The 57,671-nt window shown below is 73.8% G+C and carries 21 protein-coding genes and 1 pseudogene (1 of these 22 running past the window's edge); 8 read left to right on the forward strand and 14 right to left on the reverse strand.

Annotated features, from left to right (window positions below; translation table 11 throughout):
- Positions 1–110 precede the first annotated feature (110 nt).
- The 8 genes from ACFWR9_RS17590 to ACFWR9_RS17625 form a co-directional block, all read right to left on the reverse strand.
- Positions 111–326: an MbtH family protein gene (locus ACFWR9_RS17590; RefSeq protein WP_122617543.1), complete on the reverse strand. Its 216-nt coding sequence runs from the start codon at positions 324–326 to the stop codon at positions 111–113.
- Positions 327–466: 140 nt separating this feature from the next.
- A complete protein-coding gene (locus ACFWR9_RS17595; protein ID WP_383842506.1) occupies positions 467–1,636 on the reverse strand; it encodes a lipase in 1,170 nt (389 codons plus the stop codon).
- Between the two features lie 156 nt (positions 1,637–1,792).
- Positions 1,793–2,206, reverse strand: a complete 414-nt coding sequence (locus ACFWR9_RS17600) for a hypothetical protein (protein ID WP_383842508.1) — start codon at positions 2,204–2,206, stop codon at positions 1,793–1,795.
- A 74-nt stretch (positions 2,207–2,280) separates the two neighbouring features.
- Positions 2,281–2,541, reverse strand: coding sequence for a prephenate dehydrogenase dimerization domain-containing protein (locus ACFWR9_RS17605; RefSeq protein ID WP_383842596.1), 261 nt, complete (start codon positions 2,539–2,541; stop codon positions 2,281–2,283).
- Positions 2,469–3,275, reverse strand: coding sequence for a prephenate dehydrogenase/arogenate dehydrogenase family protein (locus ACFWR9_RS17610; protein WP_383842511.1), 807 nt, complete (start codon positions 3,273–3,275; stop codon positions 2,469–2,471). The genes ACFWR9_RS17605 and ACFWR9_RS17610 overlap by 73 nt, the downstream gene beginning before the upstream one ends.
- A 47-nt stretch (positions 3,276–3,322) precedes the next feature.
- Positions 3,323–3,778 carry a phospholipase gene (locus ACFWR9_RS17615; protein ID WP_383842514.1) on the reverse strand — a complete coding sequence of 152 codons (456 nt, stop codon included), beginning with the start codon at positions 3,776–3,778 and terminating at the stop codon, positions 3,323–3,325.
- A 185-nt stretch (positions 3,779–3,963) separates the two neighbouring features.
- On the reverse strand, positions 3,964–4,758 hold the full coding sequence (locus ACFWR9_RS17620) for an ABC transporter (protein ID WP_383842517.1): 795 nt from the start codon (positions 4,756–4,758) through the stop codon (positions 3,964–3,966).
- Between the two features lie 6 nt (positions 4,759–4,764).
- Positions 4,765–5,718, reverse strand: a complete 954-nt coding sequence (locus tag ACFWR9_RS17625; protein ID WP_383842520.1) for an ABC transporter ATP-binding protein — start codon at positions 5,716–5,718, stop codon at positions 4,765–4,767.
- 136 nt (positions 5,719–5,854) lie between these two features.
- On the opposite strand from ACFWR9_RS17625, the gene ACFWR9_RS17630 reads away from it, so the two are divergent.
- Both ACFWR9_RS17630 and absA2 read left to right on the forward strand, forming a co-directional pair.
- A complete protein-coding gene (locus tag ACFWR9_RS17630) occupies positions 5,855–7,624 on the forward strand; it encodes a sensor histidine kinase (RefSeq protein WP_383842523.1) in 1,770 nt (589 codons plus the stop codon).
- 32 nt (positions 7,625–7,656) lie between these two features.
- The gene (gene absA2, locus ACFWR9_RS17635; protein ID WP_383842526.1) at positions 7,657–8,325 is read left to right on the forward strand and encodes a two component system response regulator; all 669 of its coding nucleotides are present in this window, start codon (positions 7,657–7,659) and stop codon (positions 8,323–8,325) included.
- Here absA2 and ACFWR9_RS17640 read toward each other — a convergent pair.
- The 3 genes from ACFWR9_RS17640 to hppD are packed head-to-tail and all read right to left on the reverse strand — an operon-like array spanning position 8,314 to position 12,202.
- A complete protein-coding gene (locus tag ACFWR9_RS17640) occupies positions 8,314–9,639 on the reverse strand; it encodes a PLP-dependent aminotransferase family protein (RefSeq protein WP_383842529.1) in 1,326 nt (441 codons plus the stop codon). The genes absA2 and ACFWR9_RS17640 overlap by 12 nt on opposite strands.
- Positions 9,636–11,132 (reverse strand): alpha-hydroxy-acid oxidizing protein, encoded by a 1,497-nt coding sequence (locus ACFWR9_RS17645; protein ID WP_383842532.1) that lies wholly within the window; start codon positions 11,130–11,132, stop codon positions 9,636–9,638. Before ACFWR9_RS17645 ends, ACFWR9_RS17640 begins: the two co-directional genes overlap by 4 nt.
- A complete protein-coding gene (gene hppD / locus ACFWR9_RS17650) occupies positions 11,129–12,202 on the reverse strand; it encodes a 4-hydroxyphenylpyruvate dioxygenase (protein ID WP_383842535.1) in 1,074 nt (357 codons plus the stop codon). The genes ACFWR9_RS17645 and hppD overlap by 4 nt, the downstream gene beginning before the upstream one ends.
- Before the next feature lie 364 nt (positions 12,203–12,566).
- Between hppD and ACFWR9_RS17655 the strand changes: the two are divergent.
- The 6 genes and pseudogenes from ACFWR9_RS17655 to hasP all read left to right on the forward strand — a co-directional run.
- Positions 12,567–14,258: pseudogene (locus ACFWR9_RS17655) on the forward strand (condensation domain-containing protein); the annotation flags it as partial.
- A 251-nt stretch (positions 14,259–14,509) separates the two neighbouring features.
- Positions 14,510–34,528 (forward strand): non-ribosomal peptide synthase/polyketide synthase, encoded by a 20,019-nt coding sequence (locus tag ACFWR9_RS17660; protein ID WP_383842599.1) that lies wholly within the window; start codon positions 14,510–14,512, stop codon positions 34,526–34,528.
- The gene (locus ACFWR9_RS17665) at positions 34,525–45,477 is read left to right on the forward strand and encodes an amino acid adenylation domain-containing protein (RefSeq protein ID WP_383842538.1); all 10,953 of its coding nucleotides are present in this window, start codon (positions 34,525–34,527) and stop codon (positions 45,475–45,477) included. The genes ACFWR9_RS17660 and ACFWR9_RS17665 overlap by 4 nt, the downstream gene beginning before the upstream one ends.
- Positions 45,477–52,694 carry an amino acid adenylation domain-containing protein gene (locus ACFWR9_RS17670; protein WP_383842541.1) on the forward strand — a complete coding sequence of 2,406 codons (7,218 nt, stop codon included), beginning with the start codon at positions 45,477–45,479 and terminating at the stop codon, positions 52,692–52,694. Before ACFWR9_RS17665 ends, ACFWR9_RS17670 begins: the two co-directional genes overlap by 1 nt.
- A gap of 4 nt (positions 52,695–52,698) precedes the next feature.
- Positions 52,699–53,517 carry an alpha/beta fold hydrolase gene (locus ACFWR9_RS17675; RefSeq protein WP_383842544.1) on the forward strand — a complete coding sequence of 273 codons (819 nt, stop codon included), beginning with the start codon at positions 52,699–52,701 and terminating at the stop codon, positions 53,515–53,517.
- A 68-nt stretch (positions 53,518–53,585) separates the two neighbouring features.
- Entirely contained in the window at positions 53,586–54,455 is an 870-nt protein-coding gene (gene hasP, locus ACFWR9_RS17680) for a 3-hydroxyasparagine phosphotransferase (RefSeq protein WP_383842602.1), read from the forward strand.
- A 71-nt stretch (positions 54,456–54,526) separates the two neighbouring features.
- Here the strand turns inward: hasP and ACFWR9_RS17685 are convergent, their stop codons facing one another.
- The 3 genes in view from ACFWR9_RS17685 to ACFWR9_RS17695 are tightly spaced (at most 39 nt apart) and all read right to left on the reverse strand, a layout consistent with a single transcriptional unit that may run on beyond the window.
- Entirely contained in the window at positions 54,527–56,377 is a 1,851-nt protein-coding gene (locus ACFWR9_RS17685) for an ABC transporter ATP-binding protein (protein WP_383842547.1), read from the reverse strand.
- 39 nt (positions 56,378–56,416) lie between these two features.
- Positions 56,417–57,418: a TauD/TfdA family dioxygenase gene (locus ACFWR9_RS17690; RefSeq protein ID WP_383842549.1), complete on the reverse strand. Its 1,002-nt coding sequence runs from the start codon at positions 57,416–57,418 to the stop codon at positions 56,417–56,419.
- A 2-nt stretch (positions 57,419–57,420) separates the two neighbouring features.
- On the reverse strand, positions 57,421–57,671 hold the 3' end of the coding sequence (locus ACFWR9_RS17695) for an FAD-dependent oxidoreductase (RefSeq protein WP_383842552.1). Its footprint extends 286 nt past the window's final position; only the last 251 of its 537 coding nucleotides appear in the window; its start codon lies beyond the right edge, outside the window; its stop codon occupies positions 57,421–57,423.

The raw sequence follows: 57,671 nt of genomic DNA on the forward strand, positions 1-57,671 counted from the left end.
GCGCCGGGCGCCCGCCCCCGGGTGGGGGGTGGCCACCTACTTTCCGGGTCCCGACGCGGGCCCGACCCCCCCTGCCGGGGTCGTACGGGCCGTCGCGTCGTGCCGGGGCGTCAGTTGCCGGCGCTCATCGCCTCCACGAGGCTCCTGGGCCGCATGTCCGTCCAGTTCTTCTCCACGTACTCCAGGCACGCCTCCCGGTCGGACTCCCCGAAGGCGACCGTCCACCCGGCGGGCACGTCCACGAAGGACGGCCACAGCGAGTGCTGCCCCTCATCATTGACCAGCACGAGATAGCGGCCGTCTGCGTCTTCGAACGGATTGGTCACTTCGCATTCCTTCCGGGAGCGTCGGGCAAGACTCTGCGCGGGTTGCGGACCCTGCCGACCTCCGTCAAGGTACGGGTGCCGTTTTTCCTTCCGATATCGATCCGTTTTTCCGCGGGCCGCCGGGGGCCGCCGCGGGCCGCTCAGCGGCCGTGGTCGACGACCTCCGGGTCGTGCCGGGCCGCCGTGTCGAGGCGGGGGCCGTGCCGGCGCAGCCGCTCGTCGAGGAAGGCCACCACCAGCTCCCGGGTGATCCGCTGGGCGTCCGCCGCGCCGAGCGTGACCTCGGGGCCCGCCGCGCCGGTCCGCTCCAGGAGCGGGGCGTAGTCGGTGAAGGACAGGTGCCCCGCGCCGCGCACCGAGAGCCAGCGGCGCGGACCGGACAGGTCCCGCCAGGCCCGCCCCCAGGTGGCGTCGGCGCCGGGGCGGCCGTGCTCGCCCGCGCCGAGCAGCAGGAACGGCCGGTCCACCGGGCTCTTCCCGGCGGTGTGCACGGTGCCGTCCAGGTTGGCCGCGGCGGCGAAGCCGGCGTCGGTGCGCAGCGCCTCGAAGGCCGCGGCGCCGCCCATGGAGTGGCCCACCACCGCCACCCGTGACGGGTCCAGCGGCGGCAGCCCCGCGGCGCCGGGCGACCGGAGCAGCCGCTCGCGCAGGAAGCGGAGGTCGGCGGCGCGGACGGCGGCCACCCGGGCGCCCTCCGGGCGTTGTTCGCAGGCCAGGCAGCCGGTCACGCGGCCGTCGGGGTGGCTGATGGCCGCGGCCTCGTAGGCGTGGTCGACGGCGGCGACGGCGTAACCCCGGCTCGCCAGCTCCTCCGCGAGCCCGGTCAGCGAGGTGCGGGGCAGCGTGAAGCCCGGTGACAGCAGGACGAGGGGCAGGCCGCGCGGGGGCGCGGGCAGCGGCGGCGGGGCCAGGCGCGCGTGGACGCGGGTGCGGCTGAGCAGGTCGGCGGGTACGCCCCGCACGCCGTGGAAGCGCAGGATCAGCTCCGACTCCCGCGCGGTGACGTAGGAGGCGTGCGGCGCCCGGGAGGGGAGCGCGGGGTACCAGAGCGAGACCGTCAGCTCGCGGTGCCGGCCGGGGTTCCACGGGTCGCGCCGGGAGGTGTCGCTCAGCTGTGTGGTGCGCAGGCCGACCGGCAGGGCGCCGGTCGGCGCGGGCAGGGCGGTGGGCGCGGCCCGCGCCACCTTCGGGGCCGGGGCGGCGGCCGCGCTCCGCCCGCCCGCGTAGGAGGGCGCGACGGCCAGCAGCAGCGCGGCCACGAGGGCGGCGCATCGACGCGCCGGACGGCCGGCCCGGGTCACCTTCGTCATCGGCGCTCACTTCGTCGGAAGCAGGAACACTGATGACGTTAGGAGTGGAAAAGGCGAGGTGAAAGCGGGGACGGCGGATTCATGACCTTGGTCGACAGGACTCTGTGCGATCTCCGTGGGCCGAACGGTGATACGCCTCGACTTTCGTCTGACCCGTCACATGAAGATCGTCGCGAGGCTCGTGTCCCGCACCCCGGTGACGTTCTTCGGGCCGTGCTCCGATTCGGTCGGGTCGTAGTCGAATTCGACGTACGCCTCGCCGCCCGGGAAGTGGGGGCAGGCCATGTGGCTGCTGCTGGAGGTGGCTCCGGTGGCCGTCTGCCAGTCGATCGACCAGGCCACGCAGGCGGAGTCGCCGCCGGTGAAGGGGCCGCCGGGCTTGAGGTCCTCGACATGGCCGGTCACGCGTACGCCGTCGTCACTGACACAGACGGTGATCTCGCCCCTGGCGAAGTCCTCGGTCTCGCTGTCCGTCACACAGCCGGGCGTGGCGGAGGCCGCCGTCGGCGGGAGCAGGGCGGCCGCGCCGATCGCCGCGGTGAGTGCCGTGGCGCGCAGGATTCCGCGCATGGTCGGGTCCTTTCCGTCGGTGGTGCCAGTCCGTGCGGTGGTGCCGTCCGTACGGTGGTCCGTGGTCCTCGGTCTCAGGGCCGGGGTGTGTCCGGCTCCCGGATGCGGGCCCGTCCCGCCACGCCGAAGCGCAGGGTCTCCCGCAGCCGGACCGGCCCGGTGGCGTCCCCGGACCGGGCGGCGTCCCGCAGTTCGCGGGCCATCGCCTGCGCCTCGGCCGCCCAGTCGTCCAACTGGTCGGCGACGGGACCGGCGTTGGCGGTCAGGGTCTCCGCCCACATCTCGGGGTTGCCGTCCGCGGTCCTGGTGACGTCGCGCAGGTCCTGGCCGGCCAGCCGTACGGCCGAGGCGGGGGGCCCCCCCCCCCCGGCGGGCGCGCGGGGGGCCCCCCCCGGGGGGGGGGGGGGCGCGGGAGGCGGGGGGCGCGCGCGGCGCGCTGGTGGGCCGGGGCGGGGGGGGCCCCCGCCCCGCCCGCGGGCCCCACGCCCCCCGCCCCCCCGCCGGGGGCGCCCCCGAGGCTCGCCACCAGGTGCGGCGCGTGCGAGACGAGGGCGACGGCACGGTCGTGGGCCTCGGGGTCGAGCAGCACCGAGACCGCCCCGCACAGCGCGACCAGTTCCAGCGCGCAGTTCAGGGCGAGGTTCCCGGTGGCCTCGGTGGGGGTGAGTGCCCAGGGCCTGCCGTCGAAGAGGTCGGCCCTGGGCTGCGCCGGGCTCACTCCGCCGCCGACCACGGGGGCGCCGCTGACCAGCGAGGTCAGGTCGCAGCCGTATGCCCTGACCTCCCGGTGCAGTCGTACCTTGACGCCGGAGACGTCGGTGTAGCAGCGGGCCGTGCCGAGTTTCTGGTGCTCGGCGAGGACCGGGGCGACCTGGTCGGGCGGCACCGCGAGCACCGCGATGTCGGCCTGCCGCGGGGGACGCGCGGCGAAGCCCGCCCCGCAGCGTTCGCCGGCCAGCGCCGCCTCGGGGTCGGCGTCGTCCAGGTAGGTGGTCACGCCGTGCCGTCGCAGTGCGAGCCCCACGGAGCGGCCGATCACCCCGGCGCCCACGATGACGACGCTGCGCATCCGTCTTCCTCTCCTCGGCCAGGACCCGGTCCCGCTTCCGCTCCCGCTCAGCCGAAGATCTTGACCGCCTGGTAGTAGGTCCAGGCGGTGCTGTTGCAGGCCGTGTTCTTCTCGCCGGTGTAGCCGGTGCAGACGCGCTTCATGTCCTCGTAGAAGGCGCTGTCGATGCGACTCTTGTTGGCGTCGAACTGGCCGGCCGCCTTGTAGTTGCGGTAGCCGAAGTCGTGGCGCGCACAGGAGTTGTCGAAGGGAAAGCCGAAGGGGTTGTCGGGCGCCTGGGTGCACCGGTCGGTCGACCAGTCGAATCCGTAGGCGGCCCAGTCGGACTGGTTGCGGTTGGCCGCGAGCCACGCGTTCTGGCTGGACGCGCTGGTCTGCGTGAACGAGGAGAGCACCTGCGGCTTGTCCGCGGGGGCCGCCTGGGCGGGGGCGGCGGCGATGCCGAGCGCGAGCGCCGAACCGAGGGCGGCGAGGGTGGTCCTGGTCTTCGTCGTGGTGCGCATGGGACGGCCTCCAAGGTGGGGTGAGGATGCGGCTCAACCACCTTGGCGAGGCCCGCTATGGGCCCCTTATCGCACCGCTATCCCGCCCCGCCCGGACACGGCGAAGGGGACACGGCGAAGGGGCCGCACCCCGGCTGGCGGAGTGCGGCCCCTTCCTCTTCCGTGGGGGGAGGAGTACGGGTGTCCTAGGCATCTCGGCGGCGCAGGACCGCGGAGCCGGCGACGTAGGCGGCCAGCGCCCACAGCAGGAGGACCAGCAGGGCGGTTCCGCCGCCGTACGGGTCGCTGTCCTGGGTCAGCAGGACGGTGCCGGCGACGCTGGGCATGTAGTCGGAGGCGGTCTCCAGCCACTTGGCGCCGACGACGCCCATCAGTTGGGGCAGCGCGAGCAGCACCATGATGAGGGTCGTGATGGTGCCCGCGGCGCTGCGCAGGACGGTGCCGAGTCCGATGGCCATCACGGCGAGGAGGGCGAGGTAGACCCCGGCGCCGAGCGCGGTGCCGAACAACTGGCCGCCGGTGTAGTCGCCGTAGTCGCCCATCAGGGGCGCGGCCACCATGGTGGCCAGCAGGCTGAAGACGAAGCCGGCGACGACCACGACCGCGGCGATCACCAGGGTCTTGGAGCGGAGCATCCGGCCGCGCTTGGGAACGCTCTGGAGCGTGGTGCGGATGGAGCCGCTGGAGTACTCGCTGGTGAGGACGAGAGTGGCCAGCACCACGATGGTCAGCTGGGAGATGAGGAAGGCCTGCGAGGCGTGGTGCGGGGCCGGCATCGTGACGTCGACGCCCTTCTTCGCGCTGGCGTCGGCCGACGCGCCGACGATGGCGGCGAAGCCCACGGTGAGCAGCAGACCGACGACCAGGTTCCACCAGGTGGCCCGGACGCTCCAGAACTTGGTCCACTCGAACGCGACGGCGCCCTTGAAGCCGCCGCCCTTCACAGGGCCCACGAGCTTGGGGACGGTTGTAGTAGTCATATCCAGTTACGCCTTCTGGTGGTCCGGGACTTCGGTGACCTGGGAGAGCGCGGGAGAGCCGTACTCCACGCTCGCGGCGGTGAGTTCCATGTACGCCTGTTCCAGGCTGGCCTTGCGCATGCTGAGTTCGTGGATGGGGACGCGGTGGTGGAACGCCAGGTCGCCGATCTCCTCCAGGGTGCCGCCGACGACGAGGAGTTCGTCGGGCTCCGAGCCGGCGTCCGGCTCGATCCGCAGACCGAACTCCAGCAACTCCCGCCTGAGCACGTCGGGCTGCGGGGTCCGGACCCGGACGGCGGTCAGCGAGCTGCCCGCGATGACCTCCTCGATCGGCGCGTCGGCGATGATCTTTCCGCGGCCGATGACCAGGAGGTGGTCGGCGGTCTCCTGCATCTCGCTCATCAGGTGACTGGAGACGAAGATCGTCCTGCCCTCCGCGGCCAGGGAGCGCATCAGCTCGCGGACCCAGCGCACACCGTCCGGGTCGAGGCCGTTGACCGGCTCGTCGAAGAGCAGCACCTTGGGGTCGCCCAGCAGGGCCGCGGCGATCCCGAGCCGCTGGCCCATGCCGAGGGAGAAGGAGCCGATGCGCTTCTTCGCCACCTCGGTCAGGCCGACGGTCTCCAGGACCTCGGCGACCCGGGCGGCCGGGATGCCGTTGCTGCGCGCCAGGCCGAGCAGGTGCTGGTGGGCCGAGCGGCCGGGGTGGCCGGCGCGGGCGTCGAGCAGGGCGCCGACCTCGCGCAACGGGTGCCGCAGCTCCTCGTAACGCTTGCCGCCCAGAAGGGCCCGCCCGGACGTCGGCGCGTCCAGACCGACGATCATGCGCATGGTCGTCGACTTTCCCGCGCCGTTCGGGCCGAGGAATCCGGTGACCTTTCCCGGGTTGATCTCGAACGAGAGGTCCGAGACGGCCGTCTTGTCGCCGTACCGCTTGGTCAGTCGGTCCAAAGTGATCATCGCCTGGTGGCTCCTTCCAAAGTCACGTCCTCAACGCTAGGGAGAGGGGAAGGGCGAAAACATCTGGCGATCGGCAACGACCGCATTCGACTTTCGGCAGATCCGGAGGCCGCGACCCCTCTTGTAGCGTGCTGGAATGCACCGATGGCAGGCCGTGCGCCGACGAACCGAATCGCTCCTGCGGGTCCTGGGCTCCGAACGCCCGTTCGCCCGGCGTGGCGATCTGGTGCTGCTCATGGTGCTGTTGGCGCCCTCCGCGTTCAGCACCGAGGCGCTGGTGACGACGCCGGTCAGCTGGCTGACCGCGTGCCTGGTCATCACGGCCGCGGTGGTGGTGCAGCGCACCGCGCCGCTGCTGTCGCTGCTGCTCGCGGCGCTCCTCACGCTGTTCTATCCGTGGTTCGGCGCCAGCCTGTGGCCGGCCATGGCGACGGTGGTGCTGAGCTGTCTCGCGGGTCGCAGACTGACCCGGCTGTGGCCGGCGCACCTGGTGTTCCTGTGCGTCGCGGTGGCCGGGCTCCTGCTGGTGAGCACGGTCGCCCAGTCCAAGGACTGGCTGAGCCTGCTGATGACCGAGTTCATCGCCTGTGTGCTGCCCTGGTGGGCGGGCAACTGGTGGAGCCAGCGCACCGCGTTGACCCACGCCGGCTGGGAGCACGCCGAGCAACTGGAGTGGCGCCAGCGCTACATCGCCGACCAGGCCCGGCTGAAGGAGCGGGCCCGGATCGCGCAGGACATGCACGACTCCCTGGGCCACGAGCTGAGCGTGATGGCGCTGCTCGCCGGAGGGCTCGAACTGGCCCCCGGGCTGTCGGAGCAGCACCGGGAGTCCGTCGGGCAGTTGCGCGAGCGGTGCACGATGGCCACCGAGCGGCTGCACGAGGTGATCGGGCTGCTGCGGGAGGATCCCACGCCCTCGCTGACCCCCGCCCACGAGTCCATCACCCAGCTCGTGCGCCGCTTCCAGCGGTCGGGCACGCCGGTGGAGTTCCAGGAGGACGGGGCGCGGGACCGGCCGGGCACACCGCTGCTGTCCGACCTCGCGGCCTACCGGGTGGTGCAGGAGGCGCTGACCAACGCGGCCAAGCACGCGCCGGGCGCCCCCATCGCCGTACGGGTGACGCACACGGCGGACGAGACCGTGGTCTCGGTCGTCAACGAGCGGCCGGAGCAGGGCGCGGACGTGCCCGCGACGGGCAGCGGGTCCGGGCTGATCGGCCTCGACGAGCGCGTCCGGCTCGCGGGCGGCACGCTGCGGACGGGCCCGCGGGCCGGCGGCTTCGAGGTGCACGCGCGCCTGCCGCGCAGCGCGTCCTCGCCGTCGCGGTACACCGAGCCACCGGGCACGGGCAGCGACACCGGCACCGGCACCGGCACCGGCACCGGCACCGGCGATCCGGGACCGCACGCCGATGAGAACGACACGGCCGGCGGCGGCGAGGACGCGGATTCCGGGGCCGCTACGACCGGGCAGCGCGCCGGAGCCGAGGCCGACGGGACCCGGCCCGCGTCCGCCGCGCCGTGGCTCAGCGCCTCGCGGACCGCGCTGCTGCGCACCCGGGCGCGGCTCAGGCGCGACGCGCGGCGGGCCGCGTTGATCCCGGTGGTGCTCGGTGCCGCCATCGTGGCGTTCCTCGGCGGGCTCTACGTCTTCACCTCGGCGACGACGTCGCTCAGCCCCGAGGACTACGCGGGGATACGGACCGGGGAGACCCGCGACGAACTGGCGCCGGTGCTGCCGGACCGGCGGATCAGGAAACCACCGCCGGTCACCTCCGAGCCGGCCGTGCCGACCGGCGCGACGTGCGAGTACTACCGGGCGAGCAGGAATCTCCTCGACCTCGGCGACACCATGTACCGGCTGTGTTTCAAGGATGATGTCCTCATGGCCAAGGACACGCTCTGACCGACCACCTCTCACCACCAGGGAAGAACCGGATGATTCGCGTACTGCTCGCCGACGACGAGACCATCATCAGGGCCGGGGTTCGCTCCATCCTGACGACCGAGCCGGGCATCGAGGTGGTCGCCGAGGCGTCCGACGGGCGGGAAGCGGTCGAACTGGCCCGCAAGCACCGGCCCGACGTGGCGCTGCTCGACATCCGGATGCCGGAGATGGACGGCCTGACGGCCGCGGGTGAACTGCGGACCACCAACCCGGACACCGCGGTCGTCGTCCTCACCACCTTCGGCGAGGACAAGTACATCGAGCGCGCGCTCGACCAGGGGGTCGCCGGATTCCTCCTCAAGGCGTCCGACCCGCGCGACCTGATCTCCGGCGTGCGGGCCGTGGCGTCCGGGGGGTCCTGCCTCTCCCCGCTGGTGGCGCGGCGGCTGATGACCGAGCTGCGCCGGGCGCCCTCGCCGCGCTCGGAGGTGTCCGGGGAGCGCACCACACTGCTGACCAAGCGGGAGCAGGAGGTCCTCGGCATGCTGGGGGCCGGGCTGTCGAACGCGGAGATCGCGCAGCGGCTGCACCTGGTCGAGGGCACGATCAAGACGTATGTCAGCGCCATCTTCACCCAGTTGGAGGTCCGCAACCGGGTGCAGGCGGCGATCATCGCCTACGAGGCGGGGCTGGTGCAGGACACCGGCCTAGGCCGTTGAGCGGTCCTTGACGAAGCGGGCCAGCCGGGTCGCCCCCTCGGTGGCGTGGTCGGTGGTGAGGTAGCTGCAGGAGAGCCGGATCTGCCGGTCGCCCGCGTCGTCCAGGTGGAAGTGGCGCATCGGCGTCCAGATGACGCCGTACTTCTCCGCGGACACGTCCAGCGCGGCCTCGTCCGCCTCGAACGGCACGTCGAGGGTGAGGAAGAAGCCGCCGTCGGGGTCGTTCCAGCGCACCCCGGCCGTCTCCGGTGGGCCGGGCGGCAGTTCGGCGGCGAGCGTCTCCCGCAGACACCGCATGGTGGCCTGGTAGTGGCGTGCCGAGGTCTCGTTGGCCGCGCGCAGCCCGCCGCCGTTCTGGAGGAGCAGTCCGGCGACCGCGGCCTGGCTCAGGCTGGAGGTGTTGACGGTGACCATGCTCTTGACCTTGGCCAGTTCGTCGGCGAGCAGCCCCGGCGGGCGGCCGTCCGCGCCCGCCACCAACTGGTCGGCGACGACGAAGCCGACCCGGGCGCCCGGGAAGGCGGTCTTCGCGAAGGAACCCAGGTAGACGACGCGCCGGTCGGTGTCGAGGGACTTGAGCGTGGGACGGCGCACCGAACTGAACACCCCGTAGGGGTTGTCCTCCAGGAGCAGCAGCCCCAGCCGGGCCGCGGTGTCGAGCAGGGCGGTGCGGTCCTCGCGACGCATGCTGACGCCGGTCGGGTTGGAGCAGTCGGGCACCACGTACAGGCACCGGGCGCGCCGGCCGCTCGCCTCGATCTCCCGGACGGTGCGTTCGAGCCCTTCCAGGCTCGGGCCGTTCGGGGTGCCGGGCACGGGTACGACGGGGATGTCCAGCAGGCTCGCGGCGCCGGTGATGCCGACGTAGGCGGGGCTGTCGACGAGGAGCACGTCGTCGGGGCCGGTGAACAGGGCGCGGAGGGTGAGGAGTACGGCCTCCTGACAGCCGACCGTCACGACCACGGAGGCCGGGTCGACCGTCATGTCCTCGTCGACGGCGAGCATGCGCGCGACGATGTCCCTGATCTGGCCGGCGGTCTCGCCGTACTGGTAGAGCGCGGTGCGGACGCGCTCCTCGGAGAGGCCGCGCCCGCGCAGGTGGTCGAGGTAGGTCTCGATGAGCCCGGGGACGCTCGCGACGTCGAAGTCCCCCTCGTACGGCCGTCCCGGGGCGAAGGAGATCGCCTGCGGGTAGCGGAGGGTGACCTCGTTGAGGAAGGTCATCGTGTCGAGCAGCGGCGCGGAGAGGCTGGCGTGCAGACCGCTCCGCGGCAGCACACCGGCCCCTTCCGTGCTCACGCGGGCGGTCGTCATCCATGGCTCCTGTCTGTGTACGGCACCGTGCGGGGCAGGGTGGGCGGGCCGGGGTCCGGCGGGCCGGGCGGTGTACCAGGTTGCGGCGAGCCGGAGGCGAGCTGGCTGGCCGGCCCACCGGACCACTGCGGACCGGACCGAGGCGCGCCGGAAACGGGCAGGCCGGCCGGCGGCGAGCCAAGGTGCGGCGGACCGGAGGCGAGTCGGCCGGGGGGCGGCGAGCCAAGGTATGGCGGACCGGAGTCGGGCAGGCCGGGCGGCCGACCGGGCTGCGGCACGCCGGCATGCGGCGGGACGCGGTACGCCGGGGCCGGGACCGGCGAGCCCGGGACCGGCGAGCCCGGGACCGGCGAGCCCGGGTGTGGCCGGAACAGCGTGTCCGGGGTGATCGTCCTGGTCGTCGCGTGGCCCGTGAGGGTCATCGTGTCGGCGAAGTCCGCGGTCAGCAGGGTGAGCATGCGGTGGACGGCCGGGCCGCCGCCCGCCGCGAGGGCGTACAGCGCGGGCCGGCCGACGAGGACGGCGTGGGCGCCGAGGGCCAGGGCGGTGAGGATGTCGGCGCCGGTGCGGACGCCGCCGTCGAGGAGGACCGGGACGCGTCCGCGCACGGCGGACACCACCTCGGGCAGCGCCTCCAGGGTGGCCGGCACGCCGTCGAGTTGGCGGCCCCCGTGATTGGAGACGACGACGCCCGCGACGCCCGCCCGCACCGCGGCCTCGGCGTCCGCCGCGGTCAGGACGCCCTTGGCGAGGACCGGCAGCCCGCTCTCCGCGCGCAGCCGGGCCACGAAGGACCAGTCCAGGCGGCGGTCGAAGGCCAGCCTGCTGTGCGCCGAGGGCGTCGCGCTGCCGGCCGCCGCCGAACCGGCCAGGTTGGCCGGGGTGATGTGGGCGGGGACCGCGAAACCGTTGCGCAGGTCGCGCAGCCGGCGGCCGGTGAACGGGGTGTCGACGGTGAGCACCAGCGCCTGGTAGCCGCTGTCCCGCGCCCGGCGCGCCAGGTCCAGGGTGGTCCCGTGGTCGCGGAAGCAGTACAGCTGGAGCCAGAGCGGCGCGCTCGCGGCACGGGCCACCTCTTCGAGGGTCCGGCTCGCGAAGGTGCTGACGACCAGCGGGAGCCCGAGCGCGCCCGCGGCCGCCGCGGTGGCCGGTTCGCCGTCGGGGTGGGCGAGTTCGTGGTAGGCCACCGGCGCGATGCCCACCGGCGCCGCCCAGCGGGAGCCGAGCAGTTCCACGGAGGTGTCCGGCTCCTCGATGCCGGGCAGCGCCCTGGGCCGCAGCCGCACCGCGTCGAAGACGGCCTCGTTGGCGGCGAGGGTCCGCTCCCGTCCGGCGCCGCCCGCGATGAAGTCCCACACCTCGGGCGGCAGTTCCCGGCGGGCGAGCGCGGCGAAGTCGTCGAGCGTGAGCGGCTCCCGCACCGGCTCCCGCACCGGGTCCCGCGCCGGGTCCCCGGCGGTGGCGTCGGCGGGCCGCCGGGTGGCGGACGTCATCGACCGGCCACTTCCCGCTCCCTCTCGACGGCCTCGTACAGCGCCTTGATGTTGGAACTGCCGAAGCCGCGGGCGCCGTTGCGCTGGATGTACTCGTAGAAGAGCGTGCCGCGCGGGTAGGGCGAGCGGGTGAAGATCTGCAGCAGGTAGCCCCACTCGTCGCGGTCCGCGAGGACGTTGGTCTCGCGCAGGTCGCCGATGGCGTCGGCCATGGCGCCGACCCGCTCGGTGAGCAGGTCGTAGTAGGCGCCCGGGGTGCGCAGGAAGGCCACGCCGCGGTCGCCGAGCGAGCGGACCGAGTCGACGATGTCGTCCACCAGGAAGGCCAGGTGCTGGACGCCCGGTCCGTCGTGGGCGGTCAGGAACTGGTTGATCTGCCCCGGCACCCGGGTGTCGTCGGGCTCGATGAGCGTGAAGGTGATGCCGCCGCCGGCGTTGCGCACGACGATGGAGTCCATCGCCTGCTCGCCCACCTCGATGTACTCGGAGGAGTAGTAGGGCATGTCGAAGGCCGCCTCGTAGAACTCGGCGGTGCTCCGCAGCGTGCCGGCCTCCAGGCAGACGGCGACGTGGTCGAGGAACGGCCGGGGGCCCGCGTGGTCCGTGGCGGCCGGCAGCAGCGCCCAGTCGCGGTCGGGCGGCAGCAGGGCCGCGCCGTCCCCGTTGGCCGCGACCAGCGTGTGGCGGATGTCCCCGAAGCCGGAGACGGCGGCGAACCAGGCGTCCTGGCCCGCCCGTTGCGAGGGCGTGGGGGCCTGCAGCGCCTGGGCGCCGGCGAGGACCGCGCGGTCGAAGCAGGAGCGCACGTCGTCGCAGCTGAGGGCGAGGTCGGCGATGGAGTCGCCGTGCCGCTCCACGTACCGGGCGACGTCGGTGTCCGGCCGCAGCGCCTGGGTGACCACGAGGGTGACCTCACCGCTGCGCAGCACGGTGGACCGGCGGTCGTGCGTCCCGGTGGCGGGGCCCGCCACGGCCAGGGGGACGAAGCCGAGGCTGTCGACGAGGAAGCCGGAGGCGTCCCGGTCGTCCGCGACGTACAGCTCGGCGTACGCGATGGCACTGGGCGGCATGCGGATCTCCAATGAATGAAGGGGAGAAATACGGGATCACCCGCCGGGGAAGAGGGGTCTCCGCATTCTCGGGCAGCAATGGGAAATGCGCGTGACCACACTCTACAAATGACCCGTATAACCTCGCTATCGGCTGGTTATCAAGCTTCCTACCTGCGGTTATCCACTCGGATAACTATATTGACCATCTCGTCGCAGCCTTGCTAGCGTCCCAGTTCGCCCTTAATTGAATGCCATCCGGGCTACACCTTGTTTGTTTTAGTGCGCGCCACTGAGAGGCCGGGGGTTCCGGCGGAGGATTGTGAGGAGACAGGTGTCTGAGAACTCTTCGGTCCGGCACGGTCTGACCAGCGCCCAGCACGAGGTGTGGCTCGCGCAGCAGCTGGACCCGCGCGGCACGCACTACAGGACGGGGTCCTGCCTGGAGATCGACGGGCCGCTGGACCACGCGCTGCTGAGCGCGGCCCTGCGGCACACCCTGGCCGAGACGGAGACGCTCTGCTCCCGCTTCCTCACCGACGAGGAGGGCCGGCCGTACCGCGCGTACTGCCCGCCCGCGCCGGAGGGTTCGGACGCCGTCGAGGGCCCGGACGGGGTGCCGTACACCCCCGTGCTGCTGCGGCACATCGACCTCTCCGGCCACGAGGACCCCGAGGGCGAGGCCCAGCGGTGGATGGAGCGGGACCGCGCGACGCCGGTGCCGCTGGACCGGCCCGGCCTCAGCAGCCACGCGCTGTTCACGCTCGGCGGCGGCCGGCACGTCTACTACCTGGGCGTCCACCACATCGTCATCGACGGCACCAGCATGGCCCTGTTCTACGAGCGGCTGGCCGAGGTGTACCGCGCGCTGCGGGACGGGCACGAGGTGCCGGCGCACTCCTTCGGGGACACGGACCGGATGGTCGCCGGTGAGGAGGCCTACCGCGGCTCGGCGCGGCACGAGCGGGACCGGGCATACTGGACCGGCCTGTTCGCCGACCGTCCGGAGCCCGTCTCGCTCACCGGCCGGGGCGGCGCCCGGGTGCTCGCGCCGACCGTGACGAGCCTGACCCTCGGCCCGGAGCGCACGGGCGTGCTCGGACTGGCCGCCGAGGCGACCGGCGCGCACTGGGCGCGCGTGGTGATCGCCGGCGTGGGCGCCTTCGTGCACCGGATGACGGGCGCCCGGGACATCGTGGTGTCCGTGCCGGTCACCGGCCGCTACGGCGCGAACGCCCGGGTGACGCCCGGCATGGTCTCCAACCGGCTGCCGCTGCGGCTGGCCGTGCACCCCGGCGACAGCTTCGCGCGGGTGGTCGAGAACGTGTCCGGGGCCATGAGCGGCCTGATGGCGCACAGCCGCTACCGCGGCGAGGACCTCAACCGCGAGCTGGGCGGCTCCGGGGTGTCGGGACCCACCGTCAACGTCATGCCGTACATCAGGCCGGTGGACTTCGGCGGGCCGGTCGGCCTGATGCGCAGCATCAGTTCGGGTCCGACGACCGACCTGAACATCGTGCTGTCCGGCACCCCCGAAGCCGGGCTCCGCGTCGACTTCGAGGGCAACCCGCAGGTGTACGGCGCCCGGGACCTGGTCTCGTTGCAGGAACGCTTCGTCCGGTTCCTGGCCGAGCTGGCGGCCGACCCCGCGGCCTCCGTGGACGACGTGGCGCTGCTCACGCCGGACGAGCGGGACCTCGTCCTCGACGGGTGGAACGACACCGCGCGCGAGGTGCCCGCCGCGACACTGCCCGAGCTGCTCGCCGCGCGGGCCGCGCGCACCCCGGAGCACGAGGCCGTCGTGTTCGAGGGCACCTCCCTGACGTACGCCGAACTGGACGCCCGCGCCGAGCGGCTGGCCGCCGCGCTGGCCGCCCGGGGCGCCGGCCCGGAGCGCTTCGTCGCGGTGGCCGTGCCCCGGTCCGCCGAGCTGGTCGTGGCGCTGCTCGCGGTGCTCAGGTCGGGCGCGGCGTACGTGCCCGTCGACCCCGGCTATCCGGCCGACCGCATCGCGCACATCCTGCGGGACGCGGGCGCGATGCTCGTCCTGACCACGCGGGACGCCGAGGAGCGGCTGCCGCAGGACGGCACGCCCCGGCTGCTCCTCGACGACCCGGCCGCCTCCCCCGAGCCCGCCGCCACCCCACCCGGGGCGGCGCCCGGCCCCCCCCACCCCGCCGACCGGAAGGAAACCACCCGGTCCACCGGCCCCCCCCAAGGCGGGGGGGGCGCCCCCCGCGTGCGATGTGACCCTCCCCGCCCCCCGCCGCCGCGCCCCCCGCCCCCCCGGGGGGCCCCGCGCCCGGCCCCGACCACCCGGCCTACGTCATCTACACCTCCGGGTCCACCGGCCGCCCCAAGGGCGTGGTGGTCTCCCACCGGGCGATCGTCAACCGCCTGGCCTGGATGCAGGACACCTACGGCCTCGAACCGTCCGACCGGGTGCTGCAGAAGACGCCCTCCGGCTTCGACGTGTCCGTGTGGGAGTTCTTCTGGCCCCTGATCCAGGGCGCCACGCTGGTCGTGGCCCGGCCCGAGGGCCACCTGGACCCCGCCTACCTGGCCGACACCGTCCGGCGCGCGGGCGTGACCACCCTGCACTTCGTGCCGTCGATGCTCGACGTGTTCCTGCGGGAGCCGTCCGCGGCCTCGCTGAGCGGACTGCGCCGGGTCTTCTGCAGCGGCGAGGCCCTCTCGGCGGAGCTGCGCGCCCGGTTCCGCGCCGTGTCGGACGTACCGCTGCACAACCTGTACGGGCCCACCGAGGCCGCCGTCGACGTGACGTACTGGCCGTGCGCCGAGGACACCGGCGACGGGCCGGTGCCGATCGGGCGTCCGGTGTGGAACACCCGGATGTACGTGCTGGACGCCGCGCTGCGCCCGGTCCCGGCCGGCGTGCCCGGCGAGCTGTACATCGCCGGTGTGCAGCTCGCCCGCGGCTACCTGGGCCGCCCCGGCCTCAGCGCCGAACGCTTCACCGCCGACCCGCACGGGGCGCCCGGCAGCCGGATGTACCGCACCGGCGACCTCGCGCGCCGGCACCACGACGGCAGCCTCGACTACCTCGGCCGCGCCGACCACCAGGTCAAGCTGCGCGGCTTCCGGATCGAGCTCGGCGAGATCGAGGCGGCGCTCGTGCGGCAGCCGGAGGTCGGCCAGGCCGCCGTCGTCCTGCGCGAGGACCGGCCCGGCGACCAGCGCCTCGTCGGCTACACCGTGCCCGCGCCGGGCTCCGAGGCGGACGCCGCGCTGCTCACCGCGCGCCTGCGCGAGCTGCTGCCCGGCTACATGGTGCCCGCCGCCTTCGTCACCCTGCCCTCGCTGCCGGTCACCCCGAACGGCAAGCTCGACCGCAGGGCCCTGCCCGCCCCCGCGCGCACCGAGCGGTCCGCCGGACGCGCCCCGGGCACCCCGGGCGAGGAGCTGCTGTGCGCGCTGTTCGCCGAGGTGCTCGGCGTCGACGAGGTCGGCGTCGACGACAGCTTCTTCGAGCTGGGCGGCCACTCCCTGCTCGCCACCCGGCTGATCAGCCGCATCCGCTCCGCCGCCGGCGCGGAGGTGCCGATCCAGCGGATCTTCGAGTCGCCGAGCGTGGCGGAGCTGGCCCCGGCGCTGGCGGAGACCGGGCGGGCCCGCGCGGCGGTCACCGCCCGGCCGCGCCCCGAGCGGCTGCCGCTGTCCTTCGCGCAGCAGCGCCTGTGGTTCATCCACCAGTACGAGGGCCCCTCGCCGCTGTACAACATCCCGGCGGCGCTGCGGCTGACCGGCAGGGTGGACGAGGCCGCGCTGTCGGCGGCCGTCGGCGACGTGGTGGCCCGGCACGAGAGCCTGCGCACGGTCTTCGCCGAGGACGCGCACGGCCCCCGCCAGGTGATCCTCTCCCCCGAACGGGCCCCGTCCCGCCTGGAGACGCTGGACAGCGCCCCGGAGCGGCTGGCCGGCGACCTCGCGCGCACCGCCCGGCACCGCTTCGACCTCACCCGGGACGTGCCGCTGCGGGCCACGCTGCTGCGGGTGGCGCCCGAGGAGCACGTCCTGCTCCTCGTCCTGCACCACATCGCGGGCGACGGCTGGTCGCTGGCGCCCCTCGCCCGCGACCTGGGCACCGCCTACGCCGCCCGGTCGGCCGGTACGGCCCCCCACTGGGCGCCGCTGCCGGTGCAGTACGCCGACTACACGCTCTGGCAGCGCGAACTGCTCGGCACCGGCGACGACGAGGCGGGAAGTGAGGGCGGCGGCGAGGGCGGCAGCGAGGGCGCCCGGCAGCTGGCGCACTGGCGGGATGCTCTCGCCGGGCTGCCGGAGCGGCTGGAGCTGCCCACCGACCGGCCCCGTCCCGTGCGCCGCGACAACTCCGGCGACCGCCTCGACCTGACGGTGCCCGCCGGCCTGCACCGCTCGCTGGCCGCGCTGGCCGCCGAGACGCGGACCAGCGTCTTCATGGTGCTCCAGGCCGCGCTCGCGGGGCTGCTGACCCGGCTCGGCGCCGGCGAGGACGTGCCGATCGGCTCGACCATCGCGGGCCGTACCGACGCGGCGGTGGAGAACCTGGTCGGGTTCTTCGTCAACACGCTCGTGCTGCGCACCGACACCGGCGGCGACCCGACCTTCCGCGAACTGCTCGGCCGCGTCCGCGAACGCGACCTGGCCGCCTACGCCCACCAGGACGTGCCCTTCGAGCGGCTCGTCGAGGCGGTCAACCCGGACCGGGCCACCTCCCACCACCCGCTGTTCCAGGTGATGCTGACCTTCGACACCACCCAGCAGGACGCCCTGGGCGAGCTGGGCCGGCTGCCCGGGATCAGCACCTCGCTGCTGCCGGTGCACACCGGGCTGTCCCGGTTCGACCTCGTCTTCGCCTTCGACGAGCGGCGGGACGCGGAGGGCGGGCAGGCCGGTCTTGACCTCGCGGTGGAGTTCAGCACCGAACTCTTCGACGCCGGGACCGTGCGCACGCTCACCGAGCGGCTGCTGCGGCTGCTCACGGAGGTCGCCGCCGACCCGGGCGTACGGCTCGGCGACGTCGACGTGCTCGTCCCCGGCGAACACCACGACCTGCTGGTGACGGCCAACCGGCCGGACGGCGCCCCCGCTTCCCCCTCGCCCGTCACCGCCACGCTGCCCGAGCTGTTCGAGCGGCAGGCCGCCCGGCACCCGGGCCGCACCGCGCTGACCTTCGAGGGCACCACGCTCTCCTACGCCGACCTCAACGCCCGCGCCAACCGCCTGGCCCGGCTGCTGACGGCGCGCGGCATCGGCCCCGACGCGCTGGTCGCCCTCGCCCTGCCGCGCTCGGCCGAGCTGGTCGTGGCGCTGCTCGCGGTGGTCAAGTCGGGTGCCGCCTATGTGCCGTTGGACCCCGGCTACCCGGCCGACCGGCTCGCCCACGCGCTGTCCGACTCGGCGCCCGCGGCCCTGCTCACCGACCGCGCCACCGCCGACCGGCTGCCCGCCCACGAGGTGCCCCGCATCGTCCTCGGCGACGCGACGGACCCTCACCCGTACCCGTACCCCGCCACCGACCTGGCGCAGAGCGAGCGGGTCCGGCCCCTCGACCCGCGGGACACCGCCTACGTCATCTACACCTCCGGCTCGACCGGCCGCCCCAAGGGCGTGGCCGTGCCGCACCGCAACGTCGTACGGCTCTTCTCCGCCACCGAGCACTGGTTCGGCTTCGACGAGCACGACGTGTGGACGCTGTTCCACTCGTACGCCTTCGACTTCTCGGTGTGGGAACTGTGGGGCCCGCTGCTGCACGGCGGCCGGCTCGTCGTCGTCCCGCACGACGTCAGCCGGGACCCCGCCGCGTTCCGGTCCCTGCTCGCCCGCGAGCGGGTCACCGTCCTCAACCAGACGCCGTCCGCGTTCCACCAGCTGGCCGCCGCCGACCGCGAGGGCGGTGCGGAACTCGCCCTGCGCACCGTGGTGTTCGGCGGCGAGGCCCTGGACCTGTCCCGGCTGGCCGACTGGTACGAGCGGCACGCCGAGGACGCGCCGGCGCTGGTCAACATGTACGGCATCACCGAGACCACCGTGCACGTCTCGCACTTCGCCCTGGACCGCGCCACCGCGGCCGCCGCGTCGGCGAGCACGATCGGCGTCAACATCCCCGACCTGCGCGTCTACGTCCTCGACGACCGGCTGCGGCCCACCGCGCCCGGGGTCACCGGCGAGATGTACGTGGCCGGCGCGGGACTGGCCCGCGGCTACCTGGGCCGCCCGGCGCTCACCTCGGACCGCTTCCCCGCCGACCCGTACGCCGCCCTGTTCGGCGAGCGCGGCACCCGCATGTACCGCACCGGCGACCTGGCCAGGCGCCGCACCGACGGCGGCCTGGACTACCTGGGCCGCGCCGACCAGCAGGTGAAGATCCGCGGCTTCCGCATCGAGCCCGGCGAGATCGAGGCCGTGCTCGCCGCGCACCCCGCCGTCGACGACGTGGCCGTGGTGGCGCGCGAGGACGTCCAGGGCGACCCGCGGCTCGTCGCGTACGTGGTCACCGGCACCGACACGACGGCCCGCGCGCTGCACGGCCACGCCGCCGGGCACCTGCCCGACCACATGCTGCCGTCGGCGTTCGTCACCCTGGACGTGCTGCCGCTGACGCCCAACGGCAAGCTCGACACCAAGGCGCTGCCCGCCCCCGCCCACGCGGGTCAGGTCACCGGACGTGCCCCGCGCGGCCCGCGCGAGGAGATCCTGTGCTCGCTGTTCGCCGAGGTCCTCGGGGTGCCCCGGCTGACCGTCGACGACAGCTTCTTCGACCTCGGCGGCCACTCCCTGCTGGCGACCCGGCTGGCCGGCCGCATCCGCAGCACCCTCGGCGTCGAGCTGTCCGTGCGGCGGCTGTTCGAGAGCCCGACCGTGGCCGGGCTCTCCGCCGCCCTCGACGGGGCCGAACGGGCCGGGACGGCGCTGACGGCCGGGGTGCGCCCGGAGCGGCTGCCCCTGTCGTACGCCCAGCAGCGGCTGTGGTTCCTGCACCAGCTCGAAGGGCCCTCCCCCACCTACAACATCACCGGCGCGCTGCGGCTGACCGGCGCCCTGGTCCCGGAGGCGCTGCGCGCGGCCTTCCAGGACGTCGTCGTACGCCACGAGAGCCTGCGGACCGTCTTCACGGAGGACGCGCAGGGCGCCCGGCAGACCGTCCTGGACGCCGCCGGTGTGCGCTTCGGACTGCCGGTCACCGACCTCACCGAGGACCTGCTCGGCCGCCGTCTCGAAGAGGCCGCCCGGCACTGCTTCGACCTGACGGCCGACATCCCGGTGCGCGCGGAGCTGTTCCGGCTCGGCGCCGACGAGCACGTGCTGCTGCTGATGGTCCACCACATCGCCGGTGACGGCTGGTCCCTCGGTCCGCTGGTCCGCGACCTGGCCGCCGCCTACACCGCCCGCGCGGCCGGCCACGCCCCCGACTGGGCGCCGCTGCCCGTGCAGTACGCCGACTTCACCCTGTGGCAGCGGGCCTCGCTCGGGGACGCCTCCGACGGCACCAGCCCCGCCGGCCGGCAGCTCGCGCACTGGAAGCAGGCCCTGGCCGGGCTGCCCGACCGGCTCGAACTGCCCGCGGACCGGCCGCTGCCCGCCGTCGCCTCGCACCGCGGCGGCCGGGTCCCGCTGACCGTCCCCGCCGGCCTGCACCGGGGCGCGGTGGAGCTGGCCAGGGAGTCCCGCACCAGCGTCTTCATGGTGCTCCAGGCGGCCCTGGCGGCCCTGCTGACCCGGCTGGGCGCGGGCGACGACATCCCCCTGGGCACACCGGTGGCGGGCCGCGGCGACGACGCCGTGGACCAGGTCGTCGGCTTCTTCGTCAACACCCTGGTGCTGCGCACCGACACGAGCGGCGACCCCACCTTCCGGGAACTCCTGGACCGGGTGCGGGACACCGACCTGAGCGCCTACGACCACCAGGACCTGCCCTTCGAGCACCTGGTGGACGTCCTCTCGCCGACCAGGTCGCTCTCCCACAACCCGCTGTTCCAGGTGCTGCTGAGCCTGGACACCACCCAGCAGGACGCCCTCGCCGCGCTCGCCACCACCGGCCTCGGCGTGAGCCTCCTCGACGTGACCACCGGCGTAGCCAAGCTGGACCTCGCCCTCGAACTCGCCGAGCACCGCGACACCGACGGCGCCCCCGCCGGACTGGTGGGCGCGGCCGAGTACAGCGCGGACCTGTTCGACGAGGGCACGGTCGCGCTGCTGGTGGAGCGGTTCCTGCGGCTGCTGGACGCGCTGGTCGCCGACCCCGGCCGGCGCATCGGCGACGTCGACGTGCTCAGCCCCCGCGAACTGGACCGCGTCCTGGTCGAGTGGAACGACACCGCCCGCAGGCCGGTCGACGGCACCTTCGCCGACTACGTCGCCGAGCACGCCGCCGACCGCCCCGACCACCTCGCCGTCGAGTCCGCCGACGGGACCCTGACCTACGGTGAGCTGGACGAGCGCGCCAACCGGCTGGCCCGCCGCTTCCTCGAACTGGGCGCGGGCCCCGAGCAATTCGTGGCGGTCGCCCTGCCCCGCTCGGCCGACCTGGTCGTCTCGGCGCTCGCCGCCTTCAAGGCGGGCGCGGCCTACCTGCCCGTCGACCCGGCCTACCCCGCCGAGCGGATCACCCACCTCGTCCGGGACGCGGCACCCGTCCTCGTCGTCACCACGTCCGCCCTGGCCGCCGGCCTCCCGGACACGGGGACACCCGTCCTGCTGCTCGACGACGCCGGGACCGCGACGGCCCTCGCCGCGCTCCCCGGCCACGACGTCACCGACGCCGACCGGCCCGCCCCGCTGCGCCCCGAGCACGCCGCGTACATGATCTACACCTCGGGAACGACGGGCCGCCCCAAGGGCGTCGTCGTCACCCACACCGGGCTGCCCGGCCTCGTGGACATCTTCACCCGCGACTGCGCGGCGGGCCCGGGCAGCAAGGTCCTCCAGCATCTCTCGCCGAGCTTCGACGCGTCGTTCTGGGAGCTGGCGATGGGCCTGCTCACCGGCGCCGCCCTGGTCGTGGCCCCGCAGGAGACCACGCCGGGACCGGAGCTGGCCGAGCTGGCGACCCGGCACGCGGCGACCCACCTGAGCCTGACGACCTCCGTGCTCGGGCTGCTGCCGGAGGGGTCGCTGCCCGACGGGCTGACCCTCGTCGTGGGCGCCGAGGCGATCCCGCCCGAGCTGGTGGAACGCTGGTCGCCGGGCCGGACCATGCTCAACTCCTACGGTCCCACCGAGACCACGGTCTGCTCCACGATGAGCGGGCCGCTGTCCGGCCCCCTCACCCCACCCATCGGCTCCCCCGTCACCAACAGCGCCGTCTACGTCCTGGACGCGGCCCTGCGCCCGGTCCCGCCCGGCGTGCCCGGCGAGCTGTACGCCGCCGGGCCGCACCTGGCCCGCGGCTACCACGGCCGCCCCGCCCTGACCTCCGAGCGGTTCGTGGCCAACCCCTTCGGCGCCCCCGGCACCCGGCTCTATCGCACCGGCGACCTGGTGCGCTGGCTGCCGGACGGCGAACTGGAGTACCTGGGCCGCGTCGACACCCAGGTCAAGATCCGCGGCCTGCGGATCGAGCCCACCGAGATCGAGGCGGTCATCACCGAGCGCGCGCACCTGGCGCGGGCGGCCGTGATCGTACGGGAGGACCGGCCCGGCGACCGGCGGCTCGTGGCCTACGTCGTGCCCGAGCCCGGCCGCACCGTGGACACCGCCGCGCTCCGCGCCGAACTGCGCGAGACCCTCCCCGACCACATGATCCCGACCGCGTTCGTCGTCCTTGACGCGCTGCCGCTGACGATCAACGGCAAGCTGGACCGCAAGGCGCTGCCCGCCCCCGACTACTCCGCCCGCACCTCCGGCCGGGCCGCCCGCGACCCGCGCGAGCGGCTGCTGGTCGAGCTGTTCGGCGAGATCCTCGGCGTGGAGTCGGCCGGCGTCGACGACGGCTTCTTCGACCTGGGCGGGGACAGCATCCTCTCCATCCAGCTCGTCGGCCGCGCCCGCGCGGCGGGCCTGGTCCTGTCCGTGCGGGACGTCTTCGAGCACCAGACGCCCGCACTGCTCGCCCGGTCGGCCGCCGACGCGCCCGGCCCGGACGACTCCGCGCAGCACTCCGAAGTCCCCGCTTACGGCCCGGCGCCGCGCACCCCGATGATGGGCTGGTTCGCCGACCTCGGCTCCGACATGGCCGAGTTCAACCAGTCACTGGTCCTGCGCGTGCCCGCCGCCCTCGACTTCGACGCGCTCGGTGCCGCACTGCAGGCCGTGCTCGACCGGCACGACGCGCTGCGCATGCGGGTGGCCGCCGACTGGACCATCGAGATCCCGGAGCCGGGCTCCGTGACACCGGCCGACTGCCTGGTTCGCTTCGACGCCGTACGCCTCGACGAGTCCGCTGTGCGCGCCGCGGTCACCGAGCAGGCGTGGGCGGCCCGCGCCCGCCTGGCTCCCGCCGACGGCCGCATGCTCCAGGCCGTCTGGCTCGACCGGGGCGCCGCCCGGGACGGCCTGCTCGTCCTGGTCGCCAACCACCTGGTCATGGACGGCGTCACCTGGCGCATCATCGTCCCCGACCTGGCGTCCGCCTACGCCGGCGACACTCTCGCCGCCGTGGGCACGCCGTGGCGCCGGTGGGCACTGGCCCTCACCGACCTCGCCGGGCAGCAGCGGACCGAGGACGAACTGGACCACTGGCGCTCGGTACTCGGCGACACCCCGCGCGCGCTGCACGTGGACCCCGCACGGGACACCCACGCGAACGCGGGCGAGATCACCGCCGAACTCGACGCGGACACCACCGAGGCCCTGCTCACCCGGGTCCCCGGCGTCTGCCACGCGACCATCAACGACGTGCTCCTGAGCGCCTTCGCCCTGGCCGTCGCCCAGTGGCGGCACGGCCGCTCCGAGGACCCCGCCGCACCCGTCGTGGTGGACCTGGAGAGCCACGGCCGCCACGAGGAGGCGGTCCCCGGCGCCGAACTCAGCCGCACCGCAGGATGGTTCACGTCGATGTACCCGGTCCGGCTGGCCCCGCCCGCCCTCTCCGGCGACGCCGGATCGGCGATCCGGGCGCTGAAGGCCGTCAAGGAGCAGCTGCGCGCCGTACCGGGCGACGGCCTCGGCTACGGCCTGCTGCGCCACCTCAACCCCCGCACCCGCGACGTCCTCGCCGTGCTGCCCGTCCCCGAGTTCGGCTTCAACTACCTGGGCCAGATCGGCCAGGAGGGCGCCGACGAGGCTCCCTGGACCATCGAGGGCGGCGACGTCGCCGGTATCGACGGTGCCATGCCGCTGGCCCACCCCGTGGACGTGAACGCCGTCGCCCGCGAGACCGCCGACGGCACCCGGCTGCGCGCCCGCTGGACCTACTCCCGCACCGAGCTGGAGCCCGAGGACACCCAGCGGCTGGCCGACGCCTGGTTCCGCATGCTGCGCCGCCTCGTCGAGGAGGCCCGGCAGCCCGGCGCGGGCGGCCTCACCCCCTCCGACATCGCCCACCCCGCGATCGCCCAGGACGAGATCGAGCACCTGGAGGACGCCCTCCCCGACCTCCAGGACGTCCTGCCCCTCGCCCCGCTCCAGGAGGGCTTCCTCTTCCTCAACCTGTACGACGAGTCCGCCCGCGACGTCTACGTCGGCCAGCTCTCCTTCGACCTGGAGGGCACCTTCGACGGCACCCGGATGCGCGCGGCGGCCCACGCACTGCTGCGCCGGCACGCCAACCTGCGGGCCGGGTTCCGGCAGACCGGGTCCGGCGCGTGGGTGCAGGTGGTGCCCGCCGACGTCGAACCGGACTGGCGCGAGTACGACCTGACCGACCGCGCCGAGGACGCACGCGAGGCGGAGGCCGGACGACTGGCGGCCGGGGACCGGGAACGCCGCTTCGACCTCACCCGCCCGCCGCTGATGCGCTTCACAGCGATCCGCCTGTCCGCCGACCGCGTCCGCCTGGTGATGACCAACCATCACATCCTGCTCGACGGCTGGTCCATGCCCCTGCTCTGGCAGGAACTGACCGAGCTGTACGTCTCCGGCGGCGACCCCGTGAGCCTGCCCCGGGTCCGCCCGTACCGCGACTACCTGGCCTGGCTCGACACCCGCGACCGGGACGCGGCCCGGACCGCCTGGCAGGAGTCCCTGGCCGGCCTCGACGAGTCCACCCTCCTCGCCCCGGACGCCGGCCCGGCCGAGACGGCGACCCTGAGCGTCCCGTTCGGCCTGGACCGTGACGCCACGGCGGCCCTCTCCGCGTGGGCACGGCGCCAGGGCGTGACCATGAACACCGTGGTCCAGGGCGCCTGGGCGCTCGCCCTTGCCCAGGCCACCGGCCGCGACGACGTCGTCTTCGGCGCCACCGTCTCCGGCCGCCCGCCCGAGCTGCCCGGCGTCGAGTCGATGATCGGCCTCTTCATCAACACCCTGCCCGTCCGCGCCCGCCTCGACCACGCCGAACCCCTCGGCAACCTCTTCCGCCGCCTCCAGGCCGAACAGGCCCGCCTCCTGGACCACCAGTGGGCCGGACTCGCCGACATCCAGCGGTGGGCCGGACACGGCGAACTCTTCGACACCGCCATGGTCTTCCAGAACTACCCGGTGAGCGCCGACACGACGAGCCGCCAGCTCGACGGGCTGCGGGTGGCCGGTTTCGACGCGGTCGAGAGCACGGACTTCGCCGTCAACCTCGTGGCCCACACCCGCGACGACAACCTGCGGCTGCTCCTCGACCACCGCGCGGACATCTGCTCCGGGGACCTGGTCCGCTCGCTGGCGGACCGGATGGTGCGGGTGCTGGAAGCACTGGTCACCGACTCCGACCTGCCCGTCGCGCGCCTGGACACCCTCGACCCGGTCGTGCGGGAGCGGGTCCTGGTGGAGTGGAACGGGGTCCGGACCGAGCTTCCGGGGACGCCGCTGCACGAGCTGATCAGCGAGCAGGCCGGGCGGACGCCGGACGCGGTCGCGGTCGTGTGCGACGGCTCGTCCCTGACCTACGCCGAGCTGGACGGCCGCGCCAACCAGCTCGCGCGGCACCTGCTGGGGGAGGGGCTGGGGGCGGAGGACTTCGTGGCGATCGCGCTGCCGAAGTCGCTGGACGCGATCACCAGCATGCTGGCCGTACTGAAGACCGGCGCGGCTTACCTGCCGATCGACCCGGAGTATCCGGCCGAGCGCATCAGCTACATGCTCGACGACGCGCGACCGGCGCTTGCTCTGACCGAGCCGGTGGACCCCGCGGCCTATGAGAGCCGCCCCAGCGATGAGATCACGGACGTGGAGCGTCGTAGCCCGTGGTCACCGCGGCACGCGGCCTACATGATCTACACGTCGGGCTCCACCGGCCGCCCCAAGGGCGTCGTCATCGAACACCACGCCCTTTCGACCTACCTTCACCGGGCCCGCCGGACGTACAGCGCCATGAACGGCGTCACCGTCCTGCACTCCCCCCTCGCCTTCGACCTCACCATCACCGCCCTGTGGACACCCCTCACGGCCGGCGGAACGGTCCACCTGACCAGCCTGGAACACACGGTGGCCCAGCCGAGCCTCATCAAGGCCACCCCCAGCCACCTCCCGCTCCTCACCAACCTCCCCGAAACCGCCTCCCCCTCCCACACCCTCATCCTGGGCGGGGAGGCACTACACACCGACCACCTGGCCGCCTGGCGGGCCGAGCACCCCGACGTCCAGGTCATCAACGCCTACGGGCCCACCGAATCCACCGTCAACATCACCGACCACCACCTCGACGGCACGGAAGAAGGCCCCGTCCCCATCGGACGCCCCTTCGCCAACACCCAGGTCTACGTCCTCGACTCGGCCCTGCGTCCCGTAGCCCCCGGTGTGACGGGAGAGCTGTACCTCGCCGGTGAGCAGTTGGCCCGCGGCTACCTCGGCCGCCACGCCCTGACCTCGGAGCGCTTCACCGCCAACCCCCACAGCACCACCCCCGGCACCCGCATGTACCGCACCGGCGACCTCGCCCACTGGAACCACCACGGCCACCTCACCTACGACGGACGCGCCGACCACCAAGTCAAACTCCGCGGCCACCGCATCGAACTCGGCGAAATCGAAGCCACCCTCACCAGCCAGCCGGGTATCAGCCAGGCCACCGTCCAACTCCGCGAGGACCAGCCGGGAGACCAGCGACTCGTCGCCTACGTGGTCGCCACCGAGTGGGACGAGAACACGCTCCGGGACGCACTGGCCCAAGCCCTCCCCGACTACATGCGCCCCTCCGCCTACGTCACCCTCGACGCCCTCCCCCTCACCCCCAACGGCAAACTCGACCGCAAAGCCCTCCCCGCACCCGACTACGCGGCCTCCTCCACCGGACGCGCCCCCCGCACCCCCCGCGAGGAGATCCTCTGCACCCTCTTCGCCGAAGTCCTCGGCGTCGACCGCGTCACCATCGACGACAACTTCTTCGACCTCGGCGGACACTCCCTCCTCGCCACCCGCCTCGTCAGCCGCACCCGCACCGCACTGCACGTCGAACTCTCCATCCGGCAGCTCTTCGAGACGCCGACCGTGGCAGGTCTGGCCGACGCCCTCGACACGTCGGGCCCCGTCCGCACCGCGCTCACCGCGAAGCCGCGTCCCGAGCGCATCCCGCTCTCCTACGCCCAGCAGCGCCTCTGGTTCCTGCACCAGCTCGAAGGACCGTCGGCGACCTACAACACCGTGCTCACGCTGCGGCTCGACGGCAAGCTCGACGTGGAGGCCCTGCGCGCGGCGATCGGTGACGTCGTCGCCCGGCACGAGAGCCTGCGGACGGTCTTCACCGAGGACGAGGAGGGCGCGTACCAGATCGTGCTGCCCGTGGAGGCAGCCTCGACGCCCTTCACGGTCGTGGACGTGGCCGAGGAGGAGGTCGGTGCCCGGCTCGACGAGGCCGTCGGCCACCGCTTCGACCTCGCGCAGGAACTCCCCGCGCGCACTTCGCTGTTCCGGGTGTCGGAGCGGGAGCACGTGCTGCTGCTCCTCATCCACCACATCGCCAGCGACGCCTGGTCCCGGGCTCCCCTGGCCCAGGACCTCACCGCCGCCTACGCGGCCCGCGTCCGCAGCGAGGCGCCCGCGTGGGCTCCGCTCTCCGTCCAGTACGCCGACTACGCGCTCTGGCAACAGGAGATCCTCGGCGCCGAGACCGACGCCGACAGCCTCGCGGGCCGACAGCTCACCTACTGGCAGAGGCAACTGGCCGGCCTGCCGGAACAGCTCGACCTCCCCACCGACCGGCCCCGGCCGGCCGTCGCGGGGTACTCGGGTGACCGCATCCCGTTCACCGTGCCCGCGGAGCTGCACACGCGTCTGACGGAACTGGCGCGAGCCACCAACACCAGCGCGTTCATGGTGATCCAGGCGGCCGTAGCGGTCCTGCTCACCCGTCTCGGTGCGGGTGAGGACATCCCGATCGGCACGCCCGTCGCCGGGCGCACGGACGACGCGGCCGACGACCTGATCGGGCTCTTCATCAACACGCTGGTCCTCCGTACGGACACGGCCGGCGATCCGACCTTCCGCCGGCTCCTCGACCGGGTGCGCGACACCGACCTCGCCGCCTACGCGCACCAGGACCTCCCCTTCGAGCGGCTGGTCGAGGCGCTGAACCCGACCCGTACGCTGTCCCATCACCCGCTCTTCCAGGTCTTGTTGACCTTCAACAACACGGACCACGAAGGCGCGCTGAAGGACATCGCCGGTCTTCCGGGGCTCGCTGTCTCGCTCCGGGAGGTCCAGCGGACCTCGTCGAAGTTCGACCTTTCCTTCGGGTTCGCGGAGTCCTTCGACGCGTCACGCCGGCCGCAAGGCATCGACGCGGCGCTGGACTTCAGTACGGAACTCCTCGACCGCGGCTCCGCCCAGGCGATCGCGGACCGGTTCCTCCGGGTGCTGGAGGCCGCCACGACGGTTCCGGACCAACCGATCGGCGCCATCGACCTGATGGACGCGGTCGAGCGGGAGCGGGTCCTGGTGGAGTGGAACGGCGCGCGGACCGAGCTTCCGGGGACGCCGCTGCACGAACTGATCAGCGAGCAGGCCGGGATGACGCCGGACGCGATGGCCGTGGTGTGCGACTCCGCGTCCCTGACCTACGCCGAGCTGGACGGGCGCGCCAACCAACTCGCTCGGCACCTGCTGGAACAGGGCCTTGGCGCAGAGGACTTCGTGGCGATCGCGCTGCCGAAGTCGCTGGACGCGATCACCAGCATGCTCGCCGTCCTGAAGACGGGCGCGGCCTACCTGCCGATCGACCCGGAGTATCCGGCCGAGCGCATCAGCTACATGCTCGACGACGCACAGCCGGCGCTCGCTCTCACCGAGCCGATACCGGCCGCCTCGTACAGTGACCAACCCAGCGATGAGATCACCGACGCTGAGCGCCGTAGCCCCTGGTCACCGCGGCACGCGGCCTACATGATCTACACCTCCGGCTCCACCGGCCGCCCCAAGGGCGTCGTCATCGAACACCACGCCCTGGCCACCTACCTCCACCGAGCCCGCACCACCTACAACGCCATGAACGGCGTCACCGTCCTCCACTCCCCCCTCGCCTTCGACCTCACCATCACCGCCCTGTGGACCCCCCTCACCGCCGGCGGCACCGTCCACCTCACCAGCCTCGAAAACACCACCAACCAGCCCACCCTCATCAAGGCCACCCCCAGCCACCTCCCCCTCCTCACCACCCTCCCCGAAACCGCCTCCCCCTCCCGCACCCTCATCCTCGGCGGCGAAGCCCTCCACACCGACCACCTCACGGCCTGGCGCAACCAGCACCCCGACGTCCAGATCATCAACGCCTACGGCCCCACCGAATCCACCGTCAACATCACCGACCACCACGTAAGCGAAGACACGCCTGACGGTCCTGTCCCCATCGGGCGCCCCTTCGCCAACACGCAGGTGTACGTCCTCGACTCGGCCCTGCGTCCCGTACCCCCCGGCGTCACCGGAGAGCTCTACCTCGCCGGCGAACAACTCGCCCGCGGCTACCTCGGCCGCCACACCCTCACCGCCGAACGCTTCACCGCCAACCCCCACAGCACCACCCCCGGCACCCGCATGTACCGCACCGGCGACCTCGCCCACTGGAACCACCACGGCCACCTCATCTACGACGGACGCGCCGACCACCAGGTCAAACTCCGCGGCCACCGCATCGAACTCGGCGAGATCGAAGCCACAATCACCGCCCAGCCCGGCATCACCCAGGCCACCGTCCAACTCCGCGAAGACACCCCCGGCGACCAACGCCTCGTCGCCTACCTGGTCGCCACCGGACACGAGGAAACCGCCACCCGGGACGCACTCGCCCACGCACTCCCCGACTACATGCGCCCCTCCGCCTACGTCACCCTCGACGCCCTCCCCCTCACCCCCAACGGCAAACTCGACCGCAAAGCCCTCCCCGCACCCGACTACGCGGCCTCCTCCACCGGACGCGCCCCCCGCACCCCCCGCGAGGAGATCCTCTGCACCCTCTTCGCCGAAGTCCTCGGCGTCGACCGCGTCACCATCGACGACAACTTCTTCGACCTCGGCGGACACTCCCTCCTCGCCACCCGCCTCGTCAGCCGCACCCGCACCGCGCTGCACGTCGAGCTGTCCGTGCGGCAGTTCTTCGAGACGCCGACGATCGCCGGGCTGTCGGGGGCGCTCGACCAGGCCGACGGTGCGCGGGCCGCGCTCACGGCGAAGCCCCGTCCCGAGCGCGTCCCGCTCTCGTACGCCCAGCAGCGCCTCTGGTTCCTGCACCAGCTCGAAGGGCCCTCGGCGACGTACAACATCCCCACCACCCTCCGTCTCACCGGCACCCTCGACCGGGACGCCCTGCACGCGGCGATCAACGACCTGCTCGCCCGGCACGAGAGCCTGCGCACCACCTACACCGAGGACGAGCAGGGGCCCCGGCAGGTGATTCAGGCGTGGGAGCCCGGTCTGCTGCCGCTCGTGGTGGTCGACACAGAGGAGGGCGAGCTGGACGCGCGGCTCTCCGGGGCCGTTCACCACGCGTTCGACCTCACGGCCGGCATCCCGGTGCGGGCGACGCTGTTCCGGATCTCGGAGCGGGAGCACGTGCTGCTGCTCCTCATCCACCACATCGCCACCGACGCCTGGTCCCGCACGCCGCTGGGGCAGGACCTCGCCGCCGCGTACACGGCGCGGTGCGCGGGCGACGCCCCGGCCTGGGAGCCGCTGCCCGTCCAGTACGCCGACTACGCGCTCTGGCAGCGGGAGGTCCTCGGGGACGAGACCGACGCCGACAGTGCGGCCGGGCGTCAGCTCGCTCACTGGATGGAGCGGTTGGCCGGGCTGCCCGAGCAGTTGGAGCTGCCCACCGACCGGCCCCGGCCGACCGTGGCGGACCAGGACGGCGACCGGGTCGCGTTCTCGCTCGACGCGGGCCTGTACGCGCGGCTGACCGAGCTGGCCAGGAGCACGCACTCCAGTACGTTCATGGTGGTGCAGGCGGCGCTCGCCGCGCTGCTGACCCGGTTGGGCGCGGGCGAGGACATCCCGATCGGCACGCCGGTCGCGGGCCGTACGGACGGCGCGACGGAGAACCTCGTCGGCTTCTTCGTCAACACGCTCGTCCTGCGCACCGACACCAGCGGCAACCCCACCTTCCGGGAGCTGCTGGAGACCACGCGCCGCACCGACCTGGCCGCCTACGCACACCAGGACCTGCCCTTCGAGCGGCTGGTCGAGGCGCTGAACCCGGTCCGGACGCTGGCGCACCACCCGCTCTTCCAGGTCATGCTCATCCTGAGCACGGCCGACACGGACCCGGACGCCTCGCTCGCCCTGCCGGGGCTGCGGGTCGGCGTGGAGCGCAGCCGGCTCGGTGCGGCCAAGGTCGACCTGGCCTTCGCGCTGGCCGAGACCCGGGACGGCGAGGGCCGGAGCACCGGGCTCACGGGCGCGCTGGACTTCCGGACCGACCTGTTCGACCGGTCGACTGCACGGTCCCTGGTGGAGCGGTTCGTGCGCACCCTGGAGACGGTCGTCACCGACCCCGCTGTCCGGCTGTCCCACGTGCCGGTGCTGAGCGGAACCGAACGGCACCGGCTGCTCGGGGAGGGGACCGGGCCCGCGCTGGAGAGCCTGGAGGCCACACTGCCCGAGCTGTTCGCGGCGCAGGTGCTCCGTACGCCCGACGCGCCGGCCCTGGTGCAGGGCGGGACGACCGTGTCGTACGCCGAACTCGACGCGCGCGCGGGCCGGCTGGCCCGGCTGCTGCGGCAGGAGGGGGTGCGGCCGGGGACGCCCGTGGTCATGCTGATGGAGCGGTCCCTGGCCCATGTGGTGGCGACCCTGGCCATCAGCCGGGCGGGCGGCGCCTACGTGCCGCTGCACGACACGTATCCCCTCGACCGGATGCGGCACGTGGTGGCGGACACCGCGGCGACGCTCGTCCTGGCCGACCGGGCCGAGGCCGCGCGGGCCGGGGAGCTGGGCGCGCGGGTCATGGTGGTCGACGAGTTCGGCGCCCCGCCCGGGTCCGGGCACGCCGACGGCGTACCGGCGGACGTGGGGCTGCGTCCGCAGGACCTCGCGTACGTGATGTACACCTCCGGGTCCACCGGGGTGCCGAAGGGCGTGGCGGTCACCCATCGCGGGGTCGTGGACCTGGTCCGCGACCACTGCTGGCGGCCGGAGGCCCACGAGCGGGTGCTGCTGCACGCGCCGCACGCGTTCGACGTGTCCTGCTACGAGATGTGGGTGCCGCTGGTGTCCGGCGGAACGGTCGTCGTGGCACCGCCCGGACACCTGGACGCGGCCGCCGTCACCGGCCTGATCGCCGCCCACGACATCACCGCGATCCACCTCACCGCGGGTTTCTTCCGGGTCATCGCCGAGGAGGCGCCGGAGTGCTTCGCCGGTGTGCGGGAGGTGCTGACCGGCGGTGACGTGGTCTCGCCCGCCGCGGTCGCCCGGGTCCTTGAGCACGCCCCGCGGGCCGTGCTGCGCCACCTGTACGGGCCGACGGAGACGACGCTGTGCGTCACGCAGCACGAGGTCGGGGCGCCGTACGCGGCCCGTGGCAGCCTGCCGGTCGGCCGTCCGACGGGGAACACCCGGGCGTACGTGCTCGACCAGTACCTCCAGCCGGTGCCCGCCGGGGTGCCGGGCGAGCTGTTCATCTCCGGGACCGGTCTGGCGCGCGGCTATCTGGGCCGCTCCGACCTGACCTGCGAGCGGTTCGTCGCCGACCCGTACGGCGGGTCCGGCGAGCGGATGTACCGCACCGGCGACCTGGTCCGCTACAACCCGGCGGGCGAACTCGAGTACCTGGCCCGCGCCGACGACCAGGTCAAGATCCGCGGCTTCCGGGTGGAGCTGGGCGAGATCGAGACGGTCCTGTCCACGCGCCCCGAGCTGGCCCAGGCCGCCGTCGTCGTCCGCGAGGACCGGCCCGGCGACCGGCGGCTGGTCGGCTACGTCGTGGCCGCCGAGGGCCGGGACGGCGAGGTGGACCCGGACGCGCTGCGCGCCTTCGCCCGCCAGGCGCTGCCCGACTACATGGTGCCGTCGGCCTTCGTGGTCCTCGGCGCCCTGCCGCTGACCGTCAACGGCAAGCTGGACCGCAAGGCGCTGCCCGCACCGGATTACGCGGCGGCGTCCACGGGGCGGGCCGCCCGCACCCCCGCCGAGGAGCTGCTGTGCACGCTCTTCGCCGAGGTGCTGGGCCTGTCCTCGGTGGGCATCGACGACGGGTTCTTCGACCTGGGCGGCGACAGCATCCTGTCCATCCAGCTCGTCAGCCGGGCCCGCGCGGCCGGACTCGCGCTCGCCGTCCGCGACGTCTTCGAGTACCAGTCGACGGCCGAGCTGGCCGCGGCCCTGGCCGAGCGGGACGGCGACGCGGTGCCGGAGGTCGAGGAGGTGCCGCCGCACGGCCCCGTCCCGCTGACGCCGGTGATGGCCCGGGTCGCCGAACTCGGTCTGGGCGGCGACGACTTCAACCAGTCGGTCGTGGTGTCCCTGCCGCCCGCGGTGGACGGCGACCGGCTGGCCGGGGCCCTCCAGAGCGTGCTGGACCACCATGACGCGCTGCGGCTGCTCGTCCGCCCCGACGGAAGCGCCGAGGTGCGCGGTCCGGGCAGTGTGCCGGCGGCGGACGTGCTCCGCGTCGTCACCGGGGCGCCCGGCGCCGAGGACTTCGACGGCCTGGTCACGGAGGCGGCGTGCGCCGCACGGGACCGCCTCGCGCCCGCCGAGGGCCGCATGCTCCAGGCGGTGCTGGTGGACCGCGGGGCCGGACGGGACGGCGTACTGATCCTGGTCGCCCACCACCTGGTGGTCGACTCGGTGACGTGGAGCATCGTCGTGCCGGACCTCGCGACGGCGTACCGGGGCGACGAACCGGCCCCCGTGGGCACCTCGTGGCGCCAGTGGGCCACCTCGCTGGAACGGCTCGCCACCGACCCCCGGGTCGAGGCGGAGACCGCCCACTGGGAGCACACGCTCACCGGGGCGGGCGCGCTGCGGCTGGACCGTGCGCGCGACGTCCAGGGCGAGGCCGGACGCGTCGGCCTCGATCTGCCCTCGCACACGACCGAGGCCCTGCTCACGCAGGTGCCGGGGAGTGTCAACGCCAGTGTGAACGACGTCCTGCTGACCGCCTTCGCGTTCGCCGTCGCCGAGTGGCGGCGCGGGCGCGGCGAGGACCCGGACGCGCCCGTCGTGGCCGACCTGGAGAGCCACGGGCGGCACGAGGACGCCGTGCCGGGCGCCGAACTCAGCCGCACGGCGGGCTGGTTCACCGCCCTGCACCCGGTGCGGCTGGCCCCGGACGTCGCCGACTGGGCGCGGCTGCACCAGGACGGCGACGCGCTCCGGGACGGCCTCAAGCAGGTCAAGGAGCAGGTACGGGCCGTGCCCGGCGACGGCATCGGCTACGGCCTGCTGCGTCACCTCAACCCCACCACGGGGCCCCGGCTGGCGAGCCTCCCCGAGCCCGACTTCGGCTTCAACTACCTGGGCCGACGGGTCACCCCGGCCACCGGCGCCCCGGAGCCGTGGGCCGTGACCGGCGGCGGAGTGGCAGCCTCGCGACCGGCGGCGCCGATGGCACACGCGGTGGAGATCAGCGCCGTCGTGCACGAGGGAGCGGACGGCCCCCGACTGCGCGCGGAATGGACCTACGCACGCCGCCTGGTCCCCGATCACGACGCCCGGCTCCTGGCCGAGCACTGGTTCCGGGCCCTGGAGGCCCTGGTGGAGCACGCCGGCCGTTCCGGCGCGGGCGGCCTGACGCCGTCCGACGTGACCCTCGACTCGCTCAGTCAGTCCGAGATCGAGGAGTTCGAGTCCGACCTTGAGTCCGAGTGGGAGATTGAGCAGTGAGCCAGCAACCGTCTCGTTCGCGTAGCAAGATCGAGGACATTCTTCCGCTCTCCCCGCTGCAAGAGGGCTTCGTGTTCCTCGGGCTGCTGCACACGGAGGGACCCGACCTCTACGTCGGCCAGGTCGCCTTCGACCTGGAGGGCCCGTTCGACGGCGCCCGGATGCGCGCGGCGGCCGAGGCCCTGCTGCGCCGGCACGCCAACCTGCGGGCCGGGTTCCGGCAGCGCAAGAACGGGGCGTGGGCCCAACTCGTCCTGCACGACGTGGACCTTCCGTGGCAGGACGCCGACCTGAGCGTGCTGCCGGAGGACGAGCGCGGCCCCGAGGCCGACCGGCTCGCCGCCGCCGACCGCGCCCGCCGTTTCGACCTGGGCCGCCCGCCACTGCTGCGCTTCACGGCGATCCGGCTCTCCGCCGACCGCGTCCGGCTGGTGATGACCAACCACCACATCGTGCTCGACGGCTGGTCCATGCCGGTTCTGCTGCGCGAGCTGATGGCGCTGTACGCCTCCGCCGGTGACCCGTCCGCGCTCCCCCGGGTCCGCCCGTACCGCGACTACCTGGCCTGGCTGGACGCCCGCGACCGGGACGCGGCCCGGACCGCCTGGCGGGAGTCCCTGGCCGGACTCGACGAGGCCACCCTCCTCGCCCCGGCCGGCCCGGCGGCGTCGACCGCGCCCGAGCACGTGTCGTTCACCGTGGACTCCGAGGTCAGCGGTGCGCTCTCCGCGTGGGCACGGCGCCAGGGCGTGACCATGAACACCGTGGTCCAGGGCGCCTGGGCGCTCGCGCTTGCCCAGGCCACCGGCCGCGACGACGTCGTCTTCGGCGCCACCGTCTCCGGCCGCCCGCCCGAGCTGCCCGGCGTCGAGTCGATGATCGGCCTCTTCATCAACACCCTGCCCGTCCGCGCCCGCCTCGACCACGCCGAACCCTTGGGCGACCTCTTCCGCCGCCTCCAGGCCGAACAGGCCCGCCTCCTGGACCACCAGTGGGCCGGACTCGCCGACATCCAGCGGTGGGCCGGACACGGCGAACTCTTCGACACCGCCATGGTCTTCCAGAACTACCCGGTCGAGGACGGTGACCTCACCGCCGCCTCCGACCCCGACCGGCTCCGGGTGGCCTCGGCGGACATCAAGGGCGGCACCCACTTCGCCGTCAACGTCGTCGCCACGATGCGCGGCGCGGAGCTGTCCTTCCGCGTGGACTACCGCCCCGACCTCTACGACGAGGAGTACGCCCGCGGCTTCGGCCGGCGGATGCTGCGCGTCCTGGAGACCCTGATCTCCGACGCGGACCTGCCCGTCGCCCGCCTGGACACCCTCGACCCGGCCGACCGGGAGCGGGTCCTGGTGGCGTGGAACGGGGCCCGGACGGAGCTTCCCGGAACGCCGCTGCACGAACTGATCACCGAGCAGGCCGGGATGACGCCGGACGCGGTCGCGGTGGTGGGCGAGGAGACCTCGCTGACCTACGCCGAGCTGGACGGGCGCGCCAACCAGCTCGCCCGGCACCTGCTGGAACAGGGCTTGGGCGCAGAGGACTTCGTGGCGATCGCGCTGCCGAAGTCGCTGGACGCGATCACCAGCATGCTGGCCGTACTGAAGACCGGCGCGGCCTATCTGCCGATCGACCCGGACTACCCCGCCGAGCGCATCAGCTACATGCTCGACGACGCACTACCGGCCCTCGCCCTCACCGAGCCGATACCCGCAGCGCAGTACGCCGGGCACTCCACCGCGACGATCACGGATGCGGAGCGCCGTGGCCCGTGGTCACCGCGGCACGCGGCCTACACGATCTACACCTCCGGCTCCACCGGCCGCCCCAAGGGCGTCGTCATCGAACACCACGCCCTTGCGACCTACCTCCATCGAGCCCGCCGGACCTACAGCGCGATGAACGGCGTCACCGTCCTGCACTCCCCCCTTGCCTTCGACCTCACCATCACGGCCCTGTGGACGCCCCTCACGGCCGGCGGCACCGTCCACCTCACGAGCCTCGAAAACACGATCAACCAGCCCGCCCTCATCAAGGCCACCCCCAGCCACCTCCCCCTCCTCACCACGCTCCCGGAGACGGCATCCCCCTCCCACACCCTCATCCTCGGCGGCGAAGCCCTCCACACCGACCACCTGGCCGCCTGGCGGGCCGAGCACCCCGACGTCCAGGTCATCAACGCCTACGGCCCCACCGAATCCACCGTCAACATCACCGACCACCACCTCGACGGCACAGAGGAAGGCCCCGTCCCCATCGGACGGCCGTTCGCCAACACCCAGGTCTACGTCCTCGACTCGGCCCTGCGTCCCGTAGCCCCCGGCGTCACCGGAGAGCTGTACCTCGCCGGTGAGCAATTGGCCCGCGGCTACCTCGGCCGCCACGCCCTGACCTCGGAGCGCTTCACCGCCAACCCCCACAGCACCACCCCCGGCACCCGCATGTACCGCACCGGCGACCTCGCCCACTGGAACCACCACGGCCACCTCACCTACGACGGCCGCGCCGACCACCAAGTCAAACTCCGCGGCCACCGCATCGAACTCGGCGAAATCGAAGCCACCCTCACCACCCAGCCCGGCATCACCCAGGCCACCGTCCAACTCCGCGAAGACACCCCCGGCGACCAACGCCTCGTCGCCTACCTGGTCACCACCGGACACGACGAGAACGCCACCCGAGACGCACTGACCCGCGCCCTCCCCGACTACATGCGCCCCTCCGCCTACGTCACCCTCGACGCCCTCCCCCTCACCCCCAACGGCAAACTCGACCGCAAAGCCCTCCCCGCACCCACCTACGCCACCACGACCACCGGACGAGCCCCCCGCACCCCCCGCGAAGAAATCCTCTGCGGCCTGTACGCGGAGATCCTCGCGGTGGGCGACGTGACGATCGACGACGACTTCTTCGGTCTCGGCGGACACTCGCTCCTCGCCACCCGACTCGTCAGCCGGGCCCGCACCACCCTCGGCGTCGAGCTGCCGATCCGGCAGTTGTTCGAGACGCCGACCGTGGCGGGTCTCGCCGGTGCCCTCGACACGTCGGGCACCGTCCGCACCGCGCTCACGGCGAAGCCGCGGCCCGAGCGCATCCCGCTGTCGTACGCCCAGCAGCGCCTCTGGTTCCTGCACCAGCTCGAAGGGCCCACCCCGACCTACAACATCCCCACCACCCTCCGCCTCACCGGCACCCTCGACCGCAACGCCCTGCGCGCGGCGGTCGGGGACCTGATCGCCCGGCACGAGAGCCTGCGGACGGTCTTCACCGAGGACGAGCAGGGCGCCCATCAGGTCGTGCTGCCCGCGGAGGTCGCCGCGACGCCGTTCGCGGTGGTCGACGTGGCCGCGGAGGAGGTCGCCGTCCGGGTGGCGGAGGCCGCGTCGTACCCCTTCGACCTGACGACCGACCTGCCCGTGCGGGTGCGGCTGTTCCGGGTGGATGAGGAGGAGCACGTCCTGTTGCTGCTGGTGCACCACATCGCCAGCGACGCCTGGTCCCGCACCCCGCTCGCCCAGGACCTCACCGCCGCCTACACCGCCCGCCGCGCGGGCGACGCGCCGGCCTGGGAACCGCTGCCCGTCCAGTACGCCGACTACGCGCTCTGGCAGCAGGAAATCCTCGGCGCCGAGACCAACACCGACAGCCTCGCGGGACGGCAACTCTCTTACTGGAAGCAGCAACTGGCCGGGCTGCCCGAACAGCTCGACCTGCCCACCGACCGGCCGCGCCCCGCCACCGCCGACCACACCGGCGACCGGGTCACCTTCACCGTCCCCGCCGAGCTGCACACCCGCCTGACCGACCTGGCCCGGTCGACCAACACCACCGCGTTCATGGTGATCCAGGCGGCGCTGGCCACCCTCCTCACCCGGCACGGCGCCGGCGAGGACATCCCCATCGGCACCCCCATCGCCGGACGCACCGACGACGCCACCGACCACCTCATCGGCTTCTTCGTCAACACCCTCGTCCTACGCACCGACACCAGCGGCAACCCCACCTTCCGCGACCTCCTCACCCGCGTACGCGACACCGACCTCACCGCCTACGCCCACCAGGACCTCCCCTTCGAACGCCTCGTCGAAGCCCTCAACCCCACCCGCTCCCTCGCCCACCACCCCCTCTTCCAGACGATGCTCACCCTGCACAACACGCAGGGCGCGAAGGCGGAGCGGTTCGCCGATCTCGCGGCCGAGGTGGTGGCGTCGGAGTCGGTCTCGGCGCGCTTCGACCTGTCGTTCGCGCTGGCCGAGCACTTCGGCGCCGACAACGCCTGCGAGGGCATGAGCGGCGGTGTCACGTACAGCACGGCGCTCTTCGACCGGGACACCGTGCGGGACCTGGCCGACCGTCTGGTGCGGCTGCTCGCGGCAGCGGTCGCCCACCCGGCGCGGCCCGTCAGGCAGTTGGAGATCATGGACGCGGCCGAGCGGCGGCTGGTGCTGGAGGGGTGGAACGACACCGCCGCCGAGCCGCCCGCCGAGTCGGTGGTCGGGCTGTTCGAGCGGCAGGCGCGGCGGTCGCCGGACGCGACGGCCGTGGAGTTCGGCGAGACACGGCTGTCGTACGGGCAGCTCAACGCGCGGGCCAACCGGCTGGCCCGGCACCTCGTCGCGCGGGGCGCGGCTCCGGGCCGGTCCGTCGCCGTGGCGCTGCCGCGGTCGGCCGAGCTGGTCGTGACGCTGCTGGCGGTGCTGAAGTCCGGGGCCGCGTATCTGCCGATCGACCCGCACTACCCCGCCGACCGTGTCGAGTACATGCTGGACGACGCCGGGCCCGCCCTCACGCTGACCGAGCCGGTCGCGGACGCGGAGCTGGCGGGGTACACGGACGGCGACCTCGGCGCCGGCGAGCTGCGGGGTCCGGTCCTCGGCTCGCACCCGGTGTACACGATCTACACCTCGGGTTCCACGGGACGCCCCAAGGGCGTGGTGGTGCCGCGCGCGGCGCTCGGGAACTTCCTGGCCGACATGGGACGGCGGTTCGCTCCCGGGGCCGGTGACCGGCTGCTCGCCGTCACCACGGTGGGCTTCGACATCGCCGGCCTGGAGATCTTCCTGCCGCTGCTGCACGGGGCGGTGCTGGTGCTCGCCGACGAGGAGACCGCGAAGGACCCGCACGCGCTGCTGCGTACCGTCACCGCGTCCGGGATCACCATGGTCCAGGCGACGCCGAGCCTGTGGCAGGGTGTCGCGGCCGTGGCGGCGGACGAGCTGGCCGGGGTGCGCGTCCTGGTGGGCGGTGAGGCGCTGCCGTCGGAGCTGGCGCGGACGCTGACGGAGCGGGCCCGTTCCGTGACGAACCTCTACGGTCCGACGGAGGTGACGATCTGGGCCACGGCCGCCGATGTCGCCGAGTCCGGGCCGGTCATCGGCAGCCCGCTCGCCAACACGTCCGCGTATGTGCTGGACGCGGCGCTGCGGCCGGTCCCGGTGGGTGTGCCGGGCGAGTTGTACCTGGCCGGGGAGCAGTTGGCGCAGGGCTACCACCGGCGTCCCTCGCTGACGTCGGAGCGGTTCACCGCCAACCCGTACGGACCGGCCGGGGCGCGGATGTACCGGACGGGTGACCTCGTGAGCCGGCGCAGGGACGGCGCGCTGCGGTATCTGAGCCGGGTGGACCAGCAGGTCAAGCTGCGCGGGTTCCGTATCGAACTCGGGGAGATCGAGGCGGAGCTGGCCCGGCACCCGTCGGTCGCCGAGGCCGCGGTGACGGTGCGCGAGGACCGCCCGGGCGACCGGCGGCTGGTCGGGTACGTCGTCCCGGCGGGATCGGCGCCGGACGCGCGGGAGCTGCGGGAGCGGCTGCGGGGACGGCTGCCGGAGTTCATGGTGCCGACGGCGTTCGTGGTGCTCGACGCGCTGCCGTTGACGCCGAACAGGAAGCTGGACCGCAAGGCGCTGCCCGCGCCGGAGTACGACGGCGAGCCCGCGGGCCGGGAGCCGCGCGGTCCGCGCGAGGAGATCCTGTGCGCGCTGTTCGCCGATGTGCTGGGCGTGGCCCGGGTCGGCATCGACGACGGCTTCTTCGATCTGGGCGGGCACTCGCTGCTCGCCAGCCGGCTGGTGAGCCGGATCAGGACGGCGCTGGGCGTCGAGCTGTCGGTGCGGCAGTTCTTCGAGACGCCGACCATCGCCGGGCTCTCCGGGGTGCTGGACGGGGCGGCGGGCGCGCGGACGCCGCTGGTGGCCCGGGAGCGTCCGGAGCGGGTGCCGCTGTCGCCGGCGCAGCAACGGCTCTGGTTCCTGCACCAGTTCGAGGGGCCCTCGGCGACGTACAACGTGCCCACGGCGCTGCGGCTGTCCGGTCCGGTGGACCGGGCGGCGCTGGAGCGGGCGATCGGTGACGTGCTGGAGCGGCACGAGAGTCTGCGGACCGTGTTCGCGGCGGACGACGACGGGTCGCGGCAGATCGTGCTGCCCGCCGACCCGGCCGCCCACCGCCTCGACGTCGTCGACGTCACCGCCGAGGAGGTCGAGGAGCGGGTGGCGGAAGCGGCCCGGCACGTCTTCGACCTGACCGCCGACATCCCGTTCCTGGCCCGGCTGTTCCGGGTCTCGGAGACGGACCACGTCCTGCTGCTGCTCATCCACCACATCGCGAGCGACGGCTGGTCGATGGCGCCGCTGGCCCGTGACCTGACGGCCGCGTACGCGGCGCGCCGCGCGGGTGACGCGCCGGGCTGGGAGCCGCTGCCGGTGCAGTACGCGGACTACGCGCTGTGGCAGCGCGACGTCCTGGGCGACGAGTCCGACCCGGAGAGCGTGGCCGGGCGGCAGCTGGCGTACTGGAAGGACGCGCTGGCCGGGCTGCCCGAGCGGTTGGAGCTGCCCACCGACCGGCCCCGGCCCGCGACCGCCGGGTACACCGGCGACCGCATCGCGTTCACGGTGCCTGCGGCGCTGCACGCCCGGCTGACGGAGCTGGCGCGCGCCACGCACTCCAGCCTGTTCATGGTGACCCAGGCGGCGTTCGCGGCGTTGCTGACGCGGCTCGGGGCGGGCGAGGACATCCCGATCGGCACGGCGGTCGCCGGACGCAACGACGCCGCCACCGAGGTTCTCGTCGGGTTCTTCGTGAACACGCTGGTGCTGCGCACCGACACCGGCGGCAACCCCACCTTCCGCGAACTGCTCGGCCGCGTCCGCGAGGGCGACCTGGCGGCGTACGCGCACCAGGAGGTGCCGTTCGAGCGGCTGGTGGAGGCGGTCAACCCGGCGCGCAGTCTGGCCCATCACCCGCTGTACCAGGTGATGATCACGTTCAACAACACGGCGGACCGGAGCGCCCCCCAGTCCGCCTCCGGCGACGGCGGCGCGCTCCTGAACGCGACCCGGATGACGGCCGGCACCGGGGTGGCGAAGTTCGACCTGTCGCTGACCTTCGGCGAGCGGCACGACGCGGCGGGCGGCCCCGCGGGCATGCGGGGTTCGCTGGAGTACCGCACGGAGCTGTTCGACCGGGAGACCGCGGAGTCGGTGATCTCGCGGCTGCTCGGCGTGCTGGGCTCGGTCACGGCCGACCCGGACCTGCCGATCGGCGGGATCGGCCTGCTGGACCCGGCCGAGCGGCGGCAGTTGCTCCAGGAGTGGAACGACACGGCGCGTCCGCAGCGCGAGGGGACCCTGCCGGAGCTGTTCGAGGAGCAGGTGGCGAGGACCCCGAGGCGCCCGGCGTTCTCGGCGGACGGGACGACGCTGACGTACACCGAGCTGAACTCCCGCGCCAACCGGCTCGCCCACCTCCTCGCGGAGTCCGGGGCGGGCCCGGAGCAGGTGGTGACGATCTCGTTGCCGCCGTCGGTGGAGATGGGCGTGGCGGTGCTCGCGGTGCTGAAGACGGGCGCGGCGTACCTGCCGGTCGACCCGGGCAGCCCGCGCGAGCGGATCGCGACGATGACCGAGGACGCGGCGCCGGTGTGCGCGCTGACCACGTCGGCGGTCCCGGACGGGGTGTTCCCGGAGGAGCTGCCCCGGCTGGACCTCGACGACCCGGACGTGACGGCGCGGCTCGCCGCGCAGCCCGCGCACGACCTGACCGACGAGGACCGGACGCAGCCGCTGTCGCCGTGGAACGCGGCGTACATCATCTACACGTCGGGCTCGACGGGCCGGCCGAAGGGGGTGCTCGTCGAGCACCAGCCGGTGCTGAACTACCTCGCGGTGTCGGCGGAGCTGTACCCGGGCGTGGCGGGCAACGCGCTGCTGCACTCGCCGCTCTCCTTCGACCTGACGGTCACCGGCCTGTTCGCGCCGCTGCTGGGCGGCGGCTGTGTGCACCTCGCGGACCTGGAGGAACTGCACGAGCGGGCGCTGGACGGTGACGTGCCCGCGGACCTGCCGCAGATGACGTTCCTCAAGGCGACGCCCAGCCATCTGCCGCTGATCACCGGGCTGCCCGGGGTGTGCGTGCCGGACGGGGAGCTGGTCCTCGGCGGCGAGTCGCTGACCGGCCGCGCGGTGCGGACGCTGCTCGCGGCGCACCCGGGGGCACGGGTCCTCAACGAGTACGGCCCCACCGAGACGATCGTCGGCTGCACCACGTGGCGGGTCGAGACGCCGGACGACCTCGCGGACGGCGTGCTGACCATCGGCCGCCCGTTCCCCAACACCCGGATGCTGGTCCTCGACCCGTACCTCCAACCCGTGCCGGCCGGGGTGCCGGGTGAGCTGTACGTGTCCGGGGTGCAGCTGGCGCGCGGCTATCTCAACCGGCCGGGGCAGAGCGCGTCCCGGTTCGTCGCCAACCCCTTCGAGGGGCCGGGCGAGCGGATGTACCGCACCGGCGACATCGTGCGCTGGAACCGGCACGGCGACCTGGAGTTCATCAGCCGCGTCGACGACCAGGTGAAGATCCGCGGCTTCCGGGTGGAGCTGGGCGAGGTCGAGTCGGCCCTCTCCCGGCACCCCGGGGTGCCGGAGGCGGTGGCCGTCGTACGGGAGGACCGGCCGGGCGACCGGCGGCTGGTCGCCTACCTGGTGGCCGGGGCCGGTCCGGTGCCGTCGGACGAGGAGCTGCGGGAGGGGCTGCGCGAGTCGCTGCCCGACTACATGGTGCCGTCGGCGTTCGTCCGGCTGGCCGAGCTGCCGCTGACGGCCAACGGCAAACTGGACCGGGGGCGGCTGCCCGCGCCGGACTACGCGGCCGCCGGGACCGGCCGGGCGCCGACGACGGCGCGCGAGGAACTGCTGTGCACGCTGTTCGCCGAGGCGCTGGGGCTCGACTCCGTCGGTGTCGACGACGGCTTCTTCGACCTCGGCGGCGACAGCATCCTCTCCATCCAGCTGGTCAGCCGGGCCCGCGCGAAGGGCCTCACGCTCTCGGTGCGGGACGTCTTCGAGCACCAGAGCGTCGCCCACATCGCCGAGGCACTGGAGGGCGCGGAGGAGCCGGAGACGGACGCCGGGGCGGTCGAGGAGGTGCCGGCGAGCGGGCCGGTGCCGGCCACGCCGATCATGGGCTGGTTCGCGGGACTGGGCGGCCCGGTCGCCCCGTTCAACCAGTCGGTGGTGGTGTCCGTGCCCGCGGACCTCGACGAGGAGCGGCTGGTGGCCGCCCTCGGGGCGGTCGTCGACCGGCACGACTCGCTGCGGCTGCGGGTCGCCGGTGACTGGTCCATGGCCGTCCGCGAGCCCGGCACGGTGGACGCCGGTGACTGGTCCATGTCCGTGCCCGAGCCGGGCACGGTGGACGCCGCGGAGCTCCTCACGCACCTGCGGGCGCCGGACGCCGACGACGACGCGCTGCGCGCCCTGGTGGCCGAGGCGGCCGCCGCCGAACGCGACCGGCTGGACCCGGCCGACGGCCGGATGCTGCGCGCCTGCCGCGTCGACCGCGGTCCCGGCCGGCCGGGGCTGCTGGTCCTGGTCGCCCACCACCTGGCCGTGGACGCCGTCAGCTGGCGGCTGCTCGTGCCGGACCTGGCCGCCGCCTACGAGGGCCGCCCGCTCAGCCCGGCCGGCACCCACTGGCGCCAATGGGCCGGCGCGCTGCGCGACCTCGCGGGCACGGCCGCCACGGAGGCGGAGACGGACCACTGGCTGGACGCGGTCCGCCCGGCCGCCGAGCCGACGGACCCGGCACTGGACCCGGCCCGCGACACCCACGCCCGCTCCGGTCAGGTCGTCCTCGACCTGGACGCGGACACCACCGACGCTCTCCTCACCTGGGTCCCCGGCGTGTTCCGGGCCGAGATCAACGATCTGCTGCTGACCGCGTTCGGCCTGGCCGTCGCCGACTGGCGGCGCGCCCGGGGCGGCGGCGCGGGCACGCCGGTCACGGTGGACCTGGAGAGCCACGGCCGCCACGAGCACCTGGTGCCGGGCGCCGACCTCACCCGCACCACCGGCTGGTTCACGTCGATGCACCCGGTGCCGCTGCGCCCGGAGGTCGACGCGTGGGACTGGCCGGAGGTGTGGGACGGCGGGGCCGCCGCGGGCCGCGCCCTGAAGCGGGTCAAGGAGCAGCTGCGCGCCGTCCCGCGCGACGGCGTCGGCTACGGCCTGCTCCGGCACCTCAACCCGCGCACCCGGGACCGGTTCGCCGCGCTCCCGGTGCCGGCGTACGGCTTCAACTACCTGGGCCGGTACACCGGCGGGCGGGCCGCCGACGGCGCCACCGGACCCGAGGCGTGGAGCGTGCTCGGGCGGGGCGTCGCGGGCCAGCATCCGGACACGCCGCTGGCGCACCCCGTCGAACTGGTCGCGGGCGCCCACGACACCGAAGAGGGACCCCGGCTGCACAGCGTCTGGACGTACGCGGACGCCGTGCTCTCCGAGGCCGAGGTGCGGCGCCTGGGCGAGGGCTGGTTCCGGGCCCTGAAGGCGCTGGTCGAGCACGCCGGCCGGCCCGAGGCGAGCGGTCTGACCCCCTCGGACGTCTCCCTCACCTCGCTCAGCGAGGACGACATCACCCGACTCGAGAGCGAATGGGGCTCCCTCTGATGGCCAAGTCCGGCTTGGAAGACATCCTGCCGCTGTCCCCGCTCCAGGAGGGGATGCTGTTCCACAACCTCTTCGACGACGAGGAACTGGACGCCTACAACGTCCAGGTCTTCATCGAGCTGGAGGGGAACACGGACCCGGAGCGGCTGCGCCGGGCCGGGCAGGCGCTGCTGGAACGGCACGCCAACCTGCGAGCCGCCTTCCGGCACGAGGGCCTCAAGCGCCCGGTGCAGCTCATCCCCCGCCGGATCGCCCTGCCCTGGGGCGAGGAGGACCTGACGGCCGTACCGGAGGAGGAGCGGGAGGCCGCGGCGGAGCGGATCGCCGAGCGGGACCGCTGGACGCGCTTCGACCTGTCCCGGCCGCCGCTGATCCGCTTCACCCTGGTCCGGCTCGGCCCGTCCCGGCACCGCCTGCTGATGACGCTCCACCACATCCTGCTGGACGGCTGGTCGATGCCGGTCCTGCTGCGCGAGCTGATGACGCTGTACACGGTGCACGGCGACGCCACGGCCCTGCCCCGGGTGCGCCCCTACCGCGACTACCTGGGCTGGCTCGGCGGCCGGGACCGGGACGCGGCCCAGGAGGCGTGGACGGGCGCGTTCGCCGGGTTCGACACCCCGAGCATCGTGGCGCCGGACCGGGGCGCCCTCACCGCGGCGCCCGAGCGGATCGACTTCTCCGAGGACGAGGCGGCGAGCGCCGCCCTGACCCGGTTCGCCCGGTCGCACGGGCTGACGGTGAACACGGTGATCCAGGGCGCCTGGGGTCTGGTGCTGTCCCATCTGACGGGCCGGGACGACGTGGTGTTCGGTGTGACGGTCAGCGGCCGTCCGCCGGAGCTGCCCGGCGTCGACACGATGGTCGGTCTCTTCATGAACACCCTGCCGCTGCGGGTGCGGCTGCGGCCCGCCGAGACGCTGGCGGAGTTCCTGCGCCGGACGCAGAGCGAGCAGGCCCGGCTCATCGACCACCAGTGGGTGGGGCTCGCGGAGATCCAGCGCTGGGCGGGCTCGGGCGAACTCTTCGACACCGCCATGGTGTTCGAGAACTACCCGCTGAACTCCAGCCGCGGCCGGCCACCGGGCGCCGCGCCGGACGCCGACCTCCCCACGGTGCTCAAGGTCCACTCGAAGGACCAGATGCACTACCCGCTGGGCCTGCTGGCCCTGCCCCGGGAGACCCTGCGGTTCTCGCTGGGCTATCTCCCCCAGGTCTTCGACGCGGAGCGGATCCAGGCCGTGGTCGCCGCGTTCCGCCGGGCGCTGCGCACCATCCTGGACAGCCCGGAGACCCGGGTCGGCGCGGTCGCGCTGCTCGACCCGGAGGTGCGCGGCACCGTCCTGGAGAAGTGGAGCGGCTCGGACGACGTACGGCCCGCCGAGCGGTTCACCGACCTGTTCGAGGAGCAGGCGGCGCGCACCCCCGGCAAGACGGCGCTGATCGCCCCCGACGGGCGGCTGACCTACGCCGGACTGGACGCCGCGGCCAACCGGCTGGCCCGGCGCCTGGTCGAGCTGGGCGTCGGCCCGGAACGGCCCGTGGCCGTCGCGGTACCGCGCCGCACGGAGCTGGTCGTCGGCATGCTGGCGGTGCTCAAGGCGGGCGGCGTCTACGTGCCGATCGACCCGGAGTACCCGCCGGACCGCGTCCGCTACATGATCGAGGACTCCGACCCGGCGCTCGTCCTCACCACCTCCGACGTGGACGCCCGGATCCGCGAGGAGTGCTGCGGACCGCTGACGTTCGTGATGGACGACCCCGGCACCGGCAGGTCGCTGGGCAGGCACTCCGGGAGCGGCCTCACCGACGCGGACCGCTCTGGCCCGCTGCTGCCGGGGCATCCGGCGTACGTCATCTACACCTCCGGCACGACGGGCCGCCCCAAGGGCGTCGTCATCGAGCACCGGGCGCTGTCGGCGTTCGTCCGGCACTGCCGGTCCTCGCAGGCGCCGGACATCTCGGGGCTGTCCGTGATGCAGGCGTCGGCCTCCTTCGACCAGAGCGTCGGGTCCCTGCACGCCCCGCTGATCAGCGGCGGCTGCGTCCGGCTGACGGACCTGCGCGCCCTCGCCGAGACCGCGGTGACCGAACCCGGCTTCCGCCGCGCCACGTTCATGAAGGGCACCCCGTCCCACCTGGCGCTGCTCACCACCATGCCCCGGGACGTCTCACCGTCGGGCACGATCACGCTGGGCGGCGAGGAGCTGCGCGGCGAGGTCCTGGCGCCCTGGCGCGAGACCATGCCGGACGTGACGGTGGTGAACGTCTACGGACCCACCGAGGCCACCGGACACTGCCTGGAGCACTGGATCGACCCGGACCGCACGGTGCCGCCGGGCCCGGTGCCGATCGGCACCCCGCACGAGGGGGTGCGGGTGTACGTCCTCGACGCGGCGCTGCGGCCGGTCGCGCCGGGCCTGGACGGCGAGGTGTACCTGGCGGGCGTGCAGCTGGCGCGCGGCTACCTGGGCCGGGGCGGGCTGACCGCCGAACGGTTCCCGGCCGACCCGTTCGGCGCGCCGGGCAGCCGCATGTACCGCACGGGTGACCTGGCTTACTGGACCGAGGCGGGCGAGCTGGTCTTCGCGGGCCGGGCGGACCGGCAGGTCAAGCTGCGCGGGTACCGCATCGAGCTGGGCGAGATCGAGGCCGCCGTCACGGCCGGTCCTGGCGTGCGCCAGGCCGCGGTCGTGCTGCGCGAGGACCAGCCGGGCGACCAGCGCCTCGTCGCGTACGTCGTGCCGGACGGCGACCGCTGGGACGAGGCCGCCGTCCACGCCGGACTGGCCCGCTCACTGCCCGACTTCATGATGCCGTCGGCGTTCGTCACGCTGGACTCCCTGCCGCTGAGCCCCAACGGCAAGCTGGACCGGGCGGCGCTGCCCGCGCCCACGTACACCGGCCGGACCGCGGGCCGGGCGCCGCGCACCCCGCGCGAGGAGATCCTCTGCGACCTGTACGCGGAGGTCCTGGCGCTGCCGAGCGTCGGCGTCGACGACGACTTCTTCGACCTCGGCGGGCACTCCCTGCTCGCCACCCGCCTGGTCAGCCGGATCCGCACCACGCTGGGCGCCGAGCTGTCCATCCGGCAGTTCTTCGAGGCGCCGACGCCGGCCGCGCTCGCCGGGATGCTCGACCACGCCGGCCGGGCGCGCGCCGCGCTCACCGCACGGCCCCGCCCCGACCACGTGCCGCTCTCCTACGCCCAGCAGCGCCTGTGGTTCCTGCATCTGCTGGAGGGGCCGAGCCCCACCTACAACATCCCGACCGCGCTGCGGCTCACCGGCCCGCTGCGGCCGGATGCGCTGCGCGAGGCGCTGCTGGACGTGATCGGGCGGCACGAGAGCCTGCGGACGACGTTCGCCGAGGACGAGCGCGGGGCCCGGCAGGTGGTGCACCGCCCCGAGGAGGTCCGGCTGGTCTTCGAGACGGCCGAGTCCACCGAGGCCGAGTACGAGGCCGACCTCGCGCGGGCGGCCCGGCACTCCTTCGACCTGGGCGCGGAGATCCCCGTACGGGCGCGGCTGCTGCGGCTGTCGGAGCGGGAGCACGTCCTGCTGCTGCTGGTGCACCACATCGCCAGCGACGCCTGGTCCCGCACCCCGCTCGCCCAGGACCTCACCGCCGCCTACACCGCCCGCTGTGCCGGCCGCGCGCCCGCCTGGCAGCCGCTGCCCGTCCAGTACGCCGACTACGCGCTCTGGCAGCGCGACGTACTCGGTGACGACGGGGACGCCGACAGTGTCGCGGGCCGTCAACTCGCCCACTGGAAATCGCGGTTGGCGGGAGTGCCGGAACAGCTCGACCTGCCGACCGACCGGCCGCGTCCCGCCACCGCCGACCACACCGGCGACCGGGTCACGTTCAGCGTCCCCGCCGAGCTGCACACCCGCCTGACCGACCTCGCGCGGGCCACGGACACGACCCTCTACATGGTGCTCCAGGCGGCGCTCGCCACCCTCCTCACCCGGCACGGCGCCGGCGAGGACATCCCCATCGGCACCCCCATCGCCGGACGCACCGACGACGCCACCGACCACCTCATCGGCTTCTTCGTCAACACCCTCGTCCTGCGCACCGACACCAGCGGCAACCCCACCTTCCGCGACCTCCTCACCCGCGTACGCGACACCGACCTCACCGCCTACGCCCACCAGGACCTCCCCTTCGAACGCCTCGTCGAAGCCCTCAACCCCACCCGCTCCCTCGCCCACCACCCCCTCTTCCAGGTGGTGCTCGCGCTGCGCAGCGCCGCCCCGCAGCGGGCGGACGACGAGGGCGCCCCGGCGCTGCCGGGCGGGCTGACCGTGAGCGGGGTGGGCGGTTCGGCGGCGACGGCGGCCAAGGTCGACCTCGGGTTCTCGGTGACGGAACGCCGGGCCGCGGACAACACCCCCGACGGGGTCGCGGGCGTCCTCGACTTCCGGACCGACCTGTTCGACCACGGCACCGCACAGGCGCTGGTGGACCGCTTCGTGCGGGTGCTCGCCGACGCGGCCGCCCACCCCGACCGGCCGCTGAGCCGCATCGACGTCCTCGGCCCGCGCGAGCGGCACCGGGTCGTCGAGGACTGGAACGCCACCGCTAAGGGCCTCGCCCCGGCCACCCTGCCCGACCTGTTCGAGCGGCACGTGCGGGAGCGCCCCGACGCCGAGGCGGTGGTCCTGGGCGACGAGTCGCTGACCTACGGGCAGCTGAACGCGCGCGCCAACCGGCTGGCGCGGCTGCTGGTGGCGCGGGGCGCCGGCCCCGAGCGGCTGGTCGCACTGGCCCTGCCCCGCTCCGTCGAACTGCCCGTCGCCGTCCTCGCGGTGGCCAAGACCGGCGCCGCCTATCTGCCGCTGGACCCGGCCCACCCGGCGGAACGTATCGCCGGAACCCTGGAGGACGCGGCGCCGGTCACGCTCCTGACGACCGCCGAGGTCGCCGCCGGCCTCCCCGACACCGACGTGGCCCTGCTCCTGCTGGACCAGGAGCCCCAGGAGACCCCGGTCGGCGAGGACCCGGGCGACCTGCGCGACGCCGACCGCCTCGCGCCGCTGCTGCCCCGCCACCCCGCGTACGTCATCTACACCTCCGGCACCACCGGCCGCCCCAAGGGCGTCACCGTGACGCACAGCGGCCTGCCCGCCCTGCTGGACATCTTCACCTCGCAGCTGGGCGTCGTGCCCGGCAGCCGCGTCCTGCACCACCTGTCCCCCGCCTTCGACGGCGGGTTCTGGGAACTGGCGATGGGACTGCTGACCGGTTCGGCCCTGGTCGTCGCCGAACCCGGCACCGTCCCCGGGCCCGCCCTCGCGGAGCTCGCGGTGCGCCACCGGGTCACCCACGCGGCGATCACGCCCGCGGTGCTCCAGCTGATCCCCGAGAGGGCGCTGCCCGCCGGGACGACGCTGGTCGTCGCCGCCGAGACCTGCCCGCCGGAACTGGTCGAACGCTGGTCCGCCGGGCGCCTGATGCGCAACTCGTACGGGCCGACGGAGACCACGGTCTGCGCGACCATGAGCGCCCCGCTGTCGGGCGCGGTCGTCCCGCCGATCGGCGCCCCGATCGCCGACACCGCCGGATACGTCCTGGACGACGCCCTCCAGCCGGTCCCGCCGGGCGTGCCCGGTGAGCTGTACGTGCGCGGACCCGGCCTCGCCCGCGGCTACCTCGGCCGGCCCTCGCTGACCGCGGGCCGCTTCGTGGCGAGCCCCTTCGGTCCGGCGGGCAGCGTGATGTACCGCACCGGCGACCTGGTCCGGCACACCGCGGACGGCGACCTGGAGTACCTGGGCCGCACCGACACCCAGGTCAAGCTGCGCGGGATGCGCGTCGAACCGGCCGAGATCGAGGCGGTGACGGCACGTCAGCCGGGGGTGGCGCAGGCGGCCGTGCTGGTCCGCGAGGACACGCCCGGCGACCGCCGTCTCGTCGGCTACGTCGTGCCGGACGCCGGTGCCGCCGTGGACACCGCCGCGCTGCGGCAGCGGCTGCGCGCCACGCTGCCCGAGTACATGGTGCCCGCCGCCCTCGTCGTCCTGGACGCGCTGCCGCTCACCTCGAACGGCAAGCTCGACCACCGCGCCCTGCCGGCGCCCGAGTACCGCACCGCCGAGGGCCGCTCGCCGCGCACCCCGCGCGAGGAGACCCTGTGCCGGCTCTTCGCCGAGGTCCTCGACCTGGACCTGGTCGGTCTCGACGACGGCTTCTTCGACCTGGGCGGCCACTCGCTGCTCGCCATCCGGCTCGTGGAGCGGGTCCGCGCCGAGCTGGGCGAGGAGCTGGGCGTGCGCGACCTGTTCGCCGCGCCGACCGTCGCCGACCTGGCGGTGCGGCTCGCGGCGCGCGGCGGCCGGGAGCCGATGGAGCGCCTGCTCCCGCTGCGCGCCGCCGGCACCGCCCGCCCCGTGTTCTGTGTCCACCCCGGCTCCGGCATGAGCTGGTGCTACTCGGGCCTGGTGCGCCATCTGCCCGCCGGCATCCCGGTCTACGGCATCCAGGCCGCCGGCCTCGACGGCGACGGCCCGCTGCCCGCCACGCTGGAGGAGATGGCCACCGAGTACGCCGACCTGGTCCAGGCGGCGCAGCCCGAGGGCCCGTACCGGCTGCTCGGCTGGTCGCTCGGCGGCAACGTGGCCTTCGCCATGGCGGGCGAACTGCGCGCCCGAGGGCAGGAGGTGGAGCTGCTGGCCTTCCTGGACGCCTATCCGCGCCAGTCGGGTTCGGGCGCGGAGACCCCGCTGGCCGAGGTGTTCGCGCACAACCTGCGCGACGCCGGGTTCGCCGTCACCGAGGAGGAACTCACCGGCGGCCGCTTCCCCTCCGCCCGCTACCGGGCGTTCCTGAACGCGTCCGGCGACCCGATGGGCCGCCTCGACGAGGACGAACTGGCCGCCGTCCTCGAGGTGTTCATGAACAACGCCGGCCTGATGCGCGGCCACACCCCCGGCACCTACGACGGCGACGTGCTGGTGCTGGCCGCCGAACGCGCGGACGCCGGCAAGCTGGCCCGCCGCGGCGCCGAGTCCTGGCGCCCGCACGTGACGGGCCGCATCGAACGGGTCGGAGTCGACGCCGACCACCTCGGGCTCGTGCAGTCCGACACCGCCCTCGCCGTCATCGGCCGGGCCCTGGCCGAACGCCTGGACCGGGCCGCCGGTCCCGCGGTTCCCGCATCCCCTCCGACCGAAGGAGTCACCGCCATGAGCCCCTCGTCCGAGGTCGCCTGACGCCATGCCTGTCATCACCGTCAACGACATCAGGATCAACTACTACGACAGCGCGCCGCCGGGAGCCGGCGGCGCCGCACCGGCCGTGCTGCTGGTGATGGGCTCGGGCGGCAGCGGCCGGGCCTGGCACCTGCACCAGGTGCCCGCCCTGGTCGCCGCCGGCTTCCGGGTGATCAGCTTCGACAACCGGGGCATCGCCCCCAGCGAGGAGTGCCCCGGCGGCTTCGGCATCGACGACCTGGTCGCCGACACCGCGGCCCTCATCGAGGAACTGGGCCTGGGCCCCTGCCAGGTGGCGGGCATCTCCATGGGGGCGCACATCGCCCAGGAGCTGGCGCTGTCCCGGCCCGACCTCGTGGACCGGCTGGTGCTGATGGCGACCCGGGCCCGCCCGGACGCGCTGCGCGACGCGCTGTGCCGCGCGGAGATGGAGCTGTACGACCGGGGGGTCCGGCTGCCCGCCGCCTACGAGGCGGTCGTACAGGCCATGCAGAACCTGTCGCCCCGCACCCTCGACAACGACCGGCAGGCCCGCGACTGGCTCGACGTGCTGGAGCTGACCCGGGTCTCCGGGGCGGGGCACCGGGCCCAGCTCGGGGTGGGCGTGATGCCCGACCGGCGCGAGGCGTACCGGGGCATCCGGGCCGCCACCCGCGTCGTCGCCTTCCAGGACGACCTGATCGCCCCGCCCCACCTGGGCCGGGAGGTCGCCGACGCGATCCCCGGCGCCGAGTACGAGCTGGTGCCCGACTGCGGGCACTACGGCTACCTGGAGTCACCGGACGCGGTGAACAAGAGCCTCGTCGAATTCCTGCGCCGGTGAAGGAGAACCCCTTGAAGACCGAGACCGAGACCGAGACCGAGACCGGGTCGGGGGCCGGGTCCGAGGCCCTGGCGCCCGCCGACCGCCACCTGCTCGGGCTGGCCCTGGAGGTGTGCCCCGGCTTCGCCCCCGGCGAGGTCGTCTACCGCAGCCGCACCTCCCTGGTGGTGGGCGGCTCCCTGGACGGCGTAGAGGCGCTGGCCAAGGTGCGCACACCCGACTGGCGGCGCCAGTGCCTGCGCGAGATCGACACGTACGACCTGTTCGACGCGGTGCCCCCGCCGGTGCCGGTGCCCCGCCGTTTCGCCTCCGACAAGGAGCGCGCCGTGCTGGTCATGGAGCGGCTCGCCGGGGAGGTGCTGGCGCCCGACCGCTTCCCGGTCACGCCCGTCGCCCGCGAGGACCTGGACGGGGTCCTCGCAGCCGTGGAGCAGCTGCGCCACTGGCACCCCGCGCTGGCCGATGGCTGGTCGGTGGACTACCGGGGGATGCTGGACGGCGTGCACGCCCAGGGCGTCTTCGACGACGAACACTGGGCGTCGCTCCTCAGACTCCTCGAACTGTCCGGCACGCCGCGCGAGTTCGGCCACGGCGACCTGGTGCTCGCCAACGTGGTGCGCAGCCGGGGCCGGCAGGTCCTGATCGACTGGGCGAGCAGCGCCCTGTACCTGCCCTGCCTCGACCTCGCCCAGCTCTGGATGCTGCTCGGGGACGTGCCCGGCGCGCGGGCCCGGATCGAGGTGGCGGTGGCCGAACGCGCCGACGAGCGGGACGGGATGATGCCGTTCCTGGTGAACCTGACGCTGCTGCTCTACCGCGAGCGCCGCGCCCACCAGCGGTTCACCGACGACGCCTCGCGGGCCCGGGCGGTGCGCCTCGACGCCGCCTGGGAGCTGACCCGGCACCGTGTCCGGCAGTGCCTGGCGACCGCCGGCTGACCGGCACGCGGCACACGCGAAGGGGCCTCCCGGTGAAGTCGGTCACCGGGAGGCCCCTTCGTGTGGGGGGATTACTGGATGAGCAGCTGGTGGCTGGCCAGCTCCCGGTAGAGGGGGCTGGTGCCGGTCAGTTCCTCGTGCCGGCCGGCGGCGACGACCTCGCCGTGTTCCAGGACGACTATCTGGTCGCTGTCCACGACGGTGGAGAGCCGGTGGGCGACCACGAGCAGCGACCGGTCGGCGCTGACCGTGCCGATGGCCTCCCGCATCAGGGCCTCGTTGCGGGCATCGAGGTTGCTGGTCGCCTCGTCGAGCAGCATGATCGGCGGCGCGGCCAGGAAGGTGCGGGCCAGGGCGAGCCGCTGCCGTTCGCCGCCGGACAGCAGGACGCCGCCCTCGCCGACCTCGGTGTCCAGGCCGAGCGGCGCCCGCTCGATGACGCCCATGAGGTTGACCGAGCGCAGCACCTCCCGCATGTCGTCGTCGGTGGCGTCGGGCGCGGCGAGGGACAGGTTGTCGCGGACGGTGCCGGCGAGGACCGGCGCCGACTGCTCCACGTAGCCCAGGCGTTGGCGCAGCTCCCGGCGCGGCAGGTCGCGTACGTCGGTGCCGCCGACCCGCACCACGCCGGAGGTGACGTCGTAGAAGCGTTCCACCAGCGACAGCAGGGTGGACTTGCCCGCTCCGGAGGGGCCGACCAGGGCGGTGCGGGTGCCGCGGGGGACGGTGAGGGACACGTCGCGCAGGACCGTCTCGCCGTTGTCGTAGCCGAAGCTGACCCGGTCGAACTCGATCGCGGGCGGCCGTCCGGCACCGGCGTCGGTCTCCGATTCGGGCCGGGTCCGCTCCCGCACCGTCAGCGTCCCGGCGGCGGCGCTGTCGGTCTCCTGCGGCAGGTCCACCATCTCCTCGATGCGCTGGAGTGCGCCGAGCCCCGACTGGAGCCGGGAGTAAGCGGTCAGCGCGCGGCCGAGCGGGAACCAGAGCATGAACAGGAACAGCACGAAGGCGACCATGTCGCCGACCTGGATGGCGCCGCTGGCCACCCGGGCGCCGCCCAGGCCGAGGACCACGAGGAACGCCACCTGGATGGTGGTCGACGTGATCGGGTTGATCATCGCCTGGAGGCGGGCGATGCGCATGCCGGCGTGGTACGCCTCCTTGGCGTAGCCGTCGACGGCGTGCCCCTCGCGTTCCTCGGCGCCACTGGCGCGGATGGTGCGGACGGCGGAGATGGCGCGCTCGACGGCGGACGTCATCTCGCCGATGCGGTCCTGGGCGTCGCGGGAGGCCCCGCGCACCCTGCGGGAGAGCCCGACGACGGCGAGGACGCCGAGGCCCAGGCCGAGGGCGGTGGCCGCGAACAGGGTGGGGTCGATCAGGCACATCATGAGCGCGGAGCCGCCGACCATGACGACGTTGGTCACGGTGTCGAACAGGCCCGAGGTGACCACCGCGCGCAGCATCGTGGTGTCGGCGCCGACCCGGGAGAGCATGTCGCCGGTGCGGCGCCGGTCGTACTCGGTGATCGGCAGCCGCAGCAGGCGGGCCACCAGCCGGCGGCGGGCGGTCAGGACCAGCCCCTCGGCGGCCCGCTGGAGCAGGTAGTCGCGGACCCCGCCGAGCACGGCCACGACGATGAGGACGCCGATGAGCAGGGCGACCAGCCGGCCCACCGGCCGGTCCGCCTCGATGTCGGTGAGCACGTCGCGGGTGAGCACCGGCTGGCTGAGGGTGAGGAGGGTCACCACCAGCGAGAGCACCGCGACGATCCCCAGCGTCGGCCAGTAGCCCTGGAGATACGGGAACAGGGAGCGCAGTCCGACCTTCCGGGCGGGCGGGGCCGGCGGCCCGGGTTCCGGCGCGCTCTTCGCCCCGGCGTCCGGAGCGGGCGGTCGCTCCCTGGTCTGCGTGCTCGTCATCGGACTCCTACTCCTGTGTCACTGCGGGGGCTTCGCCGGTCAGGCGGGCTGTGGCGCGTCTCCGAGCACATAGCCGTCGGCCGGGCGGATCGCGCGGCAGCGGCGCAGGTCGGTCAGCACGAAGGTGCGCTGGAGCCAGCGGTCGGTACCGTCGTAGCGCGGGGTGAACTCGGTGCGGCCGTGGACAGTGACCCGGTTGTCGACGATCGCCAGCTCGCCCGGGGCGAGGCGGTGGGTGGCCGCGGTGGCGTCGAAGCGGGCCTGGAGTTCCCGCAGGGCCTCTGCGGCGCGTTCGGTGACCGGTTCGGTGGCCGCCAGGTCCACCCGGAGGTCGGGATCCGAGGGGTCGCCGAGGAGGACGGGTCCCGCTGCCTCGCCGGCTCCGCTCAGGTTGAAGGACGGCGGCGGCGCGGTGATGAACTCCGGTGCCCACAGGGCGTCCACGGTGCGGTCGGAGAGCAGCGGGAGCACCTGCCGGACGCAGGCGGTCCGCAGGCCCGCCCGGCCCGTGGGATCGGCCCGCAGGCAGAGCAGCATCACGAAGTCGGGGCGGTGCTCGTGGAAGGCGTTCTCGTTGTGGAACGTCAGCAGGGTCGAGCCGGCGTTGCCCTGGAACTCCTCCATCCCCGGGACGGGGACGACGTCCTGGACGAGGGCCCCGTTCTTCTCCGGCCGGAACGCGCCGGGGTCGCCCAGTCCGCAGGCCACCATCAGCAGCACGGCGGCGCCCAGCGAGGGCTCGCGCTGCACGGAGCCGTTGACCGCCGGGGTCGGCGGCAGCCCCATCGAGTCGACCGGCAGCCCCCGCAGCAGCATTCCGCCGTCCGGTCCCGAGTCCCGGCGGAATTCGGCGAGTTTCTTGCGCAGGTTCGCGGGCCATTCGTGCCAGGCGTTCCTGGCCGCCTCGACCCACTCGGCGTCGTCGGGCCGCCCGGTCGCCTGAGTGGCGAGCTTCCAGGCTATTTCCTCGACGAGTTCCGCGTCCGACTGGTTCAGCGTCACGTCGTAACGCGGCGCCGACCGCGCGGCATTCGCAGCCATTGTCAGAGCCTCCGTCCACAGTCTTTTTTGTGTGCACTCGTGACGCTATGGGCCGTCGTTATCGGCCGCGTATCGAGTGAGCATGAGCGGAGATTCAGGTTCCGGTGAGCCCGGCCAGGCCGAGGAGCAGGTCCTTGACCTCCGTCGCGGCGACGGCCTCCTGGAGGGGGGCGTGCGGGTCGGAGCGACTCGGCGAGCATGGTGTGCAGGTCGGCCCGGTGGATCGTGTAGTACGGCGCCCCGAACTCGGCCA

Origin of the sequence: Streptomyces sp. NPDC058534 (assembly GCF_042717365.1) — a bacterium.
GTDB lineage: Bacteria > Actinomycetota > Actinomycetes > Streptomycetales > Streptomycetaceae > Streptomyces.

Coding starts and splice junctions, on each gene's coding strand:
- ACFWR9_RS17670 (WP_383842541.1), top strand. CDS start 45,477: ATGGCCAAGTCCGGCTTGGAAGACATCCTGCCGCTGTCCCCGCTCCAG.
- ACFWR9_RS17645 (WP_383842532.1), bottom strand. CDS start 11,132: ATGACGTCCGCCACCCGGCGGCCCGCCGACGCCACCGCCGGGGACCCG.
- ACFWR9_RS17600 (WP_383842508.1), bottom strand. CDS start 2,206: ATGCGCGGAATCCTGCGCGCCACGGCACTCACCGCGGCGATCGGCGCG.
- ACFWR9_RS17675 (WP_383842544.1), top strand. CDS start 52,699: ATGCCTGTCATCACCGTCAACGACATCAGGATCAACTACTACGACAGC.
- ACFWR9_RS17685 (WP_383842547.1), bottom strand. CDS start 56,377: ATGACGAGCACGCAGACCAGGGAGCGACCGCCCGCTCCGGACGCCGGG.
- ACFWR9_RS17690 (WP_383842549.1), bottom strand. CDS start 57,418: ATGGCTGCGAATGCCGCGCGGTCGGCGCCGCGTTACGACGTGACGCTG.
- ACFWR9_RS17610 (WP_383842511.1), bottom strand. CDS start 3,275: ATGCGCAGCGTCGTCATCGTGGGCGCCGGGGTGATCGGCCGCTCCGTG.
- ACFWR9_RS17595 (WP_383842506.1), bottom strand. CDS start 1,636: ATGACGAAGGTGACCCGGGCCGGCCGTCCGGCGCGTCGATGCGCCGCC.
- ACFWR9_RS17640 (WP_383842529.1), bottom strand. CDS start 9,639: ATGACGACCGCCCGCGTGAGCACGGAAGGGGCCGGTGTGCTGCCGCGG.
- hppD (WP_383842535.1), bottom strand. CDS start 12,202: ATGCCGCCCAGTGCCATCGCGTACGCCGAGCTGTACGTCGCGGACGAC.
- ACFWR9_RS17615 (WP_383842514.1), bottom strand. CDS start 3,778: ATGCGCACCACGACGAAGACCAGGACCACCCTCGCCGCCCTCGGTTCG.
- ACFWR9_RS17620 (WP_383842517.1), bottom strand. CDS start 4,758: ATGACTACTACAACCGTCCCCAAGCTCGTGGGCCCTGTGAAGGGCGGC.
- ACFWR9_RS17630 (WP_383842523.1), top strand. CDS start 5,855: ATGCACCGATGGCAGGCCGTGCGCCGACGAACCGAATCGCTCCTGCGG.
- ACFWR9_RS17625 (WP_383842520.1), bottom strand. CDS start 5,718: ATGATCACTTTGGACCGACTGACCAAGCGGTACGGCGACAAGACGGCC.
- absA2 (WP_383842526.1), top strand. CDS start 7,657: ATGATTCGCGTACTGCTCGCCGACGACGAGACCATCATCAGGGCCGGG.